The organism is Enterobacter cloacae complex sp. P6RS (assembly GCF_014982245.1).
Classification (GTDB): Bacteria; Pseudomonadota; Gammaproteobacteria; order Enterobacterales; family Enterobacteriaceae; genus Enterobacter; species Enterobacter bugandensis.
In genome coordinates this window covers 112838-170508 of the sequence record NZ_JADCLB010000022.1, presented here as the reverse complement: position 1 = coordinate 170508, position 57671 = coordinate 112838, and the positions used below count along the sequence as shown (strand labels likewise).

Annotated in this window: 51 protein-coding genes and 2 pseudogenes (2 of these 53 running past the window's edge); 20 read left to right on the top strand and 33 right to left on the bottom strand. The window is 57.4% G+C overall.

Annotation, left to right across the window (positions count from 1 at the left end):
* A protein-coding gene (locus INF73_RS16995) for an MFS transporter (RefSeq protein WP_193542676.1) crosses the window boundary here: on the top strand, positions 1-1162 show its 3' portion. It extends 239 nt beyond the left edge of the window; 1162 of the gene's 1401 nt are visible here — the last part of the coding sequence; its start codon lies beyond the left edge, outside the window; it ends in the stop codon at positions 1160-1162.
* A gap of 39 nt (positions 1163-1201) precedes the next feature.
* Here the strand turns inward: INF73_RS16995 and INF73_RS16990 are convergent.
* From INF73_RS16990 to INF73_RS16965, 6 genes and pseudogenes are all read right to left on the bottom strand, one after another.
* Positions 1202-1687: pseudogene (locus INF73_RS16990) on the bottom strand (Hcp family type VI secretion system effector).
* Between the two features lie 21 nt (positions 1688-1708).
* Positions 1709-2143 (bottom strand): hypothetical protein, encoded by a 435-nt coding sequence (locus INF73_RS16985; protein WP_048958788.1) that lies wholly within the window; start codon positions 2141-2143, stop codon positions 1709-1711.
* The gene (locus tag INF73_RS16980) at positions 2121-2513 is read right to left on the bottom strand and encodes a polymorphic toxin type 44 domain-containing protein (RefSeq protein WP_032623152.1); all 393 of its coding nucleotides are present in this window, start codon (positions 2511-2513) and stop codon (positions 2121-2123) included. Before INF73_RS16980 ends, INF73_RS16985 begins: the two co-directional genes overlap by 23 nt.
* A gap of 236 nt (positions 2514-2749) precedes the next feature.
* Positions 2750-3745: a DUF2891 domain-containing protein gene (locus INF73_RS16975; RefSeq protein WP_193542674.1), complete on the bottom strand. Its 996-nt coding sequence runs from the start codon at positions 3743-3745 to the stop codon at positions 2750-2752.
* Between the two features lie 9 nt (positions 3746-3754).
* A complete protein-coding gene (locus tag INF73_RS16970; protein ID WP_193542672.1) occupies positions 3755-4741 on the bottom strand; it encodes a DUF979 domain-containing protein in 987 nt (328 codons plus the stop codon).
* Positions 4738-5460, bottom strand: coding sequence for a DUF969 domain-containing protein (locus INF73_RS16965; RefSeq protein WP_028013182.1), 723 nt, complete (start codon positions 5458-5460; stop codon positions 4738-4740). The genes INF73_RS16970 and INF73_RS16965 overlap by 4 nt, the downstream gene beginning before the upstream one ends.
* 199 nt (positions 5461-5659) lie before the next feature.
* On the opposite strand from INF73_RS16965, the gene INF73_RS16960 reads away from it, so the two are divergent.
* Positions 5660-6205, top strand: a complete 546-nt coding sequence (locus tag INF73_RS16960) for a winged helix DNA-binding protein (protein ID WP_193542670.1) — start codon at positions 5660-5662, stop codon at positions 6203-6205.
* 1 nt (position 6206) lies between these two features.
* Here the strand turns inward: INF73_RS16960 and glgX are convergent, their stop codons facing one another.
* Genes glgX through treZ form a run of 3 tightly spaced genes read right to left on the bottom strand, consistent with a single transcriptional unit; the run spans position 6207 to position 12550 of the window.
* Positions 6207-8282 carry a glycogen debranching protein GlgX gene (gene glgX / locus INF73_RS16955; protein WP_193542668.1) on the bottom strand — a complete coding sequence of 692 codons (2076 nt, stop codon included), beginning with the start codon at positions 8280-8282 and terminating at the stop codon, positions 6207-6209.
* Positions 8283-8297: 15 nt separating this feature from the next.
* Positions 8298-10766: a malto-oligosyltrehalose synthase gene (gene treY, locus INF73_RS16950; RefSeq protein WP_193542665.1), complete on the bottom strand. Its 2469-nt coding sequence runs from the start codon at positions 10764-10766 to the stop codon at positions 8298-8300.
* Entirely contained in the window at positions 10763-12550 is a 1788-nt protein-coding gene (treZ, locus tag INF73_RS16945; protein ID WP_193542662.1) for a malto-oligosyltrehalose trehalohydrolase, read from the bottom strand. Before treZ ends, treY begins: the two co-directional genes overlap by 4 nt.
* Before the next feature lie 132 nt (positions 12551-12682).
* On the opposite strand from treZ, the gene INF73_RS16940 reads away from it, so the two are divergent.
* The 4 genes from INF73_RS16940 (at position 12683) to INF73_RS16925 (ending at position 16084) form a co-directional block, all read left to right on the top strand.
* Positions 12683-13210 carry an N-acetyltransferase gene (locus tag INF73_RS16940; protein WP_041909946.1) on the top strand — a complete coding sequence of 176 codons (528 nt, stop codon included), beginning with the start codon at positions 12683-12685 and terminating at the stop codon, positions 13208-13210.
* An 86-nt stretch (positions 13211-13296) separates the two neighbouring features.
* Positions 13297-14040, top strand: coding sequence for a 5'-nucleotidase, lipoprotein e(P4) family (locus INF73_RS16935; RefSeq protein WP_227413079.1), 744 nt, complete (start codon positions 13297-13299; stop codon positions 14038-14040).
* A gap of 141 nt (positions 14041-14181) precedes the next feature.
* The gene (locus INF73_RS16930; protein ID WP_136343284.1) at positions 14182-15168 is read left to right on the top strand and encodes an MBL fold metallo-hydrolase; all 987 of its coding nucleotides are present in this window, start codon (positions 14182-14184) and stop codon (positions 15166-15168) included.
* 4 nt (positions 15169-15172) lie between these two features.
* Positions 15173-16084, top strand: coding sequence for a LysR family transcriptional regulator (locus INF73_RS16925; RefSeq protein ID WP_193542658.1), 912 nt, complete (start codon positions 15173-15175; stop codon positions 16082-16084).
* Here the strand turns inward: INF73_RS16925 and INF73_RS16920 are convergent.
* Positions 16075-16959 carry a LysR substrate-binding domain-containing protein gene (locus tag INF73_RS16920; protein ID WP_041909939.1) on the bottom strand — a complete coding sequence of 295 codons (885 nt, stop codon included), beginning with the start codon at positions 16957-16959 and terminating at the stop codon, positions 16075-16077. The genes INF73_RS16925 and INF73_RS16920 overlap by 10 nt on opposite strands.
* Before the next feature lie 113 nt (positions 16960-17072).
* On the opposite strand from INF73_RS16920, the gene INF73_RS16915 reads away from it, so the two are divergent.
* Positions 17073-18560, top strand: coding sequence for a UbiD family decarboxylase (locus tag INF73_RS16915; RefSeq protein WP_193542656.1), 1488 nt, complete (start codon positions 17073-17075; stop codon positions 18558-18560).
* A gap of 24 nt (positions 18561-18584) precedes the next feature.
* Here INF73_RS16915 and INF73_RS16910 read toward each other — a convergent pair whose 3' ends face one another.
* The 5 genes from INF73_RS16910 to opgC are packed head-to-tail and all read right to left on the bottom strand — an operon-like array spanning position 18585 to position 22691.
* On the bottom strand, positions 18585-19010 hold the full coding sequence (locus tag INF73_RS16910; RefSeq protein WP_193542654.1) for an ATP-binding protein: 426 nt from the start codon (positions 19008-19010) through the stop codon (positions 18585-18587).
* Positions 19011-19349, bottom strand: coding sequence for an STAS domain-containing protein (locus tag INF73_RS16905; RefSeq protein ID WP_028013194.1), 339 nt, complete (start codon positions 19347-19349; stop codon positions 19011-19013).
* Positions 19339-20553 carry a PP2C family protein-serine/threonine phosphatase gene (locus INF73_RS16900; protein ID WP_193542652.1) on the bottom strand — a complete coding sequence of 405 codons (1215 nt, stop codon included), beginning with the start codon at positions 20551-20553 and terminating at the stop codon, positions 19339-19341. Before INF73_RS16900 ends, INF73_RS16905 begins: the two co-directional genes overlap by 11 nt.
* Before the next feature lie 9 nt (positions 20554-20562).
* Positions 20563-21462, bottom strand: a complete 900-nt coding sequence (locus tag INF73_RS16895; RefSeq protein WP_028013196.1) for a hypothetical protein — start codon at positions 21460-21462, stop codon at positions 20563-20565.
* An 11-nt stretch (positions 21463-21473) separates the two neighbouring features.
* Complete coding sequence (gene opgC / locus INF73_RS16890; protein WP_193542649.1) at positions 21474-22691, bottom strand: OpgC domain-containing protein; 1218 nt, start codon at positions 22689-22691, stop codon at positions 21474-21476.
* Between the two features lie 280 nt (positions 22692-22971).
* Between opgC and INF73_RS16885 the strand changes: the two genes are divergently transcribed.
* The 9 genes from INF73_RS16885 to INF73_RS16845 all read left to right on the top strand — a co-directional run bounded on the left by INF73_RS16885 (position 22972) and on the right by INF73_RS16845 (position 35980).
* On the top strand, positions 22972-24789 hold the full coding sequence (locus tag INF73_RS16885; RefSeq protein WP_028013198.1) for a glycosyltransferase: 1818 nt from the start codon (positions 22972-22974) through the stop codon (positions 24787-24789).
* Positions 24786-26105 carry a DUF3131 domain-containing protein gene (locus tag INF73_RS16880; RefSeq protein WP_028013199.1) on the top strand — a complete coding sequence of 440 codons (1320 nt, stop codon included), beginning with the start codon at positions 24786-24788 and terminating at the stop codon, positions 26103-26105. The genes INF73_RS16885 and INF73_RS16880 overlap by 4 nt, the downstream gene beginning before the upstream one ends.
* Positions 26102-27649, top strand: coding sequence for a DUF3131 domain-containing protein (locus INF73_RS16875; protein WP_193542647.1), 1548 nt, complete (start codon positions 26102-26104; stop codon positions 27647-27649). The genes INF73_RS16880 and INF73_RS16875 overlap by 4 nt, the downstream gene beginning before the upstream one ends.
* A complete protein-coding gene (locus INF73_RS16870; RefSeq protein ID WP_041909922.1) occupies positions 27634-29028 on the top strand; it encodes a DUF3131 domain-containing protein in 1395 nt (464 codons plus the stop codon). Before INF73_RS16875 ends, INF73_RS16870 begins: the two co-directional genes overlap by 16 nt.
* Positions 29025-29450, top strand: a complete 426-nt coding sequence (locus tag INF73_RS16865; protein WP_028013202.1) for a hypothetical protein — start codon at positions 29025-29027, stop codon at positions 29448-29450. The genes INF73_RS16870 and INF73_RS16865 overlap by 4 nt, the downstream gene beginning before the upstream one ends.
* 11 nt (positions 29451-29461) lie before the next feature.
* Positions 29462-32128, top strand: coding sequence for a PAS domain-containing hybrid sensor histidine kinase/response regulator (locus INF73_RS16860; RefSeq protein WP_193542645.1), 2667 nt, complete (start codon positions 29462-29464; stop codon positions 32126-32128).
* Positions 32125-34299 carry a glycoside hydrolase family 2 TIM barrel-domain containing protein gene (locus INF73_RS16855; RefSeq protein ID WP_193542643.1) on the top strand — a complete coding sequence of 725 codons (2175 nt, stop codon included), beginning with the start codon at positions 32125-32127 and terminating at the stop codon, positions 34297-34299. The genes INF73_RS16860 and INF73_RS16855 overlap by 4 nt, the downstream gene beginning before the upstream one ends.
* Positions 34300-34392: 93 nt before the next feature.
* A complete protein-coding gene (locus INF73_RS16850) occupies positions 34393-34680 on the top strand; it encodes a VF530 family DNA-binding protein (protein WP_193542641.1) in 288 nt (95 codons plus the stop codon).
* Between the two features lie 7 nt (positions 34681-34687).
* Positions 34688-35980, top strand: a complete 1293-nt coding sequence (locus INF73_RS16845) for a glycoside hydrolase family 10 protein (protein WP_028013206.1) — start codon at positions 34688-34690, stop codon at positions 35978-35980.
* 40 nt (positions 35981-36020) lie between these two features.
* Here INF73_RS16845 and dsbG read toward each other — a convergent pair whose 3' ends face one another.
* The 9 genes and pseudogenes from dsbG to INF73_RS16800 all read right to left on the bottom strand — a co-directional run.
* Positions 36021-36779 carry a thiol:disulfide interchange protein DsbG gene (gene dsbG, locus INF73_RS16840; RefSeq protein WP_193542639.1) on the bottom strand — a complete coding sequence of 253 codons (759 nt, stop codon included), beginning with the start codon at positions 36777-36779 and terminating at the stop codon, positions 36021-36023.
* A 41-nt stretch (positions 36780-36820) separates the two neighbouring features.
* Entirely contained in the window at positions 36821-37432 is a 612-nt protein-coding gene (locus INF73_RS16835) for a DsbA family protein (protein WP_193542637.1), read from the bottom strand.
* 6 nt (positions 37433-37438) lie between these two features.
* Positions 37439-39463, bottom strand: a complete 2025-nt coding sequence (locus INF73_RS16830) for a protein-disulfide reductase DsbD (RefSeq protein ID WP_193542634.1) — start codon at positions 39461-39463, stop codon at positions 37439-37441.
* A 48-nt stretch (positions 39464-39511) separates the two neighbouring features.
* Positions 39512-39880 (bottom strand): hypothetical protein, encoded by a 369-nt coding sequence (locus tag INF73_RS16825; protein WP_193051984.1) that lies wholly within the window; start codon positions 39878-39880, stop codon positions 39512-39514.
* Positions 39881-39967: 87 nt separating this feature from the next.
* Positions 39968-40528, bottom strand: a complete 561-nt coding sequence (locus INF73_RS16820; protein WP_193052037.1) for an RNA polymerase sigma factor — start codon at positions 40526-40528, stop codon at positions 39968-39970.
* Between the two features lie 5 nt (positions 40529-40533).
* On the bottom strand, positions 40534-40953 hold the full coding sequence (locus INF73_RS16815; RefSeq protein WP_047368588.1) for a hypothetical protein: 420 nt from the start codon (positions 40951-40953) through the stop codon (positions 40534-40536).
* A gap of 274 nt (positions 40954-41227) precedes the next feature.
* Positions 41228-41656 (bottom strand): hypothetical protein, encoded by a 429-nt coding sequence (locus INF73_RS16810; RefSeq protein ID WP_082132730.1) that lies wholly within the window; start codon positions 41654-41656, stop codon positions 41228-41230.
* Between the two features lie 9 nt (positions 41657-41665).
* Positions 41666-42340, bottom strand: coding sequence for a hypothetical protein (locus INF73_RS16805; protein WP_226837197.1), 675 nt, complete (start codon positions 42338-42340; stop codon positions 41666-41668).
* Positions 42341-42461: 121 nt separating this feature from the next.
* Positions 42462-42854: pseudogene (locus tag INF73_RS16800) on the bottom strand (phage baseplate assembly protein V); the annotation flags it as partial.
* A gap of 92 nt (positions 42855-42946) precedes the next feature.
* Between INF73_RS16800 and INF73_RS16795 the strand changes: the two are divergent.
* A complete protein-coding gene (locus INF73_RS16795) occupies positions 42947-44017 on the top strand; it encodes a hypothetical protein (RefSeq protein ID WP_192971093.1) in 1071 nt (356 codons plus the stop codon).
* 352 nt (positions 44018-44369) lie between these two features.
* Here the strand turns inward: INF73_RS16795 and INF73_RS16790 are convergent, their stop codons facing one another.
* From INF73_RS16790 to INF73_RS16750, 9 genes are all read right to left on the bottom strand, one after another.
* The gene (locus INF73_RS16790; protein WP_192971094.1) at positions 44370-44735 is read right to left on the bottom strand and encodes a hypothetical protein; all 366 of its coding nucleotides are present in this window, start codon (positions 44733-44735) and stop codon (positions 44370-44372) included.
* Between the two features lie 154 nt (positions 44736-44889).
* Positions 44890-46440 carry a methyl-accepting chemotaxis protein gene (locus INF73_RS16785; protein WP_193542632.1) on the bottom strand — a complete coding sequence of 517 codons (1551 nt, stop codon included), beginning with the start codon at positions 46438-46440 and terminating at the stop codon, positions 44890-44892.
* Between the two features lie 89 nt (positions 46441-46529).
* Positions 46530-47546 (bottom strand): LacI family DNA-binding transcriptional regulator, encoded by a 1017-nt coding sequence (locus INF73_RS16780; RefSeq protein WP_028013214.1) that lies wholly within the window; start codon positions 47544-47546, stop codon positions 46530-46532.
* A 28-nt stretch (positions 47547-47574) separates the two neighbouring features.
* A complete protein-coding gene (locus INF73_RS16775; protein WP_193542630.1) occupies positions 47575-48981 on the bottom strand; it encodes a sucrose-6-phosphate hydrolase in 1407 nt (468 codons plus the stop codon).
* Positions 48981-50351: a sucrose-specific PTS transporter subunit IIBC gene (locus tag INF73_RS16770; protein WP_028013216.1), complete on the bottom strand. Its 1371-nt coding sequence runs from the start codon at positions 50349-50351 to the stop codon at positions 48981-48983. The genes INF73_RS16775 and INF73_RS16770 overlap by 1 nt, the downstream gene beginning before the upstream one ends.
* A gap of 66 nt (positions 50352-50417) precedes the next feature.
* Positions 50418-51935 (bottom strand): carbohydrate porin, encoded by a 1518-nt coding sequence (locus INF73_RS16765; protein WP_193542627.1) that lies wholly within the window; start codon positions 51933-51935, stop codon positions 50418-50420.
* Between the two features lie 172 nt (positions 51936-52107).
* Positions 52108-52998: an aminoimidazole riboside kinase gene (locus tag INF73_RS16760; protein WP_193542626.1), complete on the bottom strand. Its 891-nt coding sequence runs from the start codon at positions 52996-52998 to the stop codon at positions 52108-52110.
* An 88-nt stretch (positions 52999-53086) separates the two neighbouring features.
* Entirely contained in the window at positions 53087-54298 is a 1212-nt protein-coding gene (locus INF73_RS16755; protein ID WP_028013219.1) for a diguanylate phosphodiesterase, read from the bottom strand.
* A 95-nt stretch (positions 54299-54393) separates the two neighbouring features.
* Entirely contained in the window at positions 54394-55875 is a 1482-nt protein-coding gene (locus tag INF73_RS16750) for a carboxylesterase (RefSeq protein ID WP_193542624.1), read from the bottom strand.
* Between the two features lie 266 nt (positions 55876-56141).
* On the opposite strand from INF73_RS16750, the gene INF73_RS16745 reads away from it, so the two are divergent.
* The 3 genes in view from INF73_RS16745 to INF73_RS16735 are tightly spaced (at most 14 nt apart) and all read left to right on the top strand, a layout consistent with a single transcriptional unit that may run on beyond the window.
* Positions 56142-56996 carry a MurR/RpiR family transcriptional regulator gene (locus tag INF73_RS16745; RefSeq protein ID WP_193542622.1) on the top strand — a complete coding sequence of 285 codons (855 nt, stop codon included), beginning with the start codon at positions 56142-56144 and terminating at the stop codon, positions 56994-56996.
* 12 nt (positions 56997-57008) lie between these two features.
* A complete protein-coding gene (ddpX, locus tag INF73_RS16740; RefSeq protein ID WP_193542620.1) occupies positions 57009-57584 on the top strand; it encodes a D-alanyl-D-alanine dipeptidase in 576 nt (191 codons plus the stop codon).
* Positions 57585-57598: 14 nt separating this feature from the next.
* Positions 57599-57671, top strand: the beginning of a protein-coding gene (locus tag INF73_RS16735) for an ABC transporter substrate-binding protein (protein WP_041909887.1). 1460 nt of this gene lie beyond the right edge of the window; the window shows 73 of its 1533 coding nt (coding positions 1-73); its start codon is at positions 57599-57601; its stop codon lies beyond the right edge, outside the window.

Sequence of the window (57671 nt, the reverse complement as noted above, 5' to 3'; positions counted from 1 at the left end):
GCGCGTGGGCTTTCGACCGGTTTTTCTTGCCGGGCTTGCCACCTTTACGCTCACCTCGCTCGGCTGCGCGCTGGCGAAAACGCCCGACATGCTGATCGGGATGCGTATTCTGCAGGGCATCGGCGGCGCGGCTACCCTGAGTATCGCCCCGGCGATCCTGCGTTCCGTTTTTCCGGGGCGACTGCTTGGCCGCATTCTGGGGCTGCACGCCCTGCTTATCGCCGCCAGCACGGCAATTGCCCCCGTGCTGGGCGGGACGATACTGGACGCGCTGAGCTGGCAGTGGCTTTTCGCCATTAACCTTGTTCCGGGCAGTATTGCCCTGTTTCTGGCATGGCGGGCGTTGCCGCGCCAGTCGGACGTTGACCGCTCCCCCTTTGATGCGCCGGGCGCCGCGCTCTCCGCCGTGCTGTTAGGTTCTGCAATCATGCTGGCCGACAGCCTTCAGCACATCACGCGAGGCATTAACCCGGCAGCCGCAGGCTGGGGGCTTCTCACGCTGGTCAGCGCTATCGCCTTCGTCTGGCGTATTCGGCGCGCGCGGAGTCCCATACTGCCGCCCGTTATGTTCAGAAATGGACGCTTCACCCTCGCCGCCCTGACCTCGCTGGCCTCGTTTGTCAGCCAGGGCATCACCTTTGTCGCGCTGCCGTTCCTGTTTCAGAGCGTGTATGGCTTCAGCCCGGTGGTTTCGGCGCTGCTGTTCACCCCGTGGCCAATTGGCATTGTGCTGATCGCACCGCACGCGGGGCGCTGGGCAGATACCCTTTCCGCGCCGCTGATCTCGACTATCGGCCTGATGATTTTTGTCGGTGGGCTGGTCCTGCTGGCGACGTTGCCGGAAAACCCGTCCGCATGGAATATCTGCCTGCGCAGTCTGGTTTGCGGGATTGGGTTTGGCTGCTTCCAGAGCCCCAATAACCGGGAGATGCTCGCTAACGTGGCGCGGGAATATGCCAGCTATGCCTCAGGGGTGTTGTCTATCGTCAGGACGTTCGGGCAATGTCTGGGGGCCGCCGCGGTGGGGGTGCTGCTTGCGACGACCGGATCAGACCACGATCGGGCCGTGCATCTGGCACTGTGGATCGCCGTCATCGCCTCAACAGGATCGGTTTTGTTTAGCCTGAGCAGGCTGCGCCCTGGGGTGCGGGCATCAGCGTAACGCTGTGCAGCGCCTCTCGGCGCTGCTTGTTTATAACAACTACGCTGTAGGACGTTCGTTCCACGCATCAGTGTACTGTATATTTCCGTCCAGAATTTTCCATGTGATTTTTGCATATCGTAAAGATACATTTTCCATGTGACCAGTACCGGAACAATCTCTTGTATCATGCATTATTGGAGTTATTGAAATGACTTTCACGCCTTCCATCAGGATGTTGAAGTATTCCACTTCCTGACCAGCATCATTGATGTGATAGAACTTTAATTCGGCACTTTGAAGCGTCTGACCTGTAGCCACTGCTTTGTATAGATAGGGTGAAGATGAGTCAATTGCCTTTGTTAAACTGAAGGCTTAATGTTGCCTTGTACCTGTAAGTTTACCTGTTGCCTCATCTGTTGGAATGCTCAGGTTATGGATCAGATCTCTAAGCTCTATGCTTCCTTCACGGTTTGCAACATCAGAACCACCACGGATCATTGCTCCGCCATCGTCTTTCAAAAAGAGGTGTACTGGTACAGCCATTTTTAAAACTCCTTATGTTAATTAGTTTCTTATTCCATTGGCTATGAGATTAATTACAGGCATGATCGCTACACCATCGGCATAGAACAGATCAGAATTAGTGAATGAATAAACCTTGCCCGTGATTTTTACATTTACCGTGTTCCCATAAGCTGAAGCTGTGACATTGCTTGTATCGGCTTCCAGGAAGGGTGATCGTTCTTCAAGGGCTTTCATAATGTTCCCGCTGTTGTCTTTATCTAAATAGAAGCGGTAAACATCCGACACCGTAGCGTCTCCATCATCATACTTAGTTATGTACAGTGTGACGGTATCAGAGAGTTTCTGTTTGCTGACAAAGCTATCGTGAGGAGATGCATTAAAATAGTATTGATATGTCAGAAACCCACAAACAACGAGCAACAGAATCGTTGTGAGTAAGCAATGGAGCCGTTTAATAACCGTATTTCTTTGCATATTCTATACCTTGCCTTATCCAAAACTGATCGTGTGGATCATCCCCATAAGGCGGTTTTTGATACCAGTGCCCCCATTTCTTTTTGGAGGTTTTAGCTCTTTCCTGCGCCCATCCAGCACCCATCAATAGCGTTTCTGATGGTATCCCGGCAGCATAGCCAGCCGAACCATAATTGAAGTTCCCAAAATTTGCTAACTCCGGGTGTCCTTGCTTGTAATCCCACGGTCCCTTATTTCTTACTTTTTGATAAAACCAAAGATAGGTTGTAGGGATAGCCATGTTTCTGCTCATACCATGCGCTCTTGCAATCCTCATGTTTGCCAACACAAGAGCGATTCCTTCTTTGGGTAACAAAGGTATAACAGCCATATTAACCACCTATTTCATGTGGGTATATGGCCGCATATCGTACACCTTTGCGATGGTAAAAAAGATATCTGTTTACAGAGAAATGACGGAAAAATATCCGACTAAGGTATTAACCGCATTAAAAATCAAAAAAATTAAGGCGGCGCTACGCTTGCGCGGGCCTACAGGAATTGTGCATTTCACAATGTAGGGCAAATAAGCGCAGCGCCACCCGGCAGGAAAGACGGCGTATTTGTTTATCCCAGCGCCAGTAGCGCAAAGCTCGCCAGCCAGTGCCCGCCGCTGTAGTGGCTGCCCACCACGTGCCCGACGCTTGCCGCCAGGTGTTTCGCCACGGCATCACGCAAGGCCTGCTGGGCCGGGTGGTTTGCCGGAAGCGCCCTGGCAATATGCTTCATACACCAGGCGCGGCTGAGGTTTAACCCATCCAGATGAGCAATTTTCGGGTCGGTACGGTCGCTCACTTCCGCCGGGTTCATCAGCGCCGCAATGGAGCCGATATCCGGCAGAAACGCGTCAAACCAGGCCGGGAAATTCTCTGCGACCTTGCTCATCAGCAGCGCTTCCGTCAGCGCACCAGAGATGTACTCATCGCCACCCGGCTCGTAATGGGCCGGGTAGCGCGTGTCGGCGAGATAAAACCGCTCCGCCGCCGTCACAATCGCCTGCTCAAGCGCGCTATCTTCCACGGATCGGGCGTAATCCAGCCCCAGCGCGAGGGCAAACGCCGTGTTGTAGTGCGTTCCGACGCGGATCGGATAAGTGAGCTTGCTGAGGTAATCCACCAGCCGGTTGCGAATATCCTGGGTGAGCGGCTCCAGCGTCTGGTACCAGCCTGTGGCCTGCGGCAGCGACGATTGTTTCAGCTCCTGGGCCAGCGCCAGCAGCCATCCGTAGCCATACGGCCGCTCAAACGAGGCGCGGAACGGCGCGGTGAAATAGGCCAGCTCCTTCGCCACGTTCTCGTCGGTCAGGTGCTCGTCGAAAAGCGCGACGATGTCATTCCGACACGGTAAATCAGGATAGAGGCGCACGCAGCGCAGCAGCAGCCAGTAGCCGTGCACCGCCGAGTGCCAGTCGAAACAGCCGTAGAAAATCGGGTGCAGCTCGCGAGGCGGCAGAACGTCACCGTCATCATTCAGCAGATGCATGATGTGGTTCGGGTATTCCTGGCGCAAATAGGTTAAAGGCATGCGGGCAAACGCGTCAGCCTGATGTTGCGTCAATTCCATAACAGCTCCTTAGCGAAACACGAGGAAATACATGAGGAACACGTTCACCACCAGCAGGGTTAACGCGGTCGGGATCTGGATCTTGATCACCTGATATTTGTCTTTCAGCTCCAGCAGCGCGGCGGGAACGATATTGAAGTTCGCGGCCATTGGCGTCATCAGCGTGCCGCAGTAGCCCGCGTACATGCCGATCGCCAGCAGCGGCGCCGGGTTGCCGTGATGCACGTTGATCAGGAACGGCAAGGCGATCCCCGCGCTCAGCACCGGGAAGGCCGCAAAGGCGTTACCCATGATCATGGTAAACAGCGCCATCCCCACGCAGTAAATGACCACCAGCATGAAGCGGCTGTCCGGGTTCACGAACAGGCTCACCACCTTCTGCACCGAATCACCGGTATTGGCCGCCACGAACACGCCGCCGAGCATGGCCAGCATTTGCGGCAGGATCACCGCCCAGCCGATGGTATCGACAAGACGACGTGACTGGCGAATGGCGTGCAGCGGCGTGCCTTTGGTCAGCCACCAGCCGGTGAGGATCGCCGCAACGCAGGCCACGCACAGCGCCGCCAGAGTGAGCTGTTTCTGGTCGAGAAGGTAAACGCCGCCAATCGACACCCCCTTCAGGAACAGCGTCCCGATTACCGTCACCACCGGGATCATCAGCGCGGGCAGGAACAGCCAGTTTTTAAGGCGGTTTGACGAGGCAATGCGCTCCTCGTCGGAGGCCATGTTATAGTGGCCTTTCCCGACAAGGCCAAAACCCGCCAGCAGCGCGATAGCGATAACGCAACCGCCAACGATCCGGTACGCCAGCGATTTGCCCAGCTCCTGAACCATCAGGTCACCGAACAGGAAGATCCCGCCGAATAAAAACCAGAACAGCGCGGTGGTAAAACGCTTCGGATTAGCGCGGTCGCGCAGGGTCATGACAACCAGCAGCATCACAACAAAGCCGATCAGGTAATACACGCGGTTAATGGTGATAAGCGTCATCATTGCGCGGCCCCCTGCGTACCCTGCTCTGCACGCCAGGCCATGACGTCGCGGCGGATGCTGGCATCCAGGCGCAGCAGGCGCGTCATATGAATAATCAATGCCGCAATGGCGGTGGGAATGGCCCACAGGCCGATATGCAGCGGCTCGATCCCCTCGATCCCGTTTTCCTTAAGAAACGCGTCAATCAGCAGCACCGCACCGAAGGCGATAAAGATATCTTCCCCAAAGAAGACCGCGATGTTATCGCACGCCGCGGCATGGGCCTTGATTTTGTCGCGAATGTGCTGCGGCAGTTCGCCGTATTCGTTCAGCGCTGCCCCTTCGGCCATCGGGGCCAGCAGCGGGCGTACCGTCTGGGCATGGCCGCCGAGCGACATCAGCCCCAGCGCGGCGGTTCCTTCACGCGCCACGAAGTAGAGCATCAGAATACGCGCCGAGGTGGCGCTGGCGATCTTCGCCACCCAGGCCTGGGCGCGCTCTTTAAGCCCGTAATATTCCAGCAGACCAATTACCGGCAGGATCAGGATGAAGGTCGCCAGCGATCGGCTATTGACGAACTTCTCGCCAAAGGTCTCCAGCAGCATCCCGAAATCCATCCCGACCAGCAGGCCCGTCGCCAGACCCGCCACCACGACCACCAGCAGCGGGTTGAAGCGCAGTGCAAAACCAATGACCACGATCGGTATCCCGATCAGCGGCAACAGCGTAGTACCGTCCATAACGTTTACCCTATCGAAAGTGAGCGTTGCGCGCCGACGGCTATTTTTTTAATTTGCGGCGAGCGATGTTGTGTTTTTCGTCAGGCTTCACAAAACCTGCGCTAAAAAGCTATATCTGAACCTCAAAAACATGTAAACAAATTATCAATAAAATGTTCTTATTTTATCGACGAGTTTACATTTCTGGCTAAGGAACGTTATGACCTCGAAAAAGAGTGCTTCACCCGATTGCAACGATATCAACGATGGCCGGATCGTCTCCTCCCGCCATCTGGTGTCGGAGCGCTGCGCGGAACTGTCAGAGCTGGAGTACGCGCTGATCATGACCGGCAACGCGTTTAACAAGTGGATGGTGCGCTGCATGGCCGCAGCCGGAGAGCCGGATATGGGCGCTTTTGACGTTTCGCTGCTGCATCACGTGAACCACCGCGACCGTAAGAAAAAGCTGGCCGATATCTGCTTTGTTCTCAACGTGGAAGATACGCATGTAGTGACCTATGCCCTGAAAAAGCTGGTTAAAACGGGCTACGTGACGAGCGAGAAAGCGGGTAAAGAGCTCTTTTTCTCCACCACGGAGGAAGGGAAAGCGTTGTGCATGAAGTACCGGGACGTGCGCGAAGCGTGTCTAATCGCCATCCATGCGGATAGCGGCATTTCCGGGAAATCGATCGGCGAAACCGCGCAGCTGCTACGCGCGATCTCCTCCCTGTATGACACCGCCGCCCGCGCGGCGGCATCACTCTGAACTACGGACGTCTGAACAGGGTAATGCTGCGTCCGGCCAGTTCGTACTCTACGGTTTCGGTGAACGCTGTCCCGGCGGCAGCGTCATCCGCCGTAGACAGCTCCAGCACCCATCCCCCTTCGCCAAACTGCGGGATCTGGAACGGCACGGTGCCTTCAAACGGATTGAACAGCATCAGCACGTCGTGCCAGATGCCATCCTCCTGCTGAAGATCCGGCCTGCTGATGGAGACCCCGAGCGTTGAGCCTTCATCCCACTGCTCGGCCTGCTGCGGACCGCCTCCGGCATTGAACCAGCGGATCTCGAGCCCGTCGCGCCAGCTCTCACGACGCAGCAACGGCTGCTGCGCGCGCAGGGCAATGAGCCGGCGGGTGAACTCGCGCAGCGCCGCGTCGTTTTTGGACAGCCCCTGCCAGTCGATCCATGAGATCTCGCTGTCCTGGCAGTAGCCGTTGTTGTTACCCTTCTGCGTGCGGCCAAATTCGTCCCCCGCCAGCAGCATCGGCGTACCGTGGGAGAAAAGCAGCGTGGTCAGGAAATTACGCTTCTGCCGTTCGCGGGTGGCGATAATGTCCGGGTTCTCCGTCGGCCCTTCTTCGCCATAGTTGTACGAACGGTTATCGTTATGCCCGTCGTTATTGTCCTCGCCGTTGTCGGCGTTGTGCTTCTCGTTGTACGACACCAGGTCATTCAGCGTAAAGCCGTCGTGGGCGGTGATAAAGTTGACGCTGGCCCACGGGCGACGCCCGCGCAGGTCGTACAGATCCCCGGAGCCCAGCAGACGCGCGGCAAAGTCCGTCGAGACGTTGTCCCCCTTCCAGTACTCGCGCACGGTATCGCGGTATTTGTCGTTCCACTCTCCCCAGCCTGGCGGGAAGCCACCGACCTGATAACCGCCGGGGCCAATATCCCAGGGCTCGCCAATCAGCTTGAGCTTAGAGAGCACCGGATCCTGGGTAACGGCGTCGAAAAAGCCCCCGCGCGGATCGAACCCCTCAGGCTCGCGGCCCAGAATCGTCCCCAGGTCGAAACGAAAACCGTCAATGTGCATGGATTCGGCCCAGTAGCGCAAGGAATCCATCACCATCTGCAGCACGCGCGGGTGCGAGGTATTCACCGTGTTCCCCGTCCCGGTGTCGTTAATGTAATACCGGTGCTGGTCCGGCAGCGTGCGGTAGTAGCTGTAGTTATCAATGCCCTTGAACGAAAGCGTTGGCCCCAGCTCGTTACCTTCCGCCGTGTGGTTGTAGACCACGTCCAGAATCACCTCGATGCCCGCGTCATGATAGGCGCGCACCATGTCGCGAAAGCCCTGGATCCCCGCCGGGCCATAGTAGCGCGACGCCGGAGCAAAAAAGCCGAGCGTGTTATAGCCCCAGAAGTTCTTCAGGCCACGGTCGAGCAGATGCTGGTCGTCCGGGAACCAGTGAACGGGTAGCAGCTCCACCGAGGTAATGCCGAGGCTTTTGATGTAGTCGACCGAGGCTTTGTGTCCCATCCCCTCGAACGTCCCGCGCAGCTCGGGCGGGATGGCCGGGTTCATCTGGGTAAAGCCCTTCACGTGGCTCTCATAGACGACGGTATGCGGCCAGGGCACGTTTGGCCGGTTGTTGTCCTGCCAGTCGAAAGCGTTCGGGTCGATAACCTTGCATTTCGGCGTGAACGGCGCGCTGTCTCGCGTATCGAAGCTAAGATCCAGTTCGTCATGCCCCAGCTCATAGCCGAAATGGGCGTCGTTCCAGTCGATATCGCCCACCAGTTCACGGGCATACGGGTCAATAAGCAGCTTATGCGGGTTAAAGCGGTGACCGTTTTCCGGATCGTAGGGGCCGTAGACGCGATAGCCGTACAGCGCGCCGGGTTTCAGGTCAGGCACATAGCCGTGCCAGACCTCATGGGTATACTCCGGCAGCTCCAGCCGGGCGATTTCTGTTTTCCCGGACGGGTCAAACAGACAGAGCTCCACCCGCTCCGCGTGCGCGGAGAACAGCGCGAAGTTAACGCCCTTCCCGTCATAATTCGCCCCCAACTGCTGGCCATGACCGGCCCGAATTTCAAACGTAGTTTCCTTTGCCATTTTCGTTCTCCACGATTATTCGCAGGTAAGCAGAACCAGTACACATCCCTTTTCTGACGTTAAATGCAGCGTCTCTTGCAGAATGCGGCTTTCACCGCTGAACAGATCCCGATAGCGCTTCCCGGCCAGTTCGTCGGGTATCGCTACCGTGGTATTGACCCACAGCGGATGATTATCGGTGATGCCAAAAACCAGACGCGGTACGGCAACGATCAGCGCCTCCTCGTCTTTAACGCGCGCATAGACAATCAGGTTCTCCTCGCGCTCGCCGGAAACCTTGAGCGGCAGCCAGTCGCCGTAGCGGAAAAGCGCGTCGTAATGCGGTCGAAGCCGAAGCAGCGTGGCGGTGACAAACTGCTTTACCCTGCCGTCCCGCCAGCACGCCGGGTGTTCAAACACTGAAGCATCCGCCGCGCTGAGGTTTTGCACCAGCGCGTTGAAGTCCGGCTCCCGCCGGTTATCCGGGTCGACGAGGCTAAAGTTGAGCGCCTCGCTGCCCTGATAGATATCCGGCACGCCGGGCGCCGTCAGCTTGATGACCGTCTGGCTGAGGCTGTTCATCAGCCCGGCGCGGATAAAGGGCTGCATCACCTCGCTGAAATCGTGCAGGAACGGGGCGTTATCCGGGGAAAGCAGATGCCGCGCATAGCTCAGCACCACGCTCTCATAGCTCTCGTTGCTGTCGATCCAGTCGGTGCGCTGCTTCGCCTCGCGAAGCGCTTTCTCAAGGAAGCCGAGGAAACGCGTCTCCAGCGATGCAAGCCCTTCGGCATCGTCAGGCGACAACGTGGCGGGCCAGACGCCCGCCAGCGCCTGATAGATCATCCAGGTATCGGCGGCGTTCGGCGCGGTGCCGTCGTTGAGAAAACGCACCTGGGTCTGGTTCATCTGCCGCCAGCGGGCGAGATTTTCTCCCCAGCGTTCCGGCGCCTCCGTCAGGGTGTAGAGCCGCGCCCGGGCGTCTTCTCCGCGCTTGGTATCGTGCGTGGAGGTGCCCAGCAGCGCGTCGGGCTGACGGGCGAGACGAATGCGCATCTCCTGGTGAAAGCGGGATAACGAGAACGCGCGCGGCGTCGGGTCAGCGCCCACTTCATTGAGCGCAAGCTCAAGGTTCAGACGGAAAAACAGCGTATCTTCCACCGACTTCGCCATCAGCGGCCCGGTCAGCTGCTGGAAGCGGGTTCTGAAAAGCGCGGCGCAGTCGCGGCAATCTTCCGGCAGATCGCCGGTAAGAATGCGCACAATCAGGCTCAGGGCCGCTTCGGACGTATTTACGCTAGCGACCACGCGGCTAAGCAGCGCCACGTCAGACGGGGTTAATCCCTCGCGAGTGCCATAGGTGCGGTACACCGGAAAGGCGATAAGCAGCTCGCGCAGCGCGTGGCGGATCTCCTCGCGCGGCAGCGCAACGTCATTGCGGCGGGCCAGATCGTCCGCAAGGTTTAGCAGCGTGGTGAACTCGCCCTCAAAATTACGATCGGTCATCAGACCCTTGGCATCGCGCAGTTCGGCGTGGCGATCGACCGTGACGCCCAGCGTCTCGTCGTGGATTGTCTCCAGGCGCGAGAGGTTATCGTCGTCGACCAGCACCTCCGCCAGCGAGGCGATAAACTCGTAGCCGGTGGTGCCGGAAACCGGCCAGTCGGTGGGGAGCTGTTCTCCCTTCGCGAGAATTTTTTCGACCGTGATGTAACAGTCAGGTCCAGCTGTCTGCCGCAGCTTCTGCAAATAACCCAGCGGATCGGCCAGGCCGTCAATATGGTCAATGCGCAGGCCGTCAACCACGCCCGCGTGAACCAGCTCAAGAATGAGACGGTGCGTATCGTCGAAGACCGCCTCGTCTTCAACCCGTACGCCTACAAGACCGGTGATCTCGAAGAAGCGCCGCCATGAGAGCTGCTTCGGCGCTTCCCGCCAGGACATCAGCCGCCAGCTCTGCGCCTCATGAAGTTCGGCGATACTTTTATCCTCGCTGTACGTGCCCGGATTAAGCGGGTACGCCGTGTCGTAATAGACCAGAGAGGCTTTATTCGTGACAGGGTCACGTTTTAACGTGATGGCACCCTTCTCCAGCTCCGCCTCAAAGGTGTCGCCGAGAAATGGCAGCGTAAGCGGGCGCGACGCGTCGATATCGAAATAGCGGAAATAGCGGCTCTGCTGGCCGTATTCAATCACGTCCCGCCACCAGGCGTTTTCCAGCGAGGTGGACATATGGTTCGGGACAATATCCAGAATCAGCCCCATGCCGGCCTGCCTGAGCGCCGCGGCCATGCGGTCAAACCCTTCCCGACCGCCAATCGCGGGGTCAATTTCATTCGGGTTGGTCACGTCATAGCCGTGGGTGGAACCCGTTGTAGCGGTAAACACGGGCGAGGCGTAGAGGTGGCTGATGCCGAGGTCTTTCAGATACGGCACCAGCTCGACAGCGCGGTCAAACGTCATGCCGTTGCGGAACTGAATACGGTACGTGGCGGAAGGGATCATAACGATGCGTCTCCATCAGCAAAGCGAACGACAATACTGTTCAGCGGCAAAACGTCGTTTACCTCCGGCCAGGCGAAGCGCGTCTCCCCTGCGAGCGCGGGCACGTCGACAGGCTTAGGGCCGATATTGAGCGCCAGAGAGAGCGTCCCGGACGGGAAGCGCCAGCTCACCGCCACCATGCCGGGTGCGGTCTCGATCGCCTTGCCCTCAACGATGCCGCCCTGATGCAGAAGCGGAACGATATAGCGATGGCGCAACGTCAGCAGGTGGCGGGTGAAGCGCAGCCACGTTTTCCCTTCGTCGGTAGCAATCTTATGCCAGTCGAGCTTTGAGCGAACGAAGGTGTTAACGTCGTTCGGGTCCGGGACGGCTTCATCGTGCCCGGCGTGGCCGGTAAACTCTTTCGCGCGCCCTTCCCGCACCGCTTTTGCCAGGTCGCCGTGAAAATCGGTGAAGAACAGGAACGGATGCGTTTCACCGAACTCCTCGCCCATAAACAGCAGCGGGATATGGGGAGAGAGCAGCAGCGCGGCAAGCAGCACCCGCGTCCTGTCGGCCCCCGCGAGGGTGATGAGCCGCTCCCCCTGGGCGCGATTCCCGGTCTGATCGTGGTTTTGAATGAAATCGACGAAGAACTGCGGCGGCTGGGTACGGCACTCCACCCCGCGAGATTCTCCGGTTTGCAGCGAAATCTCGCCCTGGTAGACAAACCCTTCCGCCAGCGCACGGGCGAACTTTTTCTCCGGCTCACACGCAAAATCCTGGTAGTAGGCGTGCGTTTCGCCGGTGGCAAACACGTGGGCAGCATTGTGGAAGTCATCATTCCACTCGGCGGTGAACAGCGGCGTGTTGCCCTGTTCATCGCGCGGATGCAGGAAAATCACGTTGCGGCTGTCTTCCGTGGTCAGGTGAACGTGACGGTGCGGGATCGCCTCGCGGATCTTCGCGGCAATCTCCTCCAGAATGTGCGTCCCGGAGCTGTCTTTAATCTGGTCGATGGCATCAAAGCGCAGGCCGTCCAGACGGTACTCCGTCAGCCAGTAGAGCGGTGCGTCGGTGATGTACTGCCTCACCGGCTCGCGCTCGTAAGCGATGCCGTTGCCCCACGGCGTCATCCGCTCCGCATCAAAAAACGCGGGCGACAGCAGAGGGAGATAATTCCCCTCCGGGCCGAAGTGGTTGAGCACGATATCCAGCACCACGGAAAGCCCCAGCCCGTGCGCGGCGTCGATAAACGCGTGAAAATCCTCCGGCGTGCCGTAGGCAGCGTGCGGGGCATACAGCAGCACGCCGTCGTAGCCCCAGCCGCGGGTTCCGCCAAACTGGGAAACGGGCATCACTTCAAGCTGGGTGATACCGAGCTCCGCCAGATAGGGCAGCTTGTCGATGGCCGCCCGGAAGGTGCCCTCCGGGGTAAAGGTGCCGACGTGCAGCTCGTAAATGACCGTCTCTTCCCACGGCCGCCCTGCCCAGTCCCGGTTAACCGGCTGATAGCGTCGGGGATTGATAACAACCGATGGCCCGTTAACGTCGCCCTTTTGCGCGCGCGATGCCGGGTCGGGTACCGTCATGCCGTCCTGCAGGACAAACTGATACTCTGCACCGTGCGTGACGCCAGAAACGTCTGCCTGGAACCAGCCGTGCCCCACCGCCGTCATCGGCACGTCGGTGGCGGCCAGACGTAGCGTAAGTTCTTTCTGTCCTTCTGCCCAGACGCGAAAACGTACCACGTCATCGGAAATAAACTCAGCACCCCACTGCTTTTGAAATGTCCTGAATTCCATTCATTGTCCTCGAATGACCCACATTTTACGCGGAATGAAGTACAAGCTTAGTTCAGGATCACAAGTGCGTGAGATCAGCGGATTTAACCGCGTCGTCTATTCTTTATGAAATAACTCACTATCGGGAATACTATGCAGATTCGAAAAGGATTAAATACGGACCTTGTCCGTCTTGAATGTTGTGACTTTTCTTTCACCATTAGCCACATTGCGCGAGAGCCCTTTATCCATTGTGATTTGCATATTGAAGCCGTCGCCGAGCCCTGGATAAAAACCTACGAACTCGACATCCAAACCCTTGAAAACCATTGCGTTAATCCGGACGCCATATTTCTTGTTGCGGAAACCGATGACGGTGAATTAGCCGGATTTATTACCGCGTCAATCGGCTGGAATAAATTTATTTCAGTGGATTATATTGCCGTTGATCGCACCAGACGCCGAACCGGCGCCGCGCAAAAATTAATGGCTGCCGCGCACGTGTGGGCCCGCAGCGTAAACGCGCCGGGATTACGGCTCGAAACACAAAATGTGAACGTCTCCGCCTGTCTGTTTTACCGTAACTACGGGTTCACCCTGGGCGGGTACGATCGGTATCTCTACAACGCCTTACCGGAAAAAGACGAGGTCGCCCTGTTCTGGTATTACATGCTGGTGTAGCGCCGCAGCCTTCATATTTCTGTCATTGAACTTCATTACGCTTTCGGGATTTTAACCACGGTGTTGAGGAAAGAAGTGTGAATTCAATGGCTAAGGCAGTACTGCTGGCATTACCTGTTCTGAGTGCGACGGCAACGGCCGCTGAGAGTAACCTGTGTGAACCCAAAGCGTACGAAATGGCGCTGCGCTATCAGCAGAAATCGGCAGAGATTATGGCCCTTCAGCTACAAACCTATCGGTTTGCCACCGAGCGTTTCAACGAAAAGTTAAAGGATCTGAAAACGCCTGAAAACTACGCCGTGGTGATGGACCTGGATGAAACGGTGCTGGATAACACCCCTCTGCTGGTGCGCGACATGGCGCAGTGTCACGACTATACGAAATGGGATACCTGGAGCGACTGGGAAAAACAGGGAAAACCCGGCTTAATTCCGGGAGCGAAGGCCTTTCTTGACCACGTGAATCAAAGCAAGGTCCGTATCTACTATGTCTCGGACCGTATGCAGGAAAACAAAGCCGACACGCTGAAGACGTTAAACGCTCTCGGCCTGCCGCAGGTATCTGACGAGAGCGTGCTGCTGGATACGGTCAGCAAGGAAGAGCGCCGTCAGAGCATCCTCAAAAAGCAGCAGATCGTGATGCTGTTCGGCGACAGCCTGCCGGACTTCGCCGTACAGTTCAAAAACAAAAAACCGAGCGAGCAGCAGCGTGAGCTGGTTGAAGCCAGCGCCGAACACTTCGGCAACGACTGGATTGTGCTCCCAAATGCCGCTTATGGTGCCTGGTCCAGGGCCACGCTGGATAGCTGGAACGCACCGCTGAAAAAATAACGCTTTACGGGCCGGGAATGGCTTCACCACCACCCGGCTGTTGCGCTGTGCTATTTATCTCGTTTATAGGTCCTATCATTTCTGAGCAGGTTCTTATAATTTTACGGAGCAGTAAGATGAGCACTTTCAAAGGAGACTCGTATGCTTACCGTGAAAAAACTTGCTCTTTCCACGCTGATTTCCAGTTCATTGCTGTTCTACCCTGCGCTGCAGGCCTCGGCAGAAACGCCGCAGCACGTCGTTAAACAACCGGCGGGCGGTTACAGCGTGCAGGTCGGTGACGTTCTGGTAACGTCGTTTACGGACGGGACCGTTGCGCAGGATCTGCATAAGCTACTGCGCCGTACAACGCCGCAAAACATTGATGCACTTCTCGCGAAAAACTTTCAGACCAACCCGGCGGAAGTGTCCATCAACGCCTTCCTGATTGCGATGCCCGGACATAAAATTCTGGTAGATACGGGATCGGGCCAGCTCTTTGGCCCCGGCAACGGCGGACGTCTGATTGAGAGCCTCGCCACGCAGGGGATTAAACCCGAGGACATTACTGAAGTTCTGCTGACCCACGCCCATTCCGACCACGCGGGCGGCCTGGTGAAAGACGGCAAGGTGGTGTTCAGCAACGCGCGCGTTTTCGTTGGCAAACCGGACGTCGACTTTTTCTTTAACGATGACAATCAGAAGAAAACCGGCTACGGCAAGAACTATTTCGATGTCGCACAGAAGACCTTAAAACCCTATCTTGACGCGGGTAAAGTGGTGCCGTTTAGCGGCACATCGGAGATTCTTCCGGGGCTGACCGGCACGGTTCACCCCGGACATACGCCGGGATCGGCCTTCTACACGCTGACAAGTAAAGGCGAGAAAATCACCTTTGTCGGCGACATCATTCACGCAGCGGCGGTCCAGTTCCCGCAGCCTGCGGTGACCATCACCTACGATGAAGATGAGAACAAAGCGGCAAGCGTACGCGAGCATGCGTTCGCTGACTTTGTGAAAAATAAAGACCTTATTGCCGCGCCCCATCTGCCTTTCCCGGGCATCGGCTATGTGACGAAAGGTGAGAAAGGCGGCTATGCCTGGGTCCCTGTCACCTATACCAACCGGGACGCCAGCGGCGCGAAGTAGAGTGATGTCGCGTATATCTGACATGGACATCGACCTGCTCCTGGCGCTGGACGCCCTGCTTCAGGACAGGAACATCACCCATGCGGCCGCGCGGCTGGGCATCAGCCAGCCCGCGCTCTCTGCCCGACTGGCGCGTCTGCGCACGCTCTTTGGCGAGCCGCTGTTTATTCCCTCCCCACATGGACGTGGGGTGTTACCCACACCGAGAGCGGAGGCGTTGAGGCCACAGGTTGAAAGCGTGCTACGCGGCATCCGCGCGATGTTCGCTCCCACCACGTTTGAGGCGCAAACCAGCAGCCGGACATTTGTTATCGCGCTGCATGAAAACCCGGCGCTGATGCTCGGCACCGCGCTGCTTAACCAGGTGAGTACCGATGCCCCCGGCATCCGCCTGCGCTTCGCCCTGCCGGAGATGGTAGACCTGCCGCAGCAGCTGGAAAACGGTGATGTGGATATCTACATCGGCGTTAGCGCGGGCGCCCATGACGGATGGGTGAGGCGCAAACTTCTCGACGACGCGTTTGCCACCGCCCAGCGCAAAGCTCATCCGCGTGGAACAGGTCCGTTAGATTTGGAAAGCTACTGCGCGCTTTCCCATCTGGTGGTGTCGTCGGCGGGAGATCCCTTTACCGGATTTGTCGACCAAACCCTCGCCGGGCTGGGCTATCAGCGACACGTTGCCATGTCCACCCAGAGCTACGCTATGGCGCCTGCGCTGGTTGCCGGTACCGACCTGGTATGTACCCTGCCGGAACGGATGCTGAAGCAGTTTGCCAGCACGCTGGATATTTTCCCACCGCCGCTGCCGCTCCAGCCGATTACCATCAACATGTACTGGCACCCGAAAAACAGCCAGGATCCGGCGAACGCCTGGCTGCGCGGGCAGCTGCTGCGGGCCGCCGGACGTCAGGTGTGATCGAGCGTGACCAGAAACTTTTTAAGCACTTCTGAACGAATAATCCGGTGGCAAACCAGGGTGAGTTCGCTCTCCCGCAGCCGGTCGAGGATGTCCACGTAGACGACATTCTCAACGCTCACTGCCTTTGCCGACGCGGGCAGCAGCGCCAGCCCAAATCCGGCCGCAACAAGGCTTATCACCGTGGGCACGTCGGTCGCATTTTGCACCACGTCCGGCTGAAAGCCCGCCCCGCTGCAGGCGTCATAGAAGTACTGCTCCAGCCCCATTCCCTCCGGATCGCGCAGCGAGATCCATTTTTCGTCTTTCACCGACGAAAGCGTCAGCGCGGACGATCCGGCGAGCGGATGCTGACGAGAGAGCGCCAGCACCGTTTTCTCCGAGGTGAACGGCCGGCTTTGCAGATCGTCAGGCAGCGACGGCAGCGGCGCGCGGATGATGGCCACGTCCAGCTGGTTGCTCTGCACGGCGGCGTAGAGCGTCTGCACATTTCCCGTCATCAGGGACATGGTAATGGCCGGCCAGCGGCTATGCATCTGGCGCAGCGCGGCGGGTAGCCTGCCGTCAAACATCGCACTCGACACGCACCCCAGGTTTAACTCCCCCTGCTCGCCCCGTGCCGTTTGTCTGGCATCCAGCACCGCCTGCTCGGTCAACGAGATGGCAAGCCGGGCTTTGACCAGAAACGCTTCGCCCGCGGGCGTCAGGGTTAAGCGGCGGTTCGCCCGACTGAAAAGCGTGACGCCTAAACGTTCTTCCAGCGCCTTTATCTGCTGGCTCAGCGCCGGTTGGGCGATGTTCAGACGCTCGGCGGCCCGGTGCATGTGGAGCTCTTCGGCAACGACAATGAAGTGGCGCATCTGACGAAACTGCACGAGACGTCTCCCTGTATTGATATAAATTTACTTATCAATTTAACAGAAATGATGTAATTGATGCTATTGGTCTTTGCCAGAAAAATGGAGGTATTCAACCGAGGGAGGAAAATATGGAAAATCAAGTCAACGATCTCCGCAGCGCCATCGCCTTACTGCAGCGCCACGAAGGCCAGTATATTGAAACCGATCATCCGGTCGATCCCAACGCGGAACTGGCGGGTGTCTATCGCCATATCGGCGCAGGCGGCACGGTAAAACGTCCGACCCGCACGGGTCCGGCCATGATGTTCAACAGCGTTAAGGGCTATCCGGGCTCCCGCATTCTGGTGGGCATGCACGCCAGCCGAGAGCGCGCGGCGCTGCTGTTAGGCTGCGAACCGTCTGAACTGGCAAAACACGTTGGCCATGCGGTGAAAAAGCCGATAGCCCCCGTCGTCGTCCCGGCCTCGCAGGCGCCGTGTCAGGAGCAGGTTTTCTACGCTGACGATCCTGACTTCGATCTTCGCAAATTGCTTCCGGCACCGACCAATACGCCAATTGATGCCGGTCCGTTTTTCTGCCTGGGGCTGGTGCTGGCAAGCGATCCGGAAGACAGCTCGCTGACGGATGTCACCATTCACCGCCTCTGCGTGCAGGAGCGCGACGAGCTTTCCATGTTCCTTGCCGCCGGGCGACATATCGAAGTCTTCCGTAAAAAAGCGGAGGATGCCGGAAAACCGCTGCCGGTGACGATCAACATGGGTCTCGACCCCGCCATCTATATCGGCGCATGCTTTGAGGCCCCTACCACGCCGTTTGGCTACAACGAGCTGGGCGTCGCCGGGGCGCTGCGCCAGCAGCCGGTCGAGCTGGTGCAGGGCGTGGAGGTCAAAGAGAAAGCCATCGCACGGGCGGAAATCATCATCGAAGGCGAACTGCTTCCGGGCGTGCGCGTAAGAGAGGATCAGCATACCAATACCGGCCACGCAATGCCGGAGTTCCCGGGCTACTGCGGTGAGGCGAATCCCTCCCTGCCGGTGATCAAAGTGAAAGCGGTGACCATGCGCAACCACGCGATCCTGCAGACGCTGGTGGGACCGGGGGAAGAACATACCACGCTGGCCGGACTGCCGACCGAGGCCAGCATCCGTAATGCCGTTGAAGAGGCAATTCCGGGCTTCCTGCAAAACGTCTATGCCCATACCGCGGGCGGCGGTAAGTTCCTCGGCATATTGCAGGTGAAAAAACGCCAGCCGTCAGACGAAGGACGCCAGGGCCAGGCGGCGCTCATCGCCTTAGCCACCTATTCGGAGCTGAAAAACATTATTCTTGTCGACGAAGATGTGGATATTTTCGACAGCGACGACATCCTGTGGGCGATGACGACGCGCATGCAGGGCGATGTGAGCATCACCAATATTCCGGGGATCCGCGGCCACCAGCTGGATCCGTCCCAGTCGCCGGAGTACAGCACCTCGATTCGCGGCAACGGCATCTCCTGCAAGACGATCTTCGACTGCACGGTGCCGTGGGCGCTGAAGGACCGCTTCGAGCGCGCGCCGTTTATGGAAGTGGATCCACGTCCGTGGGCGCCGGAGCTGTTTGCCGATAAGAAATAAAATCACGCGCGTATGGCCCGCAGATCATACGCGTATTTTCTTTTCAAGCGTGGCGATATTTTCACCCGCCACGCGTTCAACAGTGAAACGATCGACGCTCAGCAATATGAGCATCAGCCCCCTGCCGCTCTCCAGCAGCGGCGACATTTCGCAGAAACGGTCTCGCCGGGCGATCTCAAGACGCTCCTGCGGGAATGCGTCACCCGCGTCAGTAAAAACAAGGCTGACGTCATTGCCGCGGATGGCGAACTGTACGCTAAAGACGCTCGAATTATCCTCATGAAGCGCGTAGCGGATGATATTCGTTGCCACTTCACAAACGGCGAGATCGAAGGCGAAACGCCACTCGTCATCGACGGGAAGCGCGCTCAGCCTGTCTCTCAGCCAGTCGGACAGCGGCGTCAGGGACGCGATCGCCGCCGGAAATTCAGCATGCTCTGGCCTCTGCATCTACTGCCCCAGCTGCGCAAGCGCGCTATGTTTATCCGGATAGATACGGAAGATGCGATCCATTCGGGTCAGGGTGAACATGTTCATGATCCCGGGGTTCAGAGAGCACAGCGCCATGTCGCCTTTCCCGTTCATCAGCTTAAACAACGACACCAGCATCCCCAGCCCGCTGCTGTCGATGAAATCCACTTTGCTAAAGTCGACGATTAAGGCTTTACGATCGCTGCCGATTTCCTCCGTCACGGACGCTTTAAACGTCGCAGCAACGGAGGCGTCCAGCCGTCGGACCGCGGGCGTGAGAATGTTGGCATGCGGTAATCGTTCGGTGTTAATTATCATTCTGTTCTCCCTGACGCTCAATCACGAGCAGTGACACGTCATCGGTTAAGGCGATCGGTTCATCACGATTTGCATTGCGCCAGCCGGTCAGGTGGTCACCGAACCGCGGCAGGAGCTGGTCAACGGGGAGCCGGGCATGCTCATGAAGCCAGCGTTCGAGACGTTGCGGGCCAAACTGCTCGCCGCTGACGTTCTCACACTCGGTAATACCGTCACTGAATAAGCATAAGCGATCCCCCGGATGGAGGGTAAACGCGACGTCTTCCCAGCTCAGATCCGGGATTAGCCCGACCGGCGGTCCGCCATCGCCCACGGACGTGACGGCGCTGTCCGCATTCACAATGAAGGGAGTAGGATGCCCGGCCTGGCACAGCCACCCTTCGCCAGTCTCTGGATCGATCACGCCGTAAATGAGCGTGAAATAACTGGTGATGTCGCTCTCTTCACTGCAAAAGCGGCTGTTCAACATCCTGACAACCTCCGCAGGTGACTGAATCCCCCCCTCTTCCGTAAACAGAAAGCGATCCACCACCCGGCCATGTAAAAACTGGCGAGCCACCGCGAGGGACATCATCGCGGCCCCCACGCCATGACCCGAGACATCAACGCAATAGAATCCCAAATGTGAATCCAGAGGGAAAATATTGAACACATCGCCCGAAACCCAGGCTGAAGGCAGGAAAAGCCAGTCGGAGAAGTAGTCGCCATAGCGTAAGCGGCGTGAAGGCAGCACCGAGTGCTGAACGCGCGCAGCCAGTTCCAGATCTTTTTCAATCTGATGCAACGCTTCACTCAGGCGCTTGTTGTGCGCCGCGAGGGTCGCCTCCAGCGTCAGAATACGGACCCCGGCATGGAGCCGCGCCCGCAGTTCAGCCTGCTCAACGGGCTTACTCAAAAAATCATCCGCTCCGGCATCAAACCCCTGCGTCACGTCCCCGGCATTCTCGCGGGCCGTCAACAGGATGATATACACGTAGCGGCCAAACTGACGGTTGCGGATGGTCTGACACAGCGTCAGTCCGTCCATTTCCGGCATTTCCCAGTCGCTTATCACCATGCTGACCGGCTGGCTGGACAAGATTTCCAGCGCGTCGACACCATTTTCCGCCTCGCTCACGAGATACCCCCACTGGGTGAGCATCCGTGAGAGTAGACGACGATAAATCAGCGAATCTTCAACGATTAACACGTGCAACGCCGACATACATCCCTCCTAAAGCGGTAAGAACCAGATGAGGCTCACGGTCCCTTCCCTGAATTTTGCATTCCCGTTGCCGTGCCCCGGATAGCGCGTTCCCGCATAGTTCGCGTACTGGATGGAGAACGAACCCGGCGTATAGCCGGCATAACCGAAGCTGTAGCTGTAATCGCCGTTCCAGGGCTGCTGCTGGCTGCTGTCCGGAAACCAGAATGCCGTCGCGCGAACGAAGAAATGTTGTTTGAAGGTGTAGCCGCAGCCGCCGAGCATGACGTTTTTATTTTTGCGGATGTCATCGCTGCTGAGGTCGTAGTAGCGCGGTACCCAGCTGTACCCGACCTGGCAAATGATGGAATCCCCTTTATTAATCAGGAGCGTGTTTTCAACCGGTTTCGGTAGCGAAAACTTATAGGCCAGCGTGAAGGCGCCCTGTTCGAAATAGGTGTGTCGTCGGCTGCCCGATGTCCAGAAATGGTTATCGCCGTAGTTGCTGTAAACCAGACTCACGGTGTTGGCGTGCCAGTCATCGTAGCCGAAGCTGTAGCGAAAATCGGCGGTGTAGCGGCTGGTGTCTCTGACCGGCAGTCGGGACGTAATGTTGGCAAACCAGAAGCTGTAGGGGGAATACTGAAGGCTGAGATTCAGCGTCTGGTTAATCTTTTTCTTTTCCGTGGCGGTGTCTGAACTGTTAGGAATGCTCATCCACTGCTCTTTCAGTCCCGAGCTAAAGCTCAACGCACCTGAGAATTTCTTGTCGTTACCCGAGAACAGGCGCCCCCAACGGCTGGTAAAAACGCCTGCCTGAACGGGTTCACCGTTCTTATCGCGCAGAGTTTCTTTATCACTGCTTTGCGCCGCCTCCGCGGCGGGTATCGCGGCGAGCAGCACGCCCGCCAGAAGCCATTTTTCGCGCATAACCGCCATCCTTAGTTAGGTATCCAGCGTGCACCGACGTCGTATTTTGCCATCAGCCACAAAATACCCAGTGCCGCCGCATGCACTAACGTGTTCTCTATCCAGGCATGACGCCATAAATCGAAGGTGATGAGCTGACTCACCAGCAGCACCACGTAAACATGCAAAATAAAGGTATAGAGCGAGTGCTGCCCTAGCGGGATCAGGAACCATCCCAGCAGGCGGTTGAGCGGCGTCCAGCAATACGTCAGCACCAGGTAGACGGTGACCATCAGGGCGATATCGTTCAATACCCGCACCGGGCCCAGCCCATTCTTCGCCGCCCAGGTGTGATAAAACGAATTGAAGCTGTCAGGCGGGATGACGTGCATCAGCAGCGCGGGCGGCATAAACGGGTTGGTATGGTTCTGGGCGACAAATCCCAGCACCAGCGACACCATGACCAGCGCCACCACCACCCCTTTCCCCGGGGGCGTCCGGGCGAACGAGAGCAGTTCGGCTTTATACCAGCCGCTGGCCATGCCCAGCACAAAGATGAACTGCCAGGCGAGCAGCGGGAAGGCAAATTCGAACTCCGACGGCGTCAGCCGAAGCGGCCACCGCTGCCACAGGCTGTACCCCAGCAGCGACAGCCCTAACAGCCACCAGACTTTTCCTTTCTGCAGCATCCCTAAAAATAGCGGGCTGAGTAGCAGCAAAAAAATATAGAGTCCGAGAATTTGCGTCTGGTGGGGGCCGATCTGCAAATAAAGAATAATGTTGAACCAGGTCTCTTTAATCTGCGGCGTCACAGGATAAAGCGACCAGCTTTGACCCGAAAAGCGGTCGGTAAAATGGGTGACCTCGAAAACGTTAATATGTGGGATATAGGCCAGCAGAATAAACGACACTATGATAATGATATTTACGCGATATATTTTCCACGCCCTGAGATAAAGCCCCCAGGAAACCGTGAGCAAAACCACTTTTTGCAGACGCGCGCGATTCAGCATTCCCAGCATAAACCCGGAGAGAATGACAAAGCCTTCTGCACCTGTTGTTAACCCAAAACGCTCCCAGGAGAATATATTAAATACCGACATTACCTCCGTATGCGCCACGACCATCATGACGAGGGCAATGCCGCGCATAAAGTCAATTCTCAGGTCACGGGCACCTGCAACGGAATACCTCCATGTTATTGATTTGGCGTCATCTTCTTGCGCGATCGACGGCGCAACATGGCTCATAGGGTGTCCTTTGCCTGAAAACGAAAATTAAGGTCTAAATAAAGTAGATAGTCTAAAGGAATAGTAACTGCAATTTATCACCGGCAGATGAAACATATTAAGCAGAATTAAATCCAAATTAACCACCACTTCATATTAATAAAAACGACGCTGGACACTTTTATTCGGCGTTCTACACTTATCTTAAATCTTGTTTACTCGCTATTTTCTTTCGCTTTTGGGCAACTGCCTGCGCAGCAGAATGGGTCTGCATTTTCACGGAATCAGGAACGCCGGAACTATGGATTTTTATTTTTCCCGTTTTGAACATCGTCGTCCTCCGGAACCGTTAACAACACCGCGTTGGGTCATGATGACCTGGCAGGTATTAGCGGTCGCGGCGCTTATTCTGGGTGCAAATTATATTTACTGGCGCTGGACCGCCTCCCTGAATACTGACGCACTATGGTATGCCATACCGCTGGTCCTCGCCGAAACGCTGGCGTGGATAGGGACCGTGCTGTTTACCATCAACTTATGGAAAGAACAGGATCCCCCCCAGTGTCCGCCCCCCGGCGAAATCAACGAATGCCTGTTTCCGGAAGAGGCCGTAGAACCTCGTCCTGTTAAAGTGGATTTGTTCATTGCCACCTACTCGGAAGACACCGAGCTGGTCAGGCTGTCCATTCGCGACGCCCTGAAGATGGCCTACCCGTACCCGATTGACTACCGGATCCACGTGCTTGATGACGGCCGCCGCCCGGAGATGAAAGCCGTCTGCGACGAGGAAGGCGTTAACTATATTAGCCGCCAGACCAACATCGGCTTTAAGGCCGGCAACCTGCGCAACGGTCTTGAGCAAACCGACGGTGATTTTATTGTTATCTGCGACGCCGATACCCGCGTATTTCCCACCCTGCTCAGCCATACGCTGGGCTATTTTCGCGATCCGGACGTGGCCTGGGTGCAGACGCCGCAGTGGTTCTTCGACCTTCCGGAAGGAGAAAATCTGTCACGCTGGGGCCAGCGAAAAGCCGGAAAAGTGGGCTACGGTCTGGGCTGGCTGATTCAAAAGTGCGTTGGCCCGGTGACCGTAGGCCGCGACCCGTTTTTTAACGATCCGCGCATGTTCTATGACGTGATCCTGCGGCGGCGCAACTGGGCGAACGCGGCTTTCTGCTGCGGCGCGGCCTCCATCCACCGGCGCGAGGCGGTCATGCAGGCCGCGCTGAGAAGCTACGTCTGGTCCGTCGAAGAGGAGATCCATCGCCACACCCGCGACATCCGCGATGAAGAAACCCGCGAAGCGCTGCAGGAGGCGATGCGCCCGCACGTGGCGTTTGACACCGAGCTCACCCCCTACAAATTTCACGTCTCCGAAGATATTTACACCTCAGTGCTGCTGCACGGTGACGCCGCGCGACGCTGGCGCTCGGTCATGCATCCGCGGGTGGAGTCGAAGATGCTCTCTCCGCAGGATATGCTGACCTGGATGATCCAGCGCTTTAAATACGCCGCCGGCTCGCTGGATATTTTGTTCCATGACAATATCTTCAGCCGTCGCCGCTTCCGGCTTTCCCTCCCCCAGACGCTGATGTATGCCACCACCTTCTGGTCTTACATGGCCTGCGTGTGGAACACGGTATTTTTAATTTCGCCCATTATCTATCTGTTCACCGGCATTCCGCCGGTATCCGCATGGTCGACGCCGTTCTATCTCCACTTTCTCCCCTTTTTTATCTTCTCTGAACTGGCGTTTATGTTCGGGACATGGGGGATCTCGGCCTGGGACGGCAGGGCCTCTTACCTCTCCTTCTTTTCCATGAACCTGCGCGCGCTCAATACCGTGCTGCGGGGCGAGCAGATCAAATTTCACGTCACGCCAAAAGAGCGGCAGACGGGCCGTTTTCTCTACCTGGTGAAGCCGCAGATTGCCATTGTGGTGCTGACCCTCGCAGGGCTTATCTGGGGCGGTATTCAGGTGGCGCGTGGACAGGTGGACGACCCCTCCGGCTACGTCATCAATATTTTCTGGGGAGGGGTGAACATCGCCGCCATGCTGCCGCTGATTTTCGCGGCCATGTGGACGCCCGCCGAAGAGGATGAGGTCACCCAATGAGGATACGTGATGCCCTGCTGCCCGCGCGCAGCTACCTCACCATTTTGCTCGGGTTCCTGCTCGGCTTTGCCATTGTGGTCTGGGTGGAGAAACAGATGCCCACGCGCGTGGAAAGCAGCGGCGGCATCGCGCTCAGCAAAGACTTCCCGCCGCTGCCTGCGAAACGCGCCCTGACCTATGACGAAGCCATCTGGGCGCGGGTCGCCTGGCAATACTACGTGAATAATACCCAGCCAAACGGGCTGGCGAATGCCAGCGACGGTGAACCCTGGCTGAGCCTCTGGAGCGTGGGAAGCTACCTGTTGGCGACCGCTGCCGCAGAGCAGCTCAACATTATTTCCGCCGATGAGTTCGACGAGAGGATCGGTACAGCCCTGTTCGCGCTGGGGCAGCTGCCGCTCAACGAGCGAGGCCTCCCAGCCGCGTATTACCATGCGGATACCCTAAAAATCCTCGGCAAACCCGACGCCTCGGCAATTGGGCTGAGCCGCCTGCTGACGGCGCTTCAGACCCTCCTGTGGCGCTATCCTCAGCACGCGGCGGCTATCCACGATCTCTTCAGCCTCTGGAACACCGGCGCTCTGATTGAACATAACGTCCAAAGCCAGGCGGCCGTGCCGCTCCATCACTGGACGCTGACCGATGACGAACAGCGGGACAGCTTTGGCTACCGTCTCTATGCCAGCCATACGCTGCGCCTGATTGACAGCGCGGCAGGCCTCGCGGTAACCAACCCGCCTGAAGGGCAAAAGATGATCGATCTGGACGGCGTGATGGTGCCGGATGAAGGGCTACGCACTCCCTGGGGCAAGCAAACCTCCCTGATCAGTCTCCCCTACCTGTTAACCGGCCTTGAACTGGGCTTTGACGCGCAGAGCGCTGAGATTGCGTGGCGGATTATGCAGATCCAGCAGCGGCGTCATAGCCTGCGCAGCCCAAAACCCCCTGTCAGCACGGATTACGCCGAACCGGCGCCGGATTACGTCAACGATCTGCCGAACAGGCAGCCGGTACAGGCGCGCAACCTGCGCGACGAGGTGCCGGAGAAAGTGGCAATTACCTCCACCCGCACCGCGTTTGCCTGGTATGCCCTGTTCCGCAACAGCTGGAGCGAAGCGCTGCGCCAGCAGGTTCTGCCGCTTCAGGTACCGGGTAAAGGCTGGCAGCGCGGATTAAATCTCAACAACAGCGTCAATGCCGTCGTGGACGCCGATACCAATGCCATTGTGCTGGAAAGTCTGTCTTACATCGCGCATGGTCAGATGCTCTGTCTGGCCTGCCTCTACACTTCCCCCTCAGCAGGAGCAACGCCATGAAGCCACGATCCTCGATCCTTTTCCACCTGCTCACGGGAATAACGATCTGCTGGCTGGCGTTATCGACCGTGCGTGCTGACACCGAGCTTCCTGCATCAGGTTACTCCCCGCGCAGCGGCGAGCTGACGGTCCGAGAGATGACCATCGCGAAAAACGCCTGGCAGTATTTCGTCACCAACTATCAGCCCACGACGGGCCTGGTGAATGCGGTCAACAAATTTCCCTCCACCACCATGTGGGACAGCGCCTCCTATCTGGCCGCCCTGACGGCGGCGCGCGAGCTCGGGATCATTGATAAAGCGGAATTTGACCGCCGGATGCTGAAATTTCTCGCCACGTTAAACACCCTGGTACTGTTCCGCAACGAGCTACCCAACAAGGCCTATAACACCATCAGCGCCCAGAAGGTGGACTACACCAACAAGCCCGGCGAAATTGGCTTCTCAGCGCTGGATATCGGGCGAATGCTGGTCTGGCTGAAAATCGTCAAAGAGCGCTATCCGGAATACGGCAACAGCATTGATAACGTGGTGCTCGGCTGGGATTTCAGCCACGCGATCGACCCCTGCGGCACGCTGTACGGGGCCTATCTCGAGAACGGCCAGCCGAAGTACGTTCAGGAAGGTCGGCTGGGCTATGAAGAGTACGGTGCGGCCGGGTTCCAGCTTTGGGGGTTTAACACCTGTAAAGCCAGCCGTCCGCAGCCTTACGAGCTGGCCGAAATCTACTGCGTGCTGGTCCCGTACGATACGCGTGACCCGCGCAACACGTCGCAGCATAACTACGTGGTGACGGAATCCTACCTGCTCTACGGGCTGGAGTTCGGCTTTGATAAACCGACCGACCGGGATAACGCCCCGCGCGACTACTCCCTGACGTGGATGAAAAACTTTGCTGACCGCGTTTATCAGGCTCAGGAGAACCGCTATACCATTACCGGCGTCCTCACCGCGCGCTCCGAGCACCAGCTCGATAAGGCCCCTTACTTCGTCTATGACACCGTCTTCAGCGACGGATACAACTGGAACACCATTACCGATAAAGGCCAGTTCGTCCCCAACGCTGCCGCGATATCGCTGAAGGCGGCGCTGGGCATGTGGGTGTTGTGGAACTCTCCCTATACCGACCGCCTGCTGAATACGATTGAGAATGCCAACGAAGAGGGAAAAGGCTACTACGAAGGGCTGTATGAAAACGGTGACGGCCCGATCAAAGAGTTCACCGCGAACAATAACGGCATTATGCTGGAAGCCCTGCTGTTCAAGAAAGAGGGAAAACTGCTGGCCTTCAACACCGACAACCCAAAGAGCAAGGATTTTGCCCCCTCGCTGTGGGATCGCAAGCTGCTCGATCAGTTTGAAGAGAACAACGCGCTGCGCAGCCGTCCGTTCCTTAGCAGCACACCGGCCATAAAAAGCTGGTGCGACCGGACCGGCGTCACGCAGCGTACCAAACCCGCCTGTCAGGCCTGTCAGTGCGCGTCATGCAGCGTGGACGAGCCCGTTAAACTGCCTCCGGTGACTGCGCAATGCTTAAAACCTTAGCCAGAGGGCTCGCGGGATTACTCCTTGCAGGCGGGGTCATCTTTGCCCTGTTTGGCCATCAGGGAGCAGGTTGGCGCTGGCTAATCCACGGCGGCTGGCACTCCAGCGCGCGTATCGCCGCCCTGACGCCGGAAGAGCAGACGTGGGCGACGATCGCCTGGCGCTATTTCGTCAATAATACCCAGCCGCAAACGGGCCTGGTCAACGGGAGCGACAAACAGCCCCGCGTCACGCTCTGGCAAATGGGCGATACGCTTATCGCCCTGCTGGCGGCAAAAGAGCTGGGACTGATTGAGGACGCCGAGTATGACGCTCGCTTAACCCGTCTCATGGGCACCCTTAACCGCCTGATGCTGACCGATGCCCGAACGCCGGGTCGACTCTATTCCAGCCAGACGGCGACGCCAGTCGACTTTAGCGGCAAGCCCAGCAAAAACGGCTGGTCCGCGCGCGACATGGCGCGTCTGATGCTCGCCCTGCGCCTTACCGCAGAGCGGGAGCCGCAGTACAGCGAATACCTGGATAAAATTATCCTGCGCTGGAATTTCTGCCCGGTCATCGATAGCGAAGGCGAGCTATGGTCCTCTTCCCTGCAAAACGGTCAGCCGGTCGTGCGGGAGGAACTGCGGCTGGGCGAAAGTGAATATGCCGCGACGGCGTTTCAGCTGTGGGGATTTTCCCCGGATAAAGCGTTTACGCCCCCGGCGCACCACGTCATCATCGCCCAGCGGCGTCTGGCCGTCGATGCCCGCGATCCGCGCACCACGTGGCAGCCCTCTCTGATTACCACCCTTCCCTATATGCTGCCGGGCCTGGAGTTTGGCTGGGAGCCAGAAGGCGTTGCGGCCGATCTGCAACAGCGTCTTCGCAAGCAGGCCGAAAACGTCTGGCTGAGCCAGAAGACCCGCTGGGAGACCGATAAAATCCTGACGGCCAGGGCAGATTTCACGCTCTCTCAGGCGCCCTGGCATATCCAGGATACCGTCTGGGGAAATGGCTATGCCTGGAACTCAGTCGGAGACGATGGCCGGGACTACACCCGTTTCGCACAGGTATCGACCAAAGCGGTTTTTGCCCTGTGGGCGCTGTGGGACACCCCGTACACCGACGTGCTGATGACGGTCACCAAACACCTTAACGATCCGCAGAAAGGCTGGTATGAAGGCCGTCAGGAAGCCACGGGCGATACCAACGCTGCCTTAACCCTCTCGACCAACGCCACGGTGCTGGAAGCCCTTTTCTTTAAACACAACGCCGGGCCTCTGTTTGACGTGCGTCGGTCGAAGAAAGAGAGCTACTTCTCACGCCGTCTGGCAGAGCAATACACGCCCATCGGGCACTGTCTGCCGGGCGAAAGCACCCTAAGGAGGACGCCGTGAAGTTCTATCGCGATCTGTTCGAATCCAGCCTGAACCGCGTCTTTCCGAATAATGAAAAAACCGCGTTTTTTCAGACGTTCTATGACGCCTTCGTCCACATGTCCCCCGAAACCGAGGCGCATTTTTCTCGTCTGCCGGATCGGGAGGGCCAGCAGACCCTGTTTAAAAGCTTCTTCGCCATGCTTGCGGTCGACGGCGCCCTGATCGTCCCTGATTTTCTCGAGCGCCTGGCGCGGGAGCAAAGCGACGACGGCCTCCACCTTCCCCCGCGTTTTTTTGCCCTTTGGCGCGAAGCGATGTTGAATGCGGTGAGCCTGCGCGATCCGCAGTGCGACGATGAGATCCTCACCGCCTGGGCCATGGCGATCGCGCCCGGGCTGGAATACCTTCGCCGACAGGCAGAACTGCACTACCGCGCGTAGGGGGAATCACGATGAGTTCATTCACGTACGATCTTAACGCGCTGCCGGCCGCCGTCATGATTTATGACCGCGAGGAACGCCTGCAGGCCTGGAATCACAACGTTGCCCTCTTTTATCCGGTCATAACCCCGTGGCTGACGGTGGGAACGACTCTTGAAGCGCTGGCGGAACGCTTTATCGATGCCGTTTACAACGTCGATCCCGGCCTGCGCCAGACGCTGCGCGAGTCGATCGTGCGCAACTGTCGGCAGGATAAACACTGCGAGGTGCGCCAGGCGGGCCAGCGGCGGATCTTCGTCCAGCATCAGCGGCTTGCGGACGGCGGTATTGTCAGCCTGCACAGCGATGTTACGGAGCTGGATGAAGCGCAGCGCGCGCGCCACCAGCTGCATGACGACTTTCTGCTGACGGCGGAATCCATTCATATCGGGATCTGGGACTGGCAGGTTTCCGGCGACACGCTCCAGGTCAACGATACCCTGCTTGCCATGCTGGGCCAGTCGCGCACACAGTGGCGATATCCGGTGCGTTTTCTCCTCAATCAGGTCCACGAGGACGATCGCGCAGCGCTACGCAAGGCGCTGCACGCTTCGAAGCAGGATCATCGTCCGGTCTTTGAATGTGAAATTCGCGTGCATCACCCTACCGAAGGACTGCGCTGGATGCTGCTGTCCGGCCAGGTGGTTACGCTCTCCATTGAGGGGAACGCCGAGCGCGTCATTGGCACGCTGCAGGATATAACGCGGCGCAAAGAGGCTGAAATTCAGGCGTTCGCCTCGGCCATTGAGGCACAAAAAGCCAATGAGGCAAAAGGCGCGTTCCTGGCGAATATGAGCCATGAAATTCGTACCCCGATGAACGGCATTATTGGCATGACCCAGCTGTGCCTGGATACGTCTCTCAGTGCCGACCAGCGCGACTATCTGACCCTGGTGATGAGCTCTGCCCAGTCTCTGCTGCATATCATCAACGATATTCTCGACTTTTCCCGAATTGAAGCCGGCAAAGTGGAGCTGGAGACGGAACCCGTACCTGTCCGCCCCTTTATTCAGTCGCTCATTCGCCCGCACATGCCGGGGGCGAGCGAAAAAGGCATCGAGCTGTTGGTTGATATTGCGCCCGACGTTCCCGACGTGCTGCTGGTTGACGGCGCGCGGCTGCGCCAAATCCTGACCAATCTGCTAGGCAACGCGCTGAAATTTACCCATCAGGGAGAAGTTATCCTGGTGGTTGAGCCCGGCGATAGCGCGAATCGATGGCGTTTTCGCGTGCGCGACAGCGGCATTGGCATACCGGCAGATAAGCAGAAGGCTATTTTTGAAGCCTTCAGCCAGGCGGATAACTCAACCACCCGCCGCTATGGCGGTACGGGGCTCGGGCTAACCATCTCGGCAAGACTGGTTGCGGCCATGGGGGGCGAATTAACGGTCTCCAGCGAGCCGGGAAAAGGCAGCGAATTTTCGTTCTCGCTGCCCCTGGCGGCGCAGACCCTTGCGCCCGGAGAGCGCCCACATAGCCAGCGCTTTAACGGTGAACCCGTGCTGGTGGTTGATGATAACGCGACCAACCTGCGGCTGCTGGCCGCGATGCTCAGCCAGATGGGACTGAAACCCACCTGCGTTAACAACGCCAGCGAGGCCATTGACCGGGTTAGAACGGGAACGGCGTGGCCCCTGATCCTGCTGGACGCGCAGATGCCGGATATGGACGGCGTGTCTCTGGCCCTTGAGCTTTCGGTTCTGCCGCAGGTTGCTGAAAGCCATATCATCATGCTGAGCTCCATGAGCCGACATTTTGATATCAATATGCTGAAGCGGATCGGAATCAAGAACTATCTGCATAAGCCTATCGCCCAGGATGAATTACATCAGGCGATTGCCGCCGCGTTTGAACGTTCGCCGGCACCCGTGGGTGAAAGCACGCCCGCGCCTGTCGCCTCGCCTGCAGCCACGGGACTGCGGATCCTGCTGGCTGAAGATAATCTGGTCAACCAGAAGGTCGCCGCGCGCCTGCTCGAGCGGCTCGGCCATAGCTGTCAGATCGTCGACAATGGCGTCGCGCTGCTGGAACGCTGGCGCGCGGATACGTGGGACGTTTTACTGATCGACCTTCAGATGCCAGAGATGGACGGTGAGACCGCCATTCGCCTGCTTCGTGAAGAAGAGCAGTCCCGGCCCGGACCGCCTCAGCCCACCGTCGCCATGACCGCACACGCCATGCAGGGGGATAAAGAGCGCTGCCTGAATATGGGGTTCGACGGCTACATTGCCAAACCCATCAGCCAGGAGCGTCTCGCTGAAGAGATTGCCCGCGTGCGCCAGCACCACGAAGACGCCTCCGGTTTTCCGGATGAAGCACGCCTGCTGAAGCAGTGCGCTGACGATCCCACCCTGGTACAGGAGCTGCTGGCCCTGTTTGGCGAAGGGCTAAATGAAGCAATCAAAACCATTACCCAGGTGATCGACAGCAACGACCGCGAGGCGCTGCGACGCGCGGCCCACAAGCTGCGCGGAGAAGCCGTCACCCTGGACTTCAGCACGCTCGCACAGCAGCTGCAGGTGCTGGAAAGCGACGCGCATACGCTGGATGGGCGCCAGCTTGCGGCCCTGAAAGAAAATCTTCGCCAGGAATCGCTGCGCCTGAAGGCGTGGCTCAACGCGCGGGGGGTAAACAAATGAACGCTCGCAACTGCACGCTGCTCGTTGCCCTGTTGACCACCCACGCGGTGGCGAACTCTGCGCCGGTCAGCTGGTCTCTGGCCGGAGAATGGCAGGTACAGGATGCCAATGACAGCGCACATCCTGCCGCATCAGGCTGGCACCCGCTTCAGGTTCCTGCCAACTGGTACAGCGCCGGGTACGATCATCAGGGCGCGCTGTGGTACAGGCACGCGTTTTCCCTGCCCGTGCAGCCCCCCGACGTGATGAGTACCCTGGTGTTTGACGGCGTCGATTACCTGGCAGAGGTGACCCTGAACGGCCAGCCGCTGGGCAAGCATGAGGGCTACTTTCAACGCTTTTCGCTGGACGCCAGCCCGGCGTTACAACGTCACAATCGACTCGTCGTCAGGGTAGACAGCCCCTACGAAGATCCGCACAAGATCTGGCCTTTGCATAAAACGGTCATGAAGGGGGTTCTGAATCAGCATGACACGCGTCCCGGTGGCGCCTGGTCGCCGGAAGGACAGGACGCTAACTCGGGCGGCATCTGGGCACCGGTCCGGCTGCACCTTAGCCGGGGCGCCACCCTTGATGAGACCATCCTGCGGCCCGACTGGTCGAAGGGGCTGACTCGCCCGACGCTAAAAGCGGAGATTCGCTATCGCGCGCTCGGTCAGGGCCCGGCGACCGTGCGGCTCACCGCCACACCCGCCAACTTCAGCGGCATGCCCTATCAGGCTGACTTTCCGGTTACCCTCGAAAGCGGTGCCCATTCCGTGCAGGTGATGCTGCCCATGCCGAAGGCAAAGCTGTGGTGGCCGATCGGCACGGGGAAACCCCACCTGTATACCGTTCGCGTCGCGTTGCGGGATGCAAACGGCTTAATGGACACGGCGGTAACCCGCACCGGGCTGCGCAAAATCGTCGAGCAGCCCGACAATAAGGGCTGGCTCATAAACGACAGGCGCCTTTTTATTAAGGGCAGCAATTACATCGGTTCCCCCTGGCTCGGCACCATGACGCGGAAAAAATACCGACGCGACCTTCGTCTGGTGGAAGCCATGAACGCCAACGCCATACGCGTGCACGGACACGTTGCGGGGCGCGCGCTGTATGACGTGGCCGATGAGATGGGCATGATGATCTGGCAGGATGTTCCGCTGCAGTGGGGCTACAACAACAGTGCGGCTTTCACGGAAAATGCGGTTCGACAGACGCGGGAGATGATCGAACAGTTTGGCAATTCGCCCGCCATCATCGTCTGGGGCGGGCATAACGAACCGCCGTGGAATTCGCCGTGGATGGAAAAACGCTTCCCGGACTGGAATAAAGATCTGAATCGCGAGCTCACGCAAAAGGTGGCGGATACGCTTGCCGAAGATACCTCCCGCATCGTGCACCGCTTCTCCGCCGTTGAGGAGCATTACTGGGCGGGCTGGTACTTCGGCACCGTGCGCGACCTGCTTGCCCCAGCCAAAACGGGGATCATTACCGAGTTCGGCGCGCAGGCGCTTCCCCGCCTGTCAACGCTAAAAACCATCATCCCGGCGGCGTCGCTCTGGCCAAAAACGACTGCCGCCGACGATCCCGGCTGGACCGTCTGGAAATACCATAATTTTCAGCCTTTCCAGACCTTTAAGTTCGCCGGTATTTCGCGCGGGAAGAATATTCAGGCGATGATTCGCAATACCCAGGCGTACCAGTCTCAGCTGGTGGCCACGGCGGCCGAAAGCTATCGCCGACAGCGATACCAGCCGGTGACGGCCCTGTTCCACTTTATATTTGTGGAAACCTGGCCCTCCATCAACTGGGGCGTAGTGGACTACCTTCGTAAACCTAAAGCCGGGTTTTACGCGCTCCAGCGCGCATACCAGCCTGTTTTGCCGTCCATCGAACCGGTCACCGCGCAGTGGCAATCCGGCGCGGCGGCGACCGTGCGCCTCTGGGCCATCAACGACACCTGGAAACCGTGCAGCGAATGCCGCCTGACCTGGCGTATCACGCAGCGCGACAAGGTGCTGGCTAAAGGCACGACGACGATGACGATCGCAGCAGACTCGGGAACAATGGTCAAAACGCTGACGGCTACGCCCGTGGGCCAGGACGACGTGTCGATTCGGTTTACGATTGAAAACAGCGCGGGAAAAATTGTCGGTAAAAATCAGCGCACGGAGTCCGTCATAAAGTGAGTGAGGGAAAAGGAAAATTGCCGCTTCCCCTGCTTTCTTGTACCCTTTCAGCGTTTACCCCAATCCCCTAAAAATCGAGACATCCGGACGCCTATGACTGCACACATTTCCAAAGATCCTTTACATGGCGTAACGCTGGAGATGATGGTCAACGCCCTGGTGGCGAAGTATGGCTGGAGAGAATTGGGCGACCGCATCAAAATTAACTGTTTCAGAAAAGATCCCAGCGTTAAATCGAGCCTGAAATTCCTGCGCCGCACCCCGTGGGCGCGCGCGGAAGTTGAAGCCCTGTATCTGGACTCCCTCAACGATGAGGAAAGCGCAGAACAGGCGGCGCCCGCCTTTAATCCCTGGGCTAACAGTCGGATTATCAAGAGCTAATACGCAAATGACGCGACACGTAAAACGGATCGGTGCGCTGGCTGCCTGCGCGCTTTTACTTGTAAGCTGCTCTTCAAAACCACCTAAATCACTGGTTACCCCTCTTCCCACCGCCAGCAAACCGACGCAGCAGGCAAACGAGCCGATGCGCGGGGTCTGGCTGGCGACCGTCTCTCGTCTCGACTGGCCGCCGGTGGCCTCGGTGAACGGCCGCAGCGCCGACCAGCGCATCACCATGCAAAAGCAGGCGTTGATCGGCAAGCTCGACAACCTTAAGCGCCTCGGCATCAATACGGTATTTTTCCAGGTGAAGCCGGACAGCACCGCGCTCTGGTCATCGAAAATTCTACCGTGGTCAGATATGCTGACGGGCAACATCGGCGAATATCCGGGTTACGACCCGCTGCAGTTTATGCTGGATGAAGCGCACAAGCGCGGCATGAAGGTTCATGCCTGGTTCAACCCTTACCGCGTGTCGACCAATACTAAGCCCTCAACCATCGCCGCCCTGAACCGGACTTCATATCTGACCCCGTCCAGCGTTTATGTTCAGCACCCGGAATGGGTACGCGTCTCCGGCGATCGTTTTGTTCTCGACCCGGGCATTCCCGAAGTGCGCGACTGGATAACCAAAGTGGTGACCGAAGTGGTGGCAAACTACCCGGTAGACGGCGTGCAGTTTGATGATTACTTTTACGCTGAATCGCCGGGATCCGCGCTCAACGACGCGCAAACCTGGCGGCAGTACGGCCAGGGTTTTGCCTCAAAAGCCGACTGGCGCAGACACAATACGCAGCAGCTGATCGTGCAGGTCTCCCGCGCGATCAAGCAGACCAGGCCCAACGTGGAGTTTGGCGTCAGCCCGGCGGGCGTGTGGCGGAACCGCTCCTTTGACCCGGCGGGTTCGGACACGCGCGGCGCCGCGGCCTACGATGAATCCTACGCCGATACGCGTCAGTGGGTGCAGCAGGGCCTGCTGGACTACATTGCCCCGCAGATATACTGGCCCTTCTCCCGGGACGCCGCGCGCTACGACGTGCTGACCAAATGGTGGGCCGACGTCGTCAAGCCGACCCACACCCGCCTGTATATCGGTATCGCGTTTTACAAGGTGGGCGAACCGTCGAAAAATGAGCCGGACTGGACGGTACAGGGCGGCGTTCCGGAGCTGAAAAAACAGCTCGACCTTAACGATTCGCTGCCCAACGTGAACGGCACCATCCTGTTCCGGGAAGATTACCTGAACCAGCCGCAGACCCAGCAGGCGGTGAACTACCTCAAAGGACGCTGGGGTAGCTAAGTGACTATCAGGCAGAAACACCCCGTTTCTGCCTGATTTCTTAAGGCTTCGGCCCGAACATTGCCTCAAGCTGCTGCGCGTCCGGCATGCCGACCACCTGCTGCAGTTCGTTTTCCGCATTCAGATAGTAAATGGCCGGCGTGGCGTTTGCGCCCAGGCTGTCCATCAGCGCCTGATGTTTTTGCAGGATCGCTACCGTTTCGCGGGAAGCCTCGCCTTCAGGCTTGGGTAATTTTTTACCGCCGGAGAGCTCATACTCGCGCCAGGCCGAAACCGGATCTTTCGCATTCAGGATCGCAGAGGCGTTGCGCCCGCTGATGGGGTTAAGAAACGCCACCAGCAGCGTGTTGAGCTGAACCTTGCCCGCCTTCACCCACGGCTGCGCTTCAGCCCAGAACTGCTTGCAGTACGGGCAGAACGGATCGGCGAAGACGAAGACCTTACGCGGGGCGTTATCTGCCCCTTCCTTCAGGGGATGCGCCGCGTTGAGGTTCTTCCACATCTCGCGCCCCATCGGAGCGTAGATCTCTTTCTGGAAATAGCCTTCGCTGAGGTTTTTTCCTTTTTCATCGTACAGATAGCCCGAGATGACGTGCTTGCCGTCCGGCGTTAAAAACAGCGTCACGCCCATGTCCTGATATTGCCCCAGCCAGGCCGGTGCGCCGCCGGGGGCATCCAGTTTCTTAATGATTTTGATCTGCTGCTGCTCGCTGAACTGCTTCACCACATCCGGTATGGCATCAGCGGCCTGGGTCAGCCCTGAGGTCGCCAGCGCCGAAAGTAACAGTAATTTTTTCATTTCCCTCTCCGGTTTGTCGGGGGCATTCCGCCCCCTTCAGGTTAGCGGTTTTTCAGTGCGTCACTGACCATTTCGTCGAACTGTTCAAAAGGAACCCAGCCGGGCAGTAGCCCTTCGCCGATAAGCGTGGCGGGCGTGCCCTGAATTCCCATTTTTTCCGCGACGATCAGGCTGCGTTTGATCGACACCATGCTCTCATCATCCGGCGCGCTGACGCTCACCCCCGCGCGCTTTTGCGCCTCCTGAATGCTGGCGTCATCGTGGTATCCCTTTTTGGCCATCAGGGTATGGTTAAATTTCATAAACTGCTCGGGATGCGCGCGCCAGACGGTTAACGCGTCGCGCGCGGCGGTCAGCGAACTTTCCGAGCGGAAAGGTAAAAACTTAAAGACCACCGCCACATCAGGGTGTTTTTCGACGATCTTCTCCAGGTAAGGATCGAATTTCTTACAGTACGGGCAGTTATAGTCGGTAAACACCACCAGGGTAAGCTTTGGGTTTTTCGCGCCAATACGCGGCGAATCCGGATCGTTAAACAGGAAATCAGCGATCATCTTCTGCGCGCGCTGTTCCTGGTCCGGCGTCAGCGGCTGGGCTGCCATGACCTGAGCCGTGGTCAGCAGGAGCATAAGCGTAATAAAGAATTTTTTCATAATGCATCAGCCTTTTGCGTTGTTCAGGGTGGTGACCAGGGTGCGCTTGTCCAGCAGCGGCGAGAGGATCTCTCCGTCAGGCGTGCCGGGGCCATAGACCTCATTAAAGGGAATGGCGTAGCGGTTTCGCTTCGCGAGAAACTCCGCGATAAGCGCGGAGGGCTGGCTCCAGTCTCCGCGCAGGGCCACCACGTCCGGCTGGCTCAGCGCGGCAATAACGTCCGGCTGACGCAGTACCCGGTGCTCGTTAACTTTGCAGGTCACGCACCAGTCCGCCGAGATATCCACAAACACCCGTTTCCCCTGCGCCAGCGCCTGCTCAATGGCCTCCTCGCTGAGCGGCTGCCACGGGATGGTCTGTGCGACGCTTTGCGTGGTGGCGTCAGACGGTGAGTTGAGCAACCCGCGCAGCTGATACCCGCCGAACACCGACAGCGCGATGACCACGACCCAGAATAACAGCGAGGAGGTTTGCCCCTTCTTCGCAAACAGCGCCAGCGCGATAACGATCAGCACCAGCATCACGACCTGGCTGACCGCCTCGCCCAGATGCAGGCTCAGCAGTGTGACCAGCCAGAGGCTGGAGGCCAGCATCATCAGGCCCAGGATCGTTTTGAGCGTGTTCATCCAGCGGCCGGGTTTTGGCAGCAGCATGGCCGTTTTCGGCACCAGGGCGACAAACAGCCACGGCAGGCTCATGCCCACGCCCAGCATCAGGAAGATAAGCCACAGGGCGTGCAGCGGCGCGCCAAGGGCAAAGGCAACCGCCGTGCCGAGGAACGGCGCGGAGCACGGCGTGGCAAGCAGCGTGGCGAACATCCCTTCGCAGAAGCTGCCGCCAAGCCCTGTGCCCCCTGCCATTGCCAGCCGCCCGGCGGCAGCAGAAGGGAGCAGCATCTCAAACGCCCCAAACAGGTTCAGCGCAAAGAGGAAGGTGACGGCGACCATCAGGCCGATAAACCACGGGTTCTGGAACTGAATGCCCCACCCCAGCGACGCTCCGGTCAGCTTAAGCGCGGTCACCATCGCGGCCAGCAGCGCAAAGGAGGTGAGGATCCCGGCGCTGGTGGCCAGGAAGCGCAGCCTTATGGCGCGCCTGTCCGATCCCGCCTGCAGGATGCTGTTAAGCTTCATGCCCATTACCGGCAGCACGCAGGGCATCAGGTTCAGGATCAATCCGCCAAGCAGGGCAAAAAGCACCATTTTACCCGTTCCTTCAGGCACGGAAGGCTCTGCGGGAGTTGCCCCAACGGTCATGGTGGTTTGCTGCGCGTTACCGCCATTGGTCAGCACAAACGACAGCCTCTTGCCTTCCAGCGAGGCGGGTTTATCGCCCCATTCGTCGGTCACGGGTACCGTCACACGAAGCGTGTTGCCGTCATGCTTAATGGCCGGCTCGCCGGGCAGAATGTCACCCTCCAGCGGGTCAAAGTAGATCCCCGGATTGTCCCACTTCACGTCCGTCGTACCGGTAATCACCAACTTGTCGCCAGAGAGCCAGGCGGAAAGATCTGCGGATACGCCTGACGTACCGGGCACGGCGCGCATCGCTTGCTCGAAGGCGCTACGGAAGCCCTCATCCACCGGCTGGGTAAAATCGAGATGCAGCGGGTAGTCCGTCAGCAGGCAGACGTTGCTGCAGGTGGAGAGCGTGAGCGTTCCATTGAGCGCGTCGCTCTTCACCCCGTCGAGAACGATCGGAATCGTGACCTTATCGTGATATCCCTGCGTGGTCATGCCGGAGATATCGAAGCGCGAGGGTACCGGCCAGGACCAGCTATCCGTTACGCCTTCCGGCCAGCTGATTTTTGGCGCGACGCCGCCCTCGCCCGGCGATCGCCAGTAGGTTTTCCAGCCGGGCTTTAGCTCAACGGTGAGCAGGCCTTTAACGTGCGTTTGTTCCCTTTCCGCCTGAAAGCGGATGCGGGCGTGATCGTTTTGTGGGGAGACCTGCCAGCCGGTGTCTGCCGCATGGGCAATGCCGATGCAGGACAGCCACAGGAAGACGAATCCCCTGAAGAGGTTAACCATGTATTACTCCGTGAACAGTGAAAAATTATCGTGTGGTGACGATGATTTTCATTCACGGAAAACGCAGTTTTTAAGGTGTATTCGGAGAGGCGGTGCCTGAACCGGCTGTTCCGCGGGAGCGAATGCCCGCCCTTGCGTCAGCAGCTGTAACAGCGCGAAGAAGATAATGATAGCCGGCAGCGCGCCGTCGAAGAACAGCGGCTGGGCACAAAGAAGCGACTGGGCGCCCAGCTGGCAGGGCGATGGCCCGGGCTGCTCGGTGCTACTTTGGGTTGGGGCATCTGCACTCAGTGAAATCTGCGGATCCAGTCCCTGTAAAAAATGGTTGAGCATAACCGCACGCTGCACGAGGCAAATCGCCATCGCGAGACAGGTTATGATCAGAAGCCATTTTCCGAGGAGCTGACGGTTGCGCATAATATTCCAGAGTAACAAGACGCCCCGATCATAAACGATAGTGATGAATCTACAAGTGCCGGAAGTGTAAGGTTTTGTCTGTCGCCGCTATTCCCCCGTCAGCGCGTCGTAGATATCCCGCAGGCGCGTGCGCAGAAACAGCACCGCCTTGTGCTTGCGGGATAACAGCGCCTGCTCGCTGGCCCCCGTCTCCTCTGCCAGCATTTTAATGCTGTACCCGTGCAGCTCGGTCTTTTCAAACACTTCGCGCTGCGGTGGCGGGAGTTCTGACAGCGCCTGCCCCAGCTCTTCCCACAGCAGCGTTTTGAGATACTCCTCCTCCGGCGTTTGCGGTACGCCGAACAGGGTTTCGGCCAGCTCGTCCTCGGGAAAACCCTCGTCGTCTTCGCCCGTAAAATAGCCGGAGAGCGGCACCTCGCGCTTTTTACGCGCCCGGTCTGTCATCTCGTTACGCGCCGCGCGGAACAGCCAGGCCGCGACGTTTTCGACCGGCTGCTCCACTTTCATCAGCTGATACGTGACTTCCTGCAAAATGTCGTCGGCATCATCGCGAACGGACGTCCGTCCGCGAATGAAGGCTTTCAGCCGGGCGCGGCAGGCGTTGAGCGCCGACATCAGCATGGATCCGCCCGCCTCCCCGGCTTTCATTTCGCTCACTCTGCTTCCGGCGTTTTGGGCGCGGCGTCATCGCGCTTATCGTCACGATGGCCGTGCCAGCCGCAGTGACCGCGACCGTGACGACCAAAGCCTTCGCGACGCTGCTGAATAAACGCCTCGCGCTGCTCGGGCGTCATGTTCATCCAGCGCTCGTGCATCCGGCGGTGCGCGCCAAACATCCCCGGGCGGAAACCTAATCCGCCAAACAGAATGCGGCTCAGCACCAGAATCCCCAGCGCCTGCCAGAATCCGATGGCCTTCACGCCCAGGATCGCCGGGAGCAAGGCATTCCACAGGGACATCACCAGCAGGCCGAGCACGATGAAAATGACCGCGCCGATGACTAAGCCCTTGCCCATACGGTGGCGCCCGAATCCGCGCCCGTGACCTCTGCCGTGCAGTTCAAAATCTCTCATGGTGTTTACCTCGTTTACAGTAACTGATTATGGCTTGTGGTGAGGTAGACGGATGAGGGAGGGAAATATTGCTGGGGTGAATAAAAATTTTTTGTGCTGTCGGATTTGGACTCATAGCTGTTAGAGCGGGCGCTCGTTATGAGTCACCTTCAGGCCATCTTTTTTTGCGAAATGAAGTCGCTAGTCTTCGCTTGAAAGAAAAGGAGAAAGGCGCGAGTAAATGGCATAAAAAGACCGGCATTCTGAGTGCTGGTCTTGTGGCTTAATTCAAGCATCAGTTTTGCCATGAAATGATGTTGTCCAGACCAGACAACAGTTCGGGAAAGTAACTTTCATCAATATCAAAGGAATCATCAAGGGTAATACTGTCAGCATGGTTTTCAGGCTTCAGTACCATACTAACTCCAACAGCCCCGGCAAAATGTGCCTGATGAAACTTAAGCATAACCTGCTCGAATGCCGAGGTTAAACTAATATCCTTAGACTTTATACCTTTCGTTAAGGCCTGATGGAAAGCATGTGTATCATTCCTGAATTGCTCTAACTGACCGACAAAAAACTCTGCAGCAAACTCTGTTTTTAAGACAGGGATTGAGAATTCAACCCATACCATAATACGGCTATAGGCAGGCACCTCGGGCTCAGTCAGCCTTTCATAAGGCGTTAATTTAAGGTGTCTGTCACCGCTTGTGATATTTATCATAATCCCCCCTTACGGCATGTACTGAAAATGCATAATAGTCCAGTCAGCTTCCCTGACCAACACCTCTAGACGGTAAGACTTGTAAATATAAGCGCCTTTATTTTGCTTGTCTTCCACAAGCTTATACATACGAGCCTCGTACCGGAAAAGCCCTGGCTTTTTCAGTGGGTCTGGTGTTCTCGTACCATAACGAATGGCCTTTTCCTGAATCTGTAAAGGCACATAGCGACCGGGTGTTAGCATATGTTTTGCTGATGATTCACTCATCCTGAGCCCGCGAGCTGATAAGCCCATTTTCAGACGGCCACGCAAGAGACTGATGGTAGCCTCACTGAGTCTCACCGTTACGGCGGTTTTGACACCACTCTCCAGTAACGCCTTACCAACCCGAAAAAGTCGAAATGCGCCAAAGGCGATTAAAGCGAGATCTGTTGGGTCAATCAGAGGAGCCTCTAATGGCGCTTCTTCCAGCCTGACAAACACGCCATCGGTATCATAAATTTGCCACAAACCGGGAGCCTGGGCGACGGAATAACCAATACACATACCGCTTGCGTCATCAACGATAGGTTTTGAGTTCAGTGGAGGGTTGCGGGGGCGTAATTCGAAATATTCACCAGCAGGCAATGTTGACTGGAAGGTATAAAAACGTCCTGGCTCGTCTGTAATTAATCCAATGCTCATTGTCATGATTTCCTTTTGGGCTAACCTTGTGGTCATCATAATTGACGTTTTCTCTGCGTTCTACTTTTCTCGACTCTGATTTCATCGACACAGAAGCTAACGCCTCGCCGGGCTCGTTGTGCAATACCACCGACACGATGGCCATAATGGAGCCCGACGCTGTGACGTCAGCGGTCTTGATGCCTGACACGGTGTGCGCCCCGTAAGGAAAGGACACGTGAAGCGTATCAGGGGAGGCAGACGGCTCGGAATTGTCATCCGAGAAAATGCCGGGCAGCACAAACGCCGTATCGAGCTCGTCGCCGATCGCCAGTAAAAGCACCTGCTCACCAACAGACGGAGCCCACCATACGCGCGAACGACCGGCGCAAGAGGAAAACTAGTTCAGCCAGGTGTTTTCCATGCCGCCGGTCTGGACACGACACATCCCCTCGTCGGGGTCGATATCGGTCACAATGCCGGTGCGAATGAAATTTCTAAGAAGTCGTAAAATTGCGTTGGTTTGTATGTTCATGTCACAATCGTGAGGTCTTTTGATTTAACATGAAATTCGACTAGATTCTGACATATTCTACACAACAAACTTATGACCATCAGGATTAGATAATGAATACTGTTTTCTTCAGCAATCCAGATAATCAATATCTCATTTCAAATAAACTTCGTGAATTGAATGCAAATGATACCGATGGCGAGATAAGTTTCAGTAAAGAACGAGACTACCTCGTAATGGGAGCATTACAACTTTTTTTAAAACATGCTGCAATATGGGATGAAAGGGTTCAGTTTAATATAGAGCTAATTGGTGATGCGTTTATTAGAGAGCTAAACACACCTATAAATGAAGAAAATCTTAACCTACTCTTCACCTCTTGCTTTAGATTTTTCATGGAAAATTATATATTCCATAAAGACAATCTCTTTCAACTCACTGATGCCATAAAACAATTCGCAATTTACAGACAAGATGAATTCGACGAAAGATCATCAGGCCAGATCACATATGCTCTAAAAGAGATGCCTCTAACAATGATTAGAGAGATTTTAAGTAGCGATAACGCTAAGTCATACCAAGAGTATATCCGAAGGGCTAATGACCTTGAAGATGCAGGACGCCATTGGGATTCAATTTTAAAGGAGAACTTAGCTAAATCCGAAAAATTAAATGAATCCCTAGTCATGCAGGCAAATAAATTTAACTTTGTTGGTCTTTATAAGGGATTTGCCGAGCTTGGGGAAAATAAATCTAAGGAGCTAAAGTCAGCCAAGTATCTTATGTTTATCTTGGGCATACTTATTCCGTTTCCTCTACTGATAGAGATCCTGACGTTTGCAGAGTCTGGTGCATTGCCCTCTGGGTGGTCAAGCTTGGCAAAGATCATCCCCATACTTTCACTAACATTAATACTCGTATATTTCTTTAGAGTTTCACTTTTAAATTTCAACTCTATCCGCGCACAATTAATCCAAATTGACCTAAGAAAAAGCCTTTGCCAGTTCATCCAGAATTACGCAACTTATGCTCAAGAAATTAGAGAACATAACACAGATCTTTTAGTGAAATTTGAAGAGGTTATTTTTTCTAACATAATGCCATCAGAGGACAAGATACCCTCGACTTTTGATGGGATTGAGCAATTAACAAATTTAATTGGTGCGTTAAAAAAGGGAGGTTAGCCGCATTTTATAGCTCTTGACTACTAGTCGTAAACGTGAATCCTTGTCTAGCGCGGCTTTCCAGCTACGCCAGATATGAAAAAGGCTCCCTCAGGAGCTTTTTAAAACGATTCAACGCAATGAAATAAAAGGATTTATTTCAGGTCACGTCCACATATTGACCACATTGATAGAAGAAGCCCCGCTAATGACGGGGCTTTAACTTTATCATTTCAAGTATTACAGAATGTTTATGGCTAATTACATATAGCATTCCATTGGAGCAAGTATCTAATTAGGTAGCCTTCCAACTATTCAAGTACTGCTAACCTAGCCTTTACTTTCCATAACACATTAAGCCCTGCTAGTTTTTTCATTGTTGGATTTTATTACATCCTAAATTGTCCATCATTTTTTCTAGTGGCCCGCCTACCGATGAAGGCGTTCCATTCTCATAAGCGTTTGCTGCCTTTAATGCTAATGTGGAACAAGTCTCTACAAGATTTTGAATTTTATTATTTGTCGTTGGTACCTTAGGTGTAATACTTGCATCTAGATTGTTCTTTGATACTGAACTCTGAACTCCAACCGTTGCTGATTGATAAATTGCCTGCATTTGCCCCTCAAGAGTCTTGATTCTGCTATCTAGCCCAAAGAAAAACCAAATTAAGGTAATTACAGCAGTTACAATAGCAATTATGCCAGCAACCCCAGAAATAACATTTACTATTTTATTCACTTCACATTCCTTTTATGCATTGAATATATATTTATTTATTGAATAATATCATAACATTATGTGATAAAAACGCACATCAGCTTCGTACTCGTTTCCGTTTAAGAAGGCTACGCCAGACATGAAAAAGGCTCCCTCAGGAGCCTCCTACCATCAATCAAGCCTGCACCGGCAACCTAAAACTCGCAATACTCCGTGAAAGCTGCTGCGCCTGCTCTTCCAGCGAGGCAGCTGCCGCCGCGGACTGCTGCACCAGCGCGGCGTTCTGCTGGGTTACGCCATCCATCTCGGTCACCGCCTGCCCGACCTGGCTAATCCCGCGGCTCTGCTCCTCAGAGGCGACGGAGATCTGCTCCATCAGCGTATTCACCTTATTCACCGACGAAATAATCGAATCAATCACCTCGCCCGAGCGGCTCACCAGCTCCGCACCGTTTTTCACGCTGGAGACCGACTGCGCAATCAGGCTCTCGATGTCTTTAGCCGCCACCGCGCTTTTCTGCGCAAGAGTGCGCACTTCGCTGGCCACCACTGCAAAGCCGCGGCCCTGCGTTCCGGCGCGCGCCGCTTCAACCGCCGCGTTAAGTGCCAGAATGTTGGTCTGGAAGGCGATGCTGTTGATCACGCTGGTAATGTCTTCGATGCGCTTCGAGTTCGCCGCAATGGTATTCATCGTGTCGATGACTTCACGGGTCACCGCTTCCCCGGTGTGGGCATTTTTCACCGCGTCCTGCACCAGTTTTCCGGCCTGATAGACATTATCGGTATTGTTCGCCACCGTCGCGCTCAGCTCCTCCATGCTAGCCGCCGTCTGGGTCAACGCGGAAGCCTGCTGCTCGGTACGCGAAGCCAGATCGATATTCCCGGCGGCAATCTCCTGCGCCGCGTGCGTAACGGTATGGCTCGCATCGCGCACCTGGGCGATGGTCGCCAGCAGTGCATGACGCATCTGCTCCATCGAGCCCATCAGGTGGTCGATTTCGTTGCTTGAACTCCCCTTCACCGGCACCGGAATGTCCAGCTTGCCCGCTGCAATCTTGCTGCAGTGCTCGCGCGCCAGGTTGACCGGGGCAAAGACAAAGCGCTTCATGAAGATGCTGACTGCAACGATCACCACCACAAACAGGCAGGCAATAACGGCAATCATCACCAGGCCGGAGACGAAATTGCTGCTCGCATCCTCGTTCAGGCTTTTAGCGTATTTCTGGTGGACCGAAAGCACCTGGTCGAGCACGATTTCGTACTGACGATCGAGACGGGAAACTTCCGGGATCAGCGCGTCAAATTTGGCGACATCGTGCGCCGCAGCGGCATCGATCAGCGGCGCCAGCCCCTGGTTGCGGTAGTTTTGCCAGGCGTCCTGATAGGCACTCACCATCGGTGCTTCATCCGTCAGACGCGGCGAAGCCATAAACGCCGCAAAGGCATTGTCCGCTTTGGTCAGCGCCTCTTTCACTGCGGCAAGCTTTGCAGACTCGTCCGCCGCGTTGCCCGCTTCCACCATCTTCACGTACTCCATCACCCGCACGCGCAGCGTACGGCTGTGGTTGATGGGGTCAATAATCGACAGTACCACCTGGATCTCTTTGTTGACGTTATCCAGCGAGTTATTACTTTTAATGATGAGGCCAACGCTCGTCACGGTGCTGACGATAAAGAACAAAAGTAGCGAGAACAGGACAATCAGGGACGACTTTTTCAACGACATAAACCAATACCTCAAGGAGAATTATTCCTTATGGTTATCGGCGCTTCCAAAACTTAAATTAATTAAAGTTATTGATGTATCGAACGACGCTATACCCCTGACTTATAGCGCCGCTGCAGGGTGGCATCCAGCTTGCGCTGCAATGGCTGCGGCGTCTCCCCTTCGATCAATTTGCCAATCAGATCAAAGCAGTGCCACGCCAGCTGGCGGTTGTCCTGACGAATGGTATCCACCGGGATCGTCAGTGAATCGTAGAGATAGTGATCGTCAAAGCTGGCTAATCTGATATCGCTTTGCAACAGGTTATGCTGGCCCATATAGCGTAGCACCCCTTCCAGCAGCCCGCAGGCGGCGGTGAAAAGCGCTTTTGGCGGACGCCCCAGGCGGGCGCAGAGTTCGGCAAACATCTCGTATCCGGAGCTCGGGTGATAGTTGCCGTGAATGATCCACTCGGGGCGAAGCTCCACGCCGGCCTCTCGCAGACCTTGCTTAAAACCGTCCAGACGGTCGCGCGTCGGAGACAGGCGCGGCTGGCCGCCGAGGAAGTAGAATTCATCCGGATGCTGGCGCGCAATGTCCGCTACCAGCGCCGCTGTCGGGGTAATGGAGTCGGTGATCACCAGCGGCAGCGCGCTGTCGTTCATGTGCCGGTCAAAAAGCACCACGGGCAGCTGCTCGCTGAGCTTCAGGTAGTCCGCATCGTTCAGCATGCTGGAGGCCACAATCAGCCCGTCCACCTGACGCGCCACCATATTGTTCACCACCACCGTCTCCTGCCCCGGATTTTCATCGCTGCAGGAGATAAGCAGCTGAACGCCCGCCTCGCGGCACAGCGTCTCCAGCTCGTGAGAAAAGACGGCGAAACCGTAGTTAGTGATCTCGGGAACGACAAGACCAATGGTGTGGCTGCGGTTATCGCGCAGCGAGCGGGCGTGAATGCTGGGCTGATAATGGTGCTCTTTTGCAATCGCCAGCACGCGCTCGCGCGTCTCTTCCGCCACGCGAAGCTCTTTGCTGCGCCCGTTCAGGACCAGGCTGGCGGTGGCTTTTGACACACCCGCCAGCTCCGCGATGTCTTTAATGGTGACGCGTTTTGTTTTTCTCACAACGACTTAGATCCGGCTGCCAAAACCCTCATTCTATCATGCAGGCGCGCAGCGACCAGTAGCGTAATGTGATGTTGGACGCACCTTCGAATCGCACCCGGGCCGGATGGTCAGGAAAATAGCGGCTGCTCATCACCCCTTCACCGTGATTGATGAAAATTTCGACGCTGGAGCGGTCGCACAGAACGCGTAAATGACGAACCTCACCCTGCCAGTAGCGGGTCAATGTTTCACCGGTTTTCAGGCTCGCGCGTTCAAGGCGTAAACCCTGCTCATCGACCGTGAGGCGCAGCGCGCCGGCGAAATCGACATTCACCTGCGATGCGCCCAGCTCAAACTCCAGGCGCGTCGCGTCCAGTTCCGGCGCCTCGCTGGCGCGCCCCTGCCAGCGCTGCTCATCTTCACGCAGCGCCGCCAGCTCGCGCGCCGGGGTCTGCCAGAGCCTGCCGTCGCGATAGCGGAGTTCGCGCGGGCAGGTCATCTGGTGCATCCAGCCGTGAGCACGCGTCGGCTGAAGCATCTCTTCCCCGTCCGGTACGCCCATCCAGCCGATCAGAATGCGGCGTCCATCCTCCGCCAGGGTGGTTTGCGGGGCGTAGAATTCAAAGCCCGCGTCCAGCTCGTGCAGCTCGCCGTGATCGAATGCGGCGCTGGCATAGTCAAACGCCCCGCTCATCCAGGTGGCCGGATAGGTATTGAGGTAGCGATGCGGCTCGCGCGCCAGCCCCTGCGGGCAGCAGATCAGGACGTGCGTTCCGTCGAGGGCGAACAGGTCCGGGCACTCCCACATATACCCCGCTTCCGTCAGGCCGTTGACGCCGTGACCAGCGATCTCCCCGCAGGACGTCCAGGCATGCAAATCGGCTGATTTAAACAGCAGCACCTTGCCGCGCTTTTGCACATCCTGCGCACCCAGCACCATGTACCACTCCCCGTCGTGCTGCCATACCTTCGGGTCACGCACGTGGCCGGTGTAGCCTTCCGGCAGCGCCAGCACCGGCCCCAGCTTCGTAAAGGTTCCGTCCGGCTGCTCCACGGCGAGGCACTGCCAGGCGGTGCGGCTGCCGTCATCAAACTTTACGTTGCCGGTGTAGCACAGCGTGAGAACGCCGTGGTTGTCCACGGCGCTACCGGAGTAGCAGCCGTTGCGGTCATACTCTTCGTCGGGCATCAGCGCCAGCGGCTCATGCTGCCAGTGCACGAGGTCCGCAGAGCTCCAGTGCCCCCAGCATTTAAAGCGATGCTCGCAGGCCAGCGGGTTCCACTGATAAAACAGATGGTAGCGTCCGGCAAACCAGATAAACCCGTTCGGGTCGTTCATCAGCCCCGTCACCGGCGCGGGGTGCCACTGCGGATAATGGCTATCCGCCAGCGCCCGCGGCTGCCCTTTCATAACGGCCTGCAGGATCGCAGGCCAGCGGGAAAGTTGCGTCATTATTCAGAGTCCGTTTTATATTTCAGCAGCAGCGAGACGGTAAACGCCACGCCGAAGGCAATCACCATGCCGATAATATAGTTAAGGAGCGAGCTGGCCTGAACGATAGCCATGCCCGGAATGGCGGTCAGCCCGACGGCGGTCATGTAGACATGCACTGACACCACCCAGGCTCCGCCCGCCGCGCCGCCGATCAGCGCCGCGATAAACGGCTTCACGAAGCGCAGGTTGATACCAAAAATGGCCGCTTCGGTAATGCCCAGCATCGCAGAAAACGCCGACGGTAAGGTAATGGCTTTGATTTTCGCGTCTTTGGTTTTAAACCACACCGCCAGACAGGCGCCGCCCTGCGCCACGTTCGCCATGGCCCAGATCGGCAGCAGGAAGTTTACGCCAATGGACGGGTTACCCAGCAGCCCGGCTTCAATCGCGTGGAAGCTGTGGTGAATACCGGTGATCACAATCACTGAATACAGCCCGCCGAACAGCAGCCCGGCCAGCCAGCCCGCGTGTTCAATCAGCGTGCTCAGAATAAAGGAGATGCCGTCGCCCAGCGCGCGCCCTGCCGGGCCGATAATCAGCAAGGCGATGAAGCCAGAGATAACGACGGTGAGGAACGGCGTCAAAATAAGATCCAGCGCGTCCGGGATAGCGCGGCGCAGGTTTTTCTCGACGATGCTCATAAACCAGACGGCCAGCAGCACCGGGAATACCGTGCCCTGGTAGCCAATCATCGCGATCTCAAGGCCGAAGAAGTTCATGGTGTGGAAGCCGGAGGCCACGCCCCAGGCGTTGGTCAGCGCCGGGTGGGTCAGAATGCCGCCCAGCGTCGCGCCCAGATATGGGTTCCCGCCAAATTCCCGCGCCGCGGTAAAGCCGATCAGGATTGGCAGAATGATAAACGCCGCCGAGCTGCACATGTCCAGCATGATGTAGAGGGCGTTATCCGCATTGACCCAGCCGTAGGTTTTCACCATGCCGAGCAGGCCCATCAGCAGGCCGGACGCCACAATGGCGGGAATGATCGGGACAAAGATATTGGAAAGCAAACGCGCAATGCGCTGGAACGGGTTCAGCTTGCGCGCCGCGATATCCGCCGCTTCAGACTTGCTGGACTCGCTAATCCCCGCCGCCTGAATAAACGCGGCGTAGACCTTATTCACCACCCCCGTGCCGAAAATGACCTGCATCTGCCCGGCGTTATGAAAACAGCCCTTCACGCCCTCGACTTTGCCAATCGCCTGCCGATCGGCAAGCGCGTCGTCGACCAGCACCAGACGAAGACGCGTAGCGCAGTGCGCAGCGCTGGCGATATTTTCCTTGCCGCCCAGCAGCGGAATAAGCTCGCGGGCGATTTGATTAACATCCATAGATACCTCTGCCTGACTTCTTTTTATGATGTGCGAAACGCCCCCGCCGGGCGGGAGCGTGATGGGTTAAAACCAGGTTTCCATCTGGACCCCAAAGTTCCATTCCCCGCCAGCGTTGAAGCCGCTGCTGCCAAAGGCATCATCGCTAGCGTAATTATCCAGTTTGCTGCTCCAGTCCATCCAGGTGGCAAACAGGCGCAGCTCCGGGCGGCTGAAGAAATCGCCGATTTTGCTCGCTTTTAACGTTGGCGCAAAGGTCAGCTTGTAGAAACTGCCGTTCACGGCGTTACGGTCCTTATAGCCTTCCGGATGTAAATCCATGTACTGATAGCTTCCCTCAAACGCCAGCGCGAAGTTCTGGGTCACCTCTTTAATCAGGCGGGTGTTGAGCGTCACCCACTCATAGCTGTCGCCCTTGACGTAGCGATCTTTGCTGCTCTGCGCCAGCACGGCAGGCGCGATACTCCAGCCACCGCCAACAGGCGTGACACCGTAACTTGCGAAGCGCCAGGTATCGGCATCAGACAGCAGCGCCCCGTCGGAACCGATGCTCTTAACTTCTGCGCCCAGGCCGTGACCGTACAGCAGCGCCGTTTTGGCACTCCCTTCCCGCAGGCCGTAGAAGCTCTCGTTGTGCAGCCCCACCAGGGCATGAACGCCGTTATTGGCCGCGTCGGTTTTGATGAGATCGCCGTTAGCGTCTTTACGGTCGTCGTTATCCTTCGCCCGCAGGCCGCTCACCATTATCTGCAGCGGCCCGGCGAAGTGGTTCATGCTGAGGATGTAGTTCTGAACGTTATTGTCGGTCTGCTCCACGCTGCCGAAGTTGCGGCCGTAGATCGAGAAGTTGCTGCGCAGCGAGTCGTTCCACTTCACGTCGTAGACGCCGCCGCCGGTACCGGCCAGGAATACCACGTCGGAATCCAGCCAGTGAATGTCAAAGTTGTCGCGGTCGAAGCGTTTACCCGCCCAAAAGGTGCTGCCCTTCAGCGCGCCGGTAAAATCAGGCAGGTTACCCAGCTCCGCAAAGGCCTGGCGAATATTGAGATCGCTGGTATCGGCTGACCAGTCGTTATAGGTTCGCTGACCGTCGGCCAGCATCGCCTTGAAGCGCGTGGTCGCCCCGTTATCCAGGGTTTGCTTGTGCTCCAGGTTCAGCTCGACGTAGGTGTCGGCTTCGTTACCCAGACGCCCTACCGCACCGCCGGTTTCCCCGGCTGGCGTCAGGTACGGGCCGCTTTTGCTGCTTGAGGCCGCGTCGTTCATCAGCAGGCCGGAGCGGGCATAGCCGTGGAACTCAAATTCGCTGCTCTGATCCGCTTTTTTCTCCAGCGCGGCGGTACGCTGCGCCACCGCCTGGGTTGTGGTTTGCGTCTGCTGCTGGGCGGCGACCAGCTGCTGCGTTTTTTGTTCGGCTTCGGTGGCGCGTTTTTCGGCGACCTGCGCACGCGTTTCAGCAGCCTGAAGGCGCTGCTCCATCGCGGCAAGGCGCGCTTCGATACTTGTCATATCCGTCTGGGCAAAAACAGAGGTACTGCCGGCCAGCATGCCTATCATCACGGCAAGTCTGCGTTTTTTATACATTTTGTCGCATCCCTAAAAGTATTAATCGAACGTGCTAAATTGCTAAACCGGTTTAGGCTGCTGATACTAAACCCGGGAATTTTGGATCGGCAATCTTTTTTGCTAAACCGATTTAGTAAGTGTGATCGAGGCGACAATTCAGGCCGCCGGACGGCGGCCAGTGAAGGAAGGATTACAGGTCGTGCTGCCAGGGCAACGCGGTCATCGCCCCCTTTGCCGTGGTGGCTAACGCGCCACAGAGCTGGGCTAAGGCGATTGCCGGGACCAACTCCTGACCGGCGGCCAGCCCGTAGAGCAGCCCGGCGACGAAGGCATCGCCCGCGCCAGTGGTATCGACACATTGCACAGGGGTAGCCGGATAGTGTTTCACCGCGCCCTGATGCCAGGCGATAACGCCCTCTTTTCCCTGGGTGACCAGCACCAGGCGCGCCGGGCAGCGCTGCATCAGCGTGTTCAGACCTTCTTGTACATCCGCATCGCCGGTTAAAAATGCCAGTTCCTCAACGGAGAGCTTGACCACGTCGGCGCTCTGCAGGGCCTGTTGCAGGCAGCGACGCAGCGCGTTCTCATCCGGCCAGAGATCCGGGCGAATATTGGGGTCGAAGCTCACGTAGCCGCCCGCCTTCCGGATGGCGTCCATCGCCTGAAAGGTCGCCGAGCGGCTCGGCTCTGCGCTTAGCGCGATGGAACAGACGTGCAGCCACTCGCCCGCGCTGAACGTCGGCAGGTCGGCGGGTTCCAGAAACAGATCGGCGCTCGGGCGCACCATGAAGGTAAACGAGCGTTCGCCGTGGTCGTCCAGATCCACCACCACCGTAGAGGTGCGGTGCGCCGGGTCAAGGCGCATATGCTTCACGTCGACCCGCTCGTCAGCGAGCGTTTTCGCCATAAAGCGCCCGAAAGGATCGTCCCCAACCCTGCCGATAAACGCGCTTTTGCCCCCCAGCCGGGCAATGCCCACCGCGACGTTTGCCGGTGCGCCACCGGGGCACTGCAGTAATTTCCCTTCGCCATCGGGCAATAAATCCACCACCGCATCGCCAAGTACCCAGATTTTTTCCATGTTATCCTCTTAGCTAAACTATATTAAACCGTTTTAGCTATTTAAGCACAGGCAGAGAAAAGGGGAAATAACGCGGGAGGAAAATTGCCTAACGCTTCAGATGCGGCCAGCGAATATCGCCAACGCCGTTAAGCTGCGGACGGGCAAACAGGAAGCCCTGGAAGCGGCGGATCCCGGCAGATTCGAGCCAGCACCACTCCTCTATTTTCTCGATCCCTTCGGCCACCAGGGTAATTTCAAGATCGGAGCAGCAGCTGATGATGGAGCGCACTATCGCCTGCTTCGGGCCGCTGAGATGGATATCGCTGATGATTTCGCGATCGATTTTGATTTTATCCGGCTGGAAGCGGGTCAGCAGCGAAAGACCGGCATAGCCCGAGCCAAAATCATCGATCGCCAGGCCAACCCCCTCACCGCGAAGCCGCTTGATGGCGCTGTTAAACTGGTTGAACCCGGAGATCATCTCGTTTTCAGTAACTTCAATGACCACCTGCTCCGGCTGAAGGCCATGTTTTTTAATCTCATCGACCAGAAATTCCACCGCGCCAGGGACATTCACCAGCGACATGGGCAGCAGGTTTACCGCGATTTTATGGCTCCCAATGCCCAGCTTTTCCGCCAGCGCGAAGGCATACGCTTTCGTCTGGAGATCGACTTCATAGATTTTCGCCGGGTCCAGGGAGCTGAAGAAATGTTCCGGGCTGCCGCCGTCATTGCTACGGATAAGCGCCTCAAGGGAGCTGATTTTCCCTTCCGAGGGCTCGACAATTGGCTGCAGCGCAAACTGGCAGGTTTGCCCGGCAATCAGGCCCAGATGTTCGCCAAAAGGTAGCGCTTCGGTCGAGAGCGTCCATTTGTCCGAGGTGTAACGCGTCCCCGACGGGGCCGGACGTTTACCGGTTATAAAGGTCTGAATAAATTTGAACACCCGATCGTCGGAGGTCAGATAGCTGTCCAGCTTGCTGTAGCGCAGCACCGACTGCAGCACCTCTTTCGGCGACTGCGTTTGCAGGTCGAACAGCAGCATACCGACGTTTTCGAAGCGTCTGCGCGGACCATAGTCCCGCAGCAGTTCAACCACCCCACTGTGACGCTTGTCCTCACGGATGGTGTGGAACAGTTTGACCACACTCTCTTCCGACCCTTCGAGGATCTGCAGAACGTCATTCCCTTTTGCCAGGAGGACGCCGGTAATATCCAGTTTTGTGTTGCGGCCCCTGGCGCGCTCCACCAGCTCCCGCAGTTCGGTGGACGGGCGGGATAAATTCAACTGGCTTCGGTAGATCAGCGTCGTCAGCACAAAAAGTGGTTCCAATGATAATGAGAGGTGCCTTGAAGCTACTATGTAACATATTTAATCAATGCGACCTAACATATTCACGCTACAAGGGAACATTACTTTTCCCCATCGCCAATCCTGCTGTCGATCCTCTCCTGCATATAGTCGTAAAACGGGTTCGAGGTGACCCGCATCAGCGCCTCTTTACCGACGCTCAATACGGACGTTTCTCCCCAGAGCGCAATTGTCCCCAGGCTGATGCCGTAGCGGTTTTTCACCCCAGGTTCGCGGCCATAGAGATCGTCATCCGGCGGGAACGGCACGGCGATATGCGACAAGGAATAGACATCCTGCGGCCAGGTCTGCACAAGCGGCACAACGGTCTCCCGCGTGCTGCCGGCCGGGGTTGTTTTCGCCACCGTCGAGAAACTGTGTGCGTCCGCATTGGTAATAATCGTGACACCGTAACGTCTCTGCGCAACCGGCAGCAGCGCCGAGGTTGCCGTCCACGACGACGGCTTGAACAGCGGGCGGAAGCTCGCCGCCTGGTTGATGTCAAACACCACCAGCTCGCTGCCGTTTGCCGGAAGCTGGTCAAACAGGCCGGTCACCACCGCGCGGGTGCTGACCGTAGAATCCATGACCGACTGGAACGCCAGCACAGGTGGCAAATTCGCCAGCCTGTTTTCACGCGCCGCGCGGCCAATCTGCTCCTGCAGGGCCTTCGTCAGCAGCCACGACTGGCGGGCGGCGTTCACCGGGAACGAGTTGTATTTATACGGGTTATATTCCGGGGAGATATTCAGCCACGCCGCTTTGGCAAACGGCGGCAGCAGCGCCGGTAGCCCTGCAAAACCTGCAAAGCGCGCAAAGGCCGTCACGCCGATCATCGGTGAGAGCAGGATTACCTGCTGCGGCCGACGAAGCACAGAGGAATCCAGCGCATCGAGAGTATATTTCATCGCCAGCGCCCCGCCGTTGGAGTAGCCCACCAGATGCAGCGGCACGTTATCTCCCGTCAGGCGCGTGGCTTCCCGCACGGCAAGACGCGTCGCCGCGAGCCACATCTCCCAGTCAACGTCCGTCAGCGCGCCGGGCGCGGTGCCGTGTCCGGGCAGGCGCGGGACCACGGCCACGAAGCCGTGCTGCTGATAATTTTCGGCAAGGTGCCTGACGCTGTAAGGCGAGTCCGTCAGTCCGTGCAGCAATACCACCGCGCCACGGGTTTTCCCTGCTGGCATCAGCACAAACGAACGGTTGGCATCGGGCGTGAACTGTCCCGGCCAAACCAGGCTTTGGCGATAATAGCGGTTTAGCGGCGTTTGTTCCTCGCCCGCTGTTTTCGCCGTCACCGCCCTATCAAGCTCGGCGAAAATGGCGTTTTCCCGGGCAACATACCCGGTAAAGTTGGCGTTATCGAGTTCACGCACGGACATCTCGTCCGCCCGCCAGGTGTGCCAGAGGTGCAGGTCCGGCCCCTGCTGCGAGAGATAGACCCGCACCGCCAGCAGGACGACCAGGACGATCCCCACAACCATCCCTGTTTTCTTTGCAAGCGCCGCCAGGCGCACGCTGATTCGCCAGGGCAAATTCGCCATGCCGGGATCCCTTTTATGTTCACTGTCCTTTTATCTTATCAAAAATGTGAACGGACTGACGTATTCATCAAATTCATACCTGCCGCGTCAGCCGCTGCACCAAAAGTGAACTACGCTGCACAAATGTTGATCATTGGTTAACTAAATGTTGCGTGAAATTAACAGCACGGCGGGTTTTTACCTCACCGTGAACATGGCACGCGTCGTGCATTGTTAACCCGGTAACACAAATCCAGCTTTTGACAGCCAGTTAACAGCGAGGCGGTATGACGACGAAACCCGAGATGTTGAGCCGTATCGAAGCGACGTTCAGCCAGCTCACTCCCAGCGAAAAGCGGGTCGGGAGCTGGCTGCTGGCGCACGCCGCGCAAATCCCGTTTGAAACCGCGGAAAGCGTCGGTCTGGCGAGCGGGACCAGCGGGATCACCGTCGGACGCTTCCTGCGCAAGCTGGGGTATCGCAACCTGGAAGATGTCAAAAAGAGCCTGCGCGATCCGTATCAGCCCTGGGGCATGAACGAGCGGCTGGACTCCTGGCAGCAGCAGCGCCCCCTGCCCAACCGCCTTCAGCATGCCCTGTCGCTGGAGGTGGACGCCATTACGCAGGTGTATCAGCTGGCGCAAACGGACGCCTTCCGTCAGGTGGTGCACAACCTGGCCCACGCCGACGCGGTGTTTGTGCTGGGGATCCAATCCACGCGCGGGATCGCCAACGCCTTCTTCAGCCATCTCGAGTACCTTCGCCCGCGCGTGAGCTATTCCGAAGGCGCGTCCGGCAGCTGGGTGGAATCCCTCAACTCCGGGTTTTCGCACCCTTACGTTGTGCTGACCGATACGCGCACCTACTCCACGATGGCCCGCCAGTACTGCCGCGTGGCGAGCGAAAAAGGGATCCCGTTGGCCTTAATCACCGACATCTGGTGCCCGTGGGCGCGGGATTACCCGATGGATTTACTGCAGGTGAAAACCGATACCGGTCATTTCTGGGATTCGCTTGCCCCCGTGAGCTGTCTGTTCAACCTGCTGCTGTCGGGCGTGGTGGAAGCGCTGGGTGATGCGCTCCCGGCGCGTCTGGCGGTAAACCGACAATTACAACAAGAGTTTGGTCAATTCGAACACTAAAGGAGCTGAGCTATGCCCGATGAGAGTGAACTGATTGACGTGGCGAAGACGTTTCCCACGCTGCATATCGACCTGAAGTACGCCACCGCCGACAACATCACCGGCAGGCCGATCTATCAGGAGGCGCTGTGCCTGCTGCATACCGACGCCGCCACCGCGCTGGCAAAAGCCATCAGCATTGCCGCCCTGGCCGGGCTGAAGCTGGTGGTGTATGACGCCTACCGGCCGCAGCAGGCGCAGGCCCAGCTGTGGGACGCCTGCCCGAACCCGGAGTATGTGGTCGACGTGGCAATTGGCTCCAATCACAGCCGCGGTACGGCCATCGACGTCACGCTGATGGACGAGCATAACAGCGTGCTGGATATGGGCGCCGGTTTTGACGAAATGCATGACCGTTCGCATCCCTATCACCCCTCCGTAGCGCCCCAAGCCCAGCGCAACCGTCTGCTGCTGAACGCCATCATGTTCGGCGGCGGTTTTGTGGGGATTAGCAGCGAATGGTGGCACTTCGAACTGCCGAACGCCGCCAGCTACCCGCTGCTTGATGACCGTTTTGCCTGTTTTCCCCTGACGCACACCTCTCTTTAACCTGGAGCACTGCTATGAAAACATCGCTTCTCACGACCCTGATTGCCGCAACGCTGGCGTTGAGCGCCCCGCTGGCGCTGGCCGCCG

What these genes read in the sequence shown, in the direction of transcription:
- INF73_RS16980 (WP_032623152.1), bottom strand. Translation starts at nt 2,513, where the DNA reads ATGGCTGTTATACCTTTGTTACCCAAAGAAGGAATCGCTCTTGTGTTG.
- INF73_RS16770 (WP_028013216.1), bottom strand. Translation starts at nt 50,351, where the DNA reads ATGGATGTTAATCAAATCGCCCGCGAGCTTATTCCGCTGCTGGGCGGC.
- INF73_RS16830 (WP_193542634.1), bottom strand. Translation starts at nt 39,463, where the DNA reads ATGGTTAACCTCTTCAGGGGATTCGTCTTCCTGTGGCTGTCCTGCATC.
- INF73_RS16905 (WP_028013194.1), bottom strand. Translation starts at nt 19,349, where the DNA reads ATGATAATTAACACCGAACGATTACCGCATGCCAACATTCTCACGCCC.
- treZ (WP_193542662.1), bottom strand. Translation starts at nt 12,550, where the DNA reads ATGGAATTCAGGACATTTCAAAAGCAGTGGGGTGCTGAGTTTATTTCC.
- INF73_RS16975 (WP_193542674.1), bottom strand. Translation starts at nt 3,745, where the DNA reads ATGGAATTGACGCAACATCAGGCTGACGCGTTTGCCCGCATGCCTTTA.
- INF73_RS16795 (WP_192971093.1), top strand. Translation starts at nt 42,947, where the DNA reads ATGAATACTGTTTTCTTCAGCAATCCAGATAATCAATATCTCATTTCA.
- INF73_RS16915 (WP_193542656.1), top strand. Translation starts at nt 17,073, where the DNA reads ATGGAAAATCAAGTCAACGATCTCCGCAGCGCCATCGCCTTACTGCAG.
- INF73_RS16875 (WP_193542647.1), top strand. Translation starts at nt 26,102, where the DNA reads ATGAAGCCACGATCCTCGATCCTTTTCCACCTGCTCACGGGAATAACG.
- treY (WP_193542665.1), bottom strand. Translation starts at nt 10,766, where the DNA reads ATGATCCCTTCCGCCACGTACCGTATTCAGTTCCGCAACGGCATGACG.
- INF73_RS16985 (WP_048958788.1), bottom strand. Translation starts at nt 2,143, where the DNA reads ATGCAAAGAAATACGGTTATTAAACGGCTCCATTGCTTACTCACAACG.
- INF73_RS16870 (WP_041909922.1), top strand. Translation starts at nt 27,634, where the DNA reads ATGCTTAAAACCTTAGCCAGAGGGCTCGCGGGATTACTCCTTGCAGGC.
- INF73_RS16895 (WP_028013196.1), bottom strand. Translation starts at nt 21,462, where the DNA reads ATGCGCGAAAAATGGCTTCTGGCGGGCGTGCTGCTCGCCGCGATACCC.
- INF73_RS16810 (WP_082132730.1), bottom strand. Translation starts at nt 41,656, where the DNA reads ATGATAAATATCACAAGCGGTGACAGACACCTTAAATTAACGCCTTAT.
- INF73_RS16900 (WP_193542652.1), bottom strand. Translation starts at nt 20,553, where the DNA reads ATGTCGGCGTTGCACGTGTTAATCGTTGAAGATTCGCTGATTTATCGT.
- INF73_RS16765 (WP_193542627.1), bottom strand. Translation starts at nt 51,935, where the DNA reads ATGTATAAAAAACGCAGACTTGCCGTGATGATAGGCATGCTGGCCGGC.
- ddpX (WP_193542620.1), top strand. Translation starts at nt 57,009, where the DNA reads ATGCCCGATGAGAGTGAACTGATTGACGTGGCGAAGACGTTTCCCACG.
- INF73_RS16750 (WP_193542624.1), bottom strand. Translation starts at nt 55,875, where the DNA reads ATGGCGAATTTGCCCTGGCGAATCAGCGTGCGCCTGGCGGCGCTTGCA.
- INF73_RS16850 (WP_193542641.1), top strand. Translation starts at nt 34,393, where the DNA reads ATGACTGCACACATTTCCAAAGATCCTTTACATGGCGTAACGCTGGAG.
- INF73_RS16880 (WP_028013199.1), top strand. Translation starts at nt 24,786, where the DNA reads ATGAGGATACGTGATGCCCTGCTGCCCGCGCGCAGCTACCTCACCATT.
- INF73_RS16935 (WP_227413079.1), top strand. Translation starts at nt 13,297, where the DNA reads ATGGCTAAGGCAGTACTGCTGGCATTACCTGTTCTGAGTGCGACGGCA.
- INF73_RS16930 (WP_136343284.1), top strand. Translation starts at nt 14,182, where the DNA reads ATGCTTACCGTGAAAAAACTTGCTCTTTCCACGCTGATTTCCAGTTCA.
- INF73_RS16885 (WP_028013198.1), top strand. Translation starts at nt 22,972, where the DNA reads ATGGATTTTTATTTTTCCCGTTTTGAACATCGTCGTCCTCCGGAACCG.
- opgC (WP_193542649.1), bottom strand. Translation starts at nt 22,691, where the DNA reads ATGAGCCATGTTGCGCCGTCGATCGCGCAAGAAGATGACGCCAAATCA.
- INF73_RS16910 (WP_193542654.1), bottom strand. Translation starts at nt 19,010, where the DNA reads ATGCAGAGGCCAGAGCATGCTGAATTTCCGGCGGCGATCGCGTCCCTG.
- INF73_RS16835 (WP_193542637.1), bottom strand. Translation starts at nt 37,432, where the DNA reads ATGAAAAAATTCTTTATTACGCTTATGCTCCTGCTGACCACGGCTCAG.
- glgX (WP_193542668.1), bottom strand. Translation starts at nt 8,282, where the DNA reads ATGGCAAAGGAAACTACGTTTGAAATTCGGGCCGGTCATGGCCAGCAG.
- INF73_RS16855 (WP_193542643.1), top strand. Translation starts at nt 32,125, where the DNA reads ATGAACGCTCGCAACTGCACGCTGCTCGTTGCCCTGTTGACCACCCAC.
- INF73_RS16940 (WP_041909946.1), top strand. Translation starts at nt 12,683, where the DNA reads ATGCAGATTCGAAAAGGATTAAATACGGACCTTGTCCGTCTTGAATGT.
- INF73_RS16785 (WP_193542632.1), bottom strand. Translation starts at nt 46,440, where the DNA reads ATGTCGTTGAAAAAGTCGTCCCTGATTGTCCTGTTCTCGCTACTTTTG.
- INF73_RS16965 (WP_028013182.1), bottom strand. Translation starts at nt 5,460, where the DNA reads ATGGACGGTACTACGCTGTTGCCGCTGATCGGGATACCGATCGTGGTC.
- INF73_RS16805 (WP_226837197.1), bottom strand. Translation starts at nt 42,340, where the DNA reads ATGAGCATTGGATTAATTACAGACGAGCCAGGACGTTTTTATACCTTC.
- INF73_RS16825 (WP_193051984.1), bottom strand. Translation starts at nt 39,880, where the DNA reads ATGCGCAACCGTCAGCTCCTCGGAAAATGGCTTCTGATCATAACCTGT.
- dsbG (WP_193542639.1), bottom strand. Translation starts at nt 36,779, where the DNA reads ATGAAAAAATTACTGTTACTTTCGGCGCTGGCGACCTCAGGGCTGACC.
- INF73_RS16970 (WP_193542672.1), bottom strand. Translation starts at nt 4,741, where the DNA reads ATGATGACGCTTATCACCATTAACCGCGTGTATTACCTGATCGGCTTT.
- INF73_RS16820 (WP_193052037.1), bottom strand. Translation starts at nt 40,528, where the DNA reads ATGAAAGCCGGGGAGGCGGGCGGATCCATGCTGATGTCGGCGCTCAAC.
- INF73_RS16815 (WP_047368588.1), bottom strand. Translation starts at nt 40,953, where the DNA reads ATGAGAGATTTTGAACTGCACGGCAGAGGTCACGGGCGCGGATTCGGG.
- INF73_RS16960 (WP_193542670.1), top strand. Translation starts at nt 5,660, where the DNA reads ATGACCTCGAAAAAGAGTGCTTCACCCGATTGCAACGATATCAACGAT.
- INF73_RS16760 (WP_193542626.1), bottom strand. Translation starts at nt 52,998, where the DNA reads ATGGAAAAAATCTGGGTACTTGGCGATGCGGTGGTGGATTTATTGCCC.
- INF73_RS16745 (WP_193542622.1), top strand. Translation starts at nt 56,142, where the DNA reads ATGACGACGAAACCCGAGATGTTGAGCCGTATCGAAGCGACGTTCAGC.
- INF73_RS16845 (WP_028013206.1), top strand. Translation starts at nt 34,688, where the DNA reads ATGACGCGACACGTAAAACGGATCGGTGCGCTGGCTGCCTGCGCGCTT.
- INF73_RS16860 (WP_193542645.1), top strand. Translation starts at nt 29,462, where the DNA reads ATGAGTTCATTCACGTACGATCTTAACGCGCTGCCGGCCGCCGTCATG.
- INF73_RS16775 (WP_193542630.1), bottom strand. Translation starts at nt 48,981, where the DNA reads ATGACGCAACTTTCCCGCTGGCCTGCGATCCTGCAGGCCGTTATGAAA.
- INF73_RS16925 (WP_193542658.1), top strand. Translation starts at nt 15,173, where the DNA reads ATGTCGCGTATATCTGACATGGACATCGACCTGCTCCTGGCGCTGGAC.